40 protein-coding genes and 1 tRNA gene (2 of these 41 cut by a window edge) are annotated in these 57,671 nt (G+C 47.0%); 15 read left to right on the top strand and 26 right to left on the bottom strand.

What is annotated here, in order from left to right; genetic code table 11:
* Positions 1–481: the 3' end of an ATP-binding cassette domain-containing protein gene (locus RIG68_RS17870; RefSeq protein WP_350125275.1), read on the top strand. Its footprint begins 2,615 nt before the window's first position; 481 of the gene's 3,096 nt are visible here — the last part of the coding sequence; its start codon lies off the left edge, out of view; its stop codon occupies positions 479–481.
* Position 482: 1 nt separating this feature from the next.
* Here RIG68_RS17870 and RIG68_RS17865 read toward each other — a convergent pair whose 3' ends face one another.
* The gene (locus RIG68_RS17865) at positions 483–932 is read right to left on the bottom strand and encodes a 3-oxoacyl-ACP synthase (protein ID WP_350125272.1); all 450 of its coding nucleotides are present in this window, start codon (positions 930–932) and stop codon (positions 483–485) included.
* Between the two features lie 122 nt (positions 933–1,054).
* Here RIG68_RS17865 and RIG68_RS17860 point away from each other — a divergent pair, with 122 nt between their 5' ends.
* The 3 genes from RIG68_RS17860 to RIG68_RS17850 all read left to right on the top strand — a co-directional run bounded on the left by RIG68_RS17860 (position 1,055) and on the right by RIG68_RS17850 (position 8,520).
* Entirely contained in the window at positions 1,055–2,482 is a 1,428-nt protein-coding gene (locus RIG68_RS17860) for a redoxin domain-containing protein (protein ID WP_350125269.1), read from the top strand.
* Positions 2,483–2,542: 60 nt separating this feature from the next.
* Positions 2,543–4,729: an outer membrane protein assembly factor BamB family protein gene (locus RIG68_RS17855; protein ID WP_350125267.1), complete on the top strand. Its 2,187-nt coding sequence runs from the start codon at positions 2,543–2,545 to the stop codon at positions 4,727–4,729.
* A 131-nt stretch (positions 4,730–4,860) separates the two neighbouring features.
* Positions 4,861–8,520, top strand: coding sequence for a cadherin domain-containing protein (locus RIG68_RS17850; RefSeq protein ID WP_350125264.1), 3,660 nt, complete (start codon positions 4,861–4,863; stop codon positions 8,518–8,520).
* A 50-nt stretch (positions 8,521–8,570) separates the two neighbouring features.
* Here RIG68_RS17850 and RIG68_RS17845 read toward each other — a convergent pair whose 3' ends face one another.
* Both RIG68_RS17845 and RIG68_RS17840 read right to left on the bottom strand, forming a co-directional pair.
* Entirely contained in the window at positions 8,571–9,287 is a 717-nt protein-coding gene (locus RIG68_RS17845) for a LytR/AlgR family response regulator transcription factor (RefSeq protein ID WP_350125261.1), read from the bottom strand.
* On the bottom strand, positions 9,284–10,417 hold the full coding sequence (locus RIG68_RS17840; protein WP_350125258.1) for a sensor histidine kinase: 1,134 nt from the start codon (positions 10,415–10,417) through the stop codon (positions 9,284–9,286). Before RIG68_RS17840 ends, RIG68_RS17845 begins: the two co-directional genes overlap by 4 nt.
* A gap of 251 nt (positions 10,418–10,668) precedes the next feature.
* Here RIG68_RS17840 and RIG68_RS17835 point away from each other — a divergent pair, with 251 nt between their 5' ends.
* The 4 genes from RIG68_RS17835 (at position 10,669) to bamG (ending at position 15,089) form a co-directional block, all read left to right on the top strand.
* Positions 10,669–11,361 (top strand): carboxypeptidase regulatory-like domain-containing protein, encoded by a 693-nt coding sequence (locus tag RIG68_RS17835; protein ID WP_350125255.1) that lies wholly within the window; start codon positions 10,669–10,671, stop codon positions 11,359–11,361.
* 153 nt (positions 11,362–11,514) lie between these two features.
* Positions 11,515–12,843: a DUF4270 family protein gene (locus RIG68_RS17830; RefSeq protein WP_350125252.1), complete on the top strand. Its 1,329-nt coding sequence runs from the start codon at positions 11,515–11,517 to the stop codon at positions 12,841–12,843.
* 30 nt (positions 12,844–12,873) lie between these two features.
* A complete protein-coding gene (locus tag RIG68_RS17825; RefSeq protein ID WP_350125249.1) occupies positions 12,874–13,857 on the top strand; it encodes a Kelch repeat-containing protein in 984 nt (327 codons plus the stop codon).
* A gap of 2 nt (positions 13,858–13,859) precedes the next feature.
* Positions 13,860–15,089, top strand: a complete 1,230-nt coding sequence (gene bamG, locus RIG68_RS17820; RefSeq protein ID WP_350125246.1) for a BamG family beta-barrel-assembly machinery protein — start codon at positions 13,860–13,862, stop codon at positions 15,087–15,089.
* 129 nt (positions 15,090–15,218) lie between these two features.
* On the opposite strand, the gene RIG68_RS17815 is transcribed toward bamG, so the two are convergent.
* The 3 genes from RIG68_RS17815 to RIG68_RS17805 are packed head-to-tail and all read right to left on the bottom strand — an operon-like array spanning position 15,219 to position 17,053.
* On the bottom strand, positions 15,219–15,824 hold the full coding sequence (locus RIG68_RS17815) for a DapH/DapD/GlmU-related protein (RefSeq protein WP_350125243.1): 606 nt from the start codon (positions 15,822–15,824) through the stop codon (positions 15,219–15,221).
* A 35-nt stretch (positions 15,825–15,859) separates the two neighbouring features.
* Complete coding sequence (locus RIG68_RS17810; RefSeq protein WP_350095405.1) at positions 15,860–16,099, bottom strand: CBU_0592 family membrane protein; 240 nt, start codon at positions 16,097–16,099, stop codon at positions 15,860–15,862.
* Between the two features lie 9 nt (positions 16,100–16,108).
* Positions 16,109–17,053 carry a LysR substrate-binding domain-containing protein gene (locus RIG68_RS17805; RefSeq protein ID WP_350125240.1) on the bottom strand — a complete coding sequence of 315 codons (945 nt, stop codon included), beginning with the start codon at positions 17,051–17,053 and terminating at the stop codon, positions 16,109–16,111.
* 188 nt (positions 17,054–17,241) lie between these two features.
* Between RIG68_RS17805 and RIG68_RS17800 the strand changes: the two genes are divergently transcribed.
* A complete protein-coding gene (locus RIG68_RS17800; RefSeq protein WP_350125237.1) occupies positions 17,242–17,700 on the top strand; it encodes an ankyrin repeat domain-containing protein in 459 nt (152 codons plus the stop codon).
* Positions 17,701–17,759: 59 nt separating this feature from the next.
* Here the strand turns inward: RIG68_RS17800 and RIG68_RS17795 are convergent, their stop codons facing one another.
* From RIG68_RS17795 to RIG68_RS17775, 5 genes are all read right to left on the bottom strand, one after another.
* Positions 17,760–19,682, bottom strand: a complete 1,923-nt coding sequence (locus tag RIG68_RS17795) for a DUF7133 domain-containing protein (protein ID WP_350125234.1) — start codon at positions 19,680–19,682, stop codon at positions 17,760–17,762.
* A gap of 18 nt (positions 19,683–19,700) precedes the next feature.
* Positions 19,701–21,575 (bottom strand): 3-keto-alpha-glucoside-1,2-lyase-like domain-containing protein, encoded by a 1,875-nt coding sequence (locus RIG68_RS17790; RefSeq protein WP_350125231.1) that lies wholly within the window; start codon positions 21,573–21,575, stop codon positions 19,701–19,703.
* A gap of 252 nt (positions 21,576–21,827) precedes the next feature.
* Complete coding sequence (locus RIG68_RS17785; protein ID WP_350125228.1) at positions 21,828–31,184, bottom strand: hypothetical protein; 9,357 nt, start codon at positions 31,182–31,184, stop codon at positions 21,828–21,830.
* An 823-nt stretch (positions 31,185–32,007) separates the two neighbouring features.
* Complete coding sequence (locus RIG68_RS17780; RefSeq protein ID WP_350125225.1) at positions 32,008–32,307, bottom strand: GIY-YIG nuclease family protein; 300 nt, start codon at positions 32,305–32,307, stop codon at positions 32,008–32,010.
* Positions 32,308–32,401: 94 nt separating this feature from the next.
* Positions 32,402–32,475: transfer RNA gene (locus tag RIG68_RS17775), tRNA-Ile, on the bottom strand.
* Between the two features lie 147 nt (positions 32,476–32,622).
* Between RIG68_RS17775 and RIG68_RS17770 the strand changes: the two genes are divergently transcribed.
* Together RIG68_RS17770 and RIG68_RS17765 are read left to right on the top strand one after the other, a co-directional pair.
* The gene (locus RIG68_RS17770) at positions 32,623–33,240 is read left to right on the top strand and encodes an HAD family hydrolase (RefSeq protein ID WP_350125222.1); all 618 of its coding nucleotides are present in this window, start codon (positions 32,623–32,625) and stop codon (positions 33,238–33,240) included.
* A 3-nt stretch (positions 33,241–33,243) separates the two neighbouring features.
* Positions 33,244–34,467, top strand: a complete 1,224-nt coding sequence (locus RIG68_RS17765; protein WP_350125219.1) for a site-2 protease family protein — start codon at positions 33,244–33,246, stop codon at positions 34,465–34,467.
* Here RIG68_RS17765 and RIG68_RS17760 read toward each other — a convergent pair.
* From RIG68_RS17760 to RIG68_RS17725, 8 genes are all read right to left on the bottom strand, one after another.
* On the bottom strand, positions 34,464–34,778 hold the full coding sequence (locus RIG68_RS17760; protein ID WP_350125216.1) for a rhodanese-like domain-containing protein: 315 nt from the start codon (positions 34,776–34,778) through the stop codon (positions 34,464–34,466). The genes RIG68_RS17765 and RIG68_RS17760 overlap by 4 nt on opposite strands.
* Before the next feature lie 8 nt (positions 34,779–34,786).
* The gene (locus tag RIG68_RS17755) at positions 34,787–36,691 is read right to left on the bottom strand and encodes a T9SS type A sorting domain-containing protein (RefSeq protein ID WP_350125213.1); all 1,905 of its coding nucleotides are present in this window, start codon (positions 36,689–36,691) and stop codon (positions 34,787–34,789) included.
* On the bottom strand, positions 36,691–37,521 hold the full coding sequence (locus RIG68_RS17750) for a PASTA domain-containing protein (protein ID WP_350086269.1): 831 nt from the start codon (positions 37,519–37,521) through the stop codon (positions 36,691–36,693). Before RIG68_RS17750 ends, RIG68_RS17755 begins: the two co-directional genes overlap by 1 nt.
* A gap of 15 nt (positions 37,522–37,536) precedes the next feature.
* Positions 37,537–40,224 carry a D-alanine--D-alanine ligase family protein gene (locus RIG68_RS17745; RefSeq protein WP_350125210.1) on the bottom strand — a complete coding sequence of 896 codons (2,688 nt, stop codon included), beginning with the start codon at positions 40,222–40,224 and terminating at the stop codon, positions 37,537–37,539.
* Positions 40,225–40,291: 67 nt separating this feature from the next.
* Complete coding sequence (locus tag RIG68_RS17740) at positions 40,292–43,321, bottom strand: M43 family zinc metalloprotease (RefSeq protein ID WP_350125207.1); 3,030 nt, start codon at positions 43,319–43,321, stop codon at positions 40,292–40,294.
* Between the two features lie 57 nt (positions 43,322–43,378).
* Positions 43,379–43,645: a NifU family protein gene (locus RIG68_RS17735; protein ID WP_350071962.1), complete on the bottom strand. Its 267-nt coding sequence runs from the start codon at positions 43,643–43,645 to the stop codon at positions 43,379–43,381.
* A gap of 3 nt (positions 43,646–43,648) precedes the next feature.
* Positions 43,649–44,746, bottom strand: a complete 1,098-nt coding sequence (locus tag RIG68_RS17730) for an Mrp/NBP35 family ATP-binding protein (protein ID WP_350125204.1) — start codon at positions 44,744–44,746, stop codon at positions 43,649–43,651.
* 128 nt (positions 44,747–44,874) lie between these two features.
* The gene (locus RIG68_RS17725; protein WP_350125201.1) at positions 44,875–45,696 is read right to left on the bottom strand and encodes a DUF6962 family protein; all 822 of its coding nucleotides are present in this window, start codon (positions 45,694–45,696) and stop codon (positions 44,875–44,877) included.
* Here RIG68_RS17725 and dnaG point away from each other — a divergent pair.
* The 4 genes from dnaG (at position 45,695) to surE (ending at position 50,445) form a co-directional block, all read left to right on the top strand.
* Positions 45,695–47,659 (top strand): DNA primase, encoded by a 1,965-nt coding sequence (dnaG, locus tag RIG68_RS17720; RefSeq protein ID WP_350125198.1) that lies wholly within the window; start codon positions 45,695–45,697, stop codon positions 47,657–47,659. The two genes, RIG68_RS17725 and dnaG, sit on opposite strands and share 2 nt — an antisense overlap.
* Positions 47,660–47,776: 117 nt before the next feature.
* Positions 47,777–48,997, top strand: coding sequence for a bifunctional 3,4-dihydroxy-2-butanone-4-phosphate synthase/GTP cyclohydrolase II (locus RIG68_RS17715; RefSeq protein WP_350125195.1), 1,221 nt, complete (start codon positions 47,777–47,779; stop codon positions 48,995–48,997).
* Positions 48,998–49,083: 86 nt separating this feature from the next.
* Entirely contained in the window at positions 49,084–49,662 is a 579-nt protein-coding gene (locus tag RIG68_RS17710) for a hypothetical protein (protein ID WP_151997151.1), read from the top strand.
* Positions 49,663–49,668: 6 nt separating this feature from the next.
* A complete protein-coding gene (gene surE / locus RIG68_RS17705; protein ID WP_317489990.1) occupies positions 49,669–50,445 on the top strand; it encodes a 5'/3'-nucleotidase SurE in 777 nt (258 codons plus the stop codon).
* Here the strand turns inward: surE and RIG68_RS17700 are convergent.
* The 7 genes from RIG68_RS17700 to RIG68_RS17670 form a co-directional block, all read right to left on the bottom strand.
* Positions 50,442–51,272 carry a DUF6048 family protein gene (locus RIG68_RS17700; RefSeq protein WP_350125192.1) on the bottom strand — a complete coding sequence of 277 codons (831 nt, stop codon included), beginning with the start codon at positions 51,270–51,272 and terminating at the stop codon, positions 50,442–50,444. The genes surE and RIG68_RS17700 overlap by 4 nt on opposite strands.
* Positions 51,259–51,972: a hypothetical protein gene (locus RIG68_RS17695; RefSeq protein ID WP_350125190.1), complete on the bottom strand. Its 714-nt coding sequence runs from the start codon at positions 51,970–51,972 to the stop codon at positions 51,259–51,261. Before RIG68_RS17695 ends, RIG68_RS17700 begins: the two co-directional genes overlap by 14 nt.
* A gap of 29 nt (positions 51,973–52,001) precedes the next feature.
* Positions 52,002–54,479, bottom strand: a complete 2,478-nt coding sequence (gene priA, locus RIG68_RS17690) for a replication restart helicase PriA (RefSeq protein WP_350125789.1) — start codon at positions 54,477–54,479, stop codon at positions 52,002–52,004.
* Positions 54,479–54,892 carry a PIN domain-containing protein gene (locus RIG68_RS17685; protein ID WP_350125188.1) on the bottom strand — a complete coding sequence of 138 codons (414 nt, stop codon included), beginning with the start codon at positions 54,890–54,892 and terminating at the stop codon, positions 54,479–54,481. Before RIG68_RS17685 ends, priA begins: the two co-directional genes overlap by 1 nt.
* On the bottom strand, positions 54,882–55,091 hold the full coding sequence (locus RIG68_RS17680) for a hypothetical protein (protein WP_350125185.1): 210 nt from the start codon (positions 55,089–55,091) through the stop codon (positions 54,882–54,884). Before RIG68_RS17680 ends, RIG68_RS17685 begins: the two co-directional genes overlap by 11 nt.
* Before the next feature lie 77 nt (positions 55,092–55,168).
* Complete coding sequence (locus RIG68_RS17675) at positions 55,169–57,199, bottom strand: thioredoxin domain-containing protein (RefSeq protein WP_350125182.1); 2,031 nt, start codon at positions 57,197–57,199, stop codon at positions 55,169–55,171.
* A protein-coding gene (locus tag RIG68_RS17670) for a GSCFA domain-containing protein (RefSeq protein ID WP_350125179.1) crosses the window boundary here: on the bottom strand, positions 57,196–57,671 show its 3' portion. It continues 487 nt past the right edge of the window; only the last 476 of its 963 coding nucleotides appear in the window; its start codon lies off the right edge, out of view — the gene reads right to left on this strand; it ends in the stop codon at positions 57,196–57,198. Before RIG68_RS17670 ends, RIG68_RS17675 begins: the two co-directional genes overlap by 4 nt.

The following is a 57,671-nucleotide window of genomic DNA, read 5'->3' as shown; positions in this document are numbered from 1 at the left end:
TAATAACCTGACACCGAAGAGCTTTACGCAAAATATCGGGAAAAATGTATTGAGTTACCTCGAATCGCTGACGAGGGCATTCACCGTTAAAATGGAAGATGCCGCCAATGAACAAGAGGGTATTTACAATGGATTGTCCCGAAAGATCGGAAAGGATGAGATTTTGGTTCTTAAAAAATCATCCTTCAACGAGGCACTGTCCGACATCTTATTGAACAGGAATGAAATTAAGGTGCTCTATTATGGAGCTGACCAGCTGATTCAAAAGAAGGATCCTGTATTAATGGAGCCTGAGTCCAACCTGGGAAGAGCACATTTTTACGCTCCCGTGAAAATCTTTTTGGGCTACCGAATTGATACCTTCTGGTTCAACCTGATGGTGCTCTGGTGCATGACCGGGCTGCTTTACGTACTTCTGGTTAAAGATTTCTTTGGCAGGGCAATGAAGGGGGTATGGCGCACAAGGCTGAGGAAGGAGTAGCCTAGCTTAGCTCTTCAATGAGGTGGGTTTGCCCTAAAAAAGTGACCTTGTCACCTTGCCTCTTTCCAAAAAATGCCTGGCCCAGCGGTGAGCCGGGTGAAATCACAAAGTAGTCTTTCCCATCGAGTGATACTTTGCCCAGGCTGGCAGCAAAGTAGTAGTGCCCAAGCGATGTTTTAACCATGCTTCCCAGCTGGACAGTGACAGGGATTTTGGATGGGTCAATAGATTTTAGAACCTGCAATAGCTTTTGGGCTTCACCTGCTTGTGTGGCATTTTTTTCTATTTCCTGCTGCATCATGGCTCGGCCGGTTTCGTATTTGTCACCGGCGCTGCTTTTCGTTTCCGAATTGGCGGCCTCCCTGGCCTCGGCAATAGCACTATTGGCTGTATCAATTCTTGACTTCACATGGTCAATGCACGTTTGCAAAAGCTGTTGTTTGACTTCCATAGGGTGAAGGAAAAGTATTGATTTCAGATATTTCTTAAGGGTGCACCCAAATGTAAATAGAATTAAACGTTTTTAAACTTTGGATTGCTCATTACCTTTGGTTTGGCGTTTAGCAACTTACTATGAGTAAAATCCTTATAAGATTCACATTCACCGCTCTTATTTTTTTAGGCCTAAGCATAAAAACGATTGGTCAGGGGTATGATATTAAAATAACTGTGGAGGGCATGCAGGACAGCGTGGCTTATCTGGGCTATGTTTTCGGCGATCAACGGTTTCTGACCGACACCACCCGGGCAACTGCTCCTGGGGTCTACCGTTTTACCGGAGCGAAGGAGCTTCCCACAGGCATCTACTTTCTTTACTCTCCCAATTATTTTCTTGAGCTGATAGTAAAGGAGCAGAAGTTCAGCCTGAAGACTACCAAAGAAGGTGCCTTCCGAACCATGGAGGTAACATCGTCGCCGGAGAACCTGGTGTTCAAAGAATTTCAATTAGGAATGGTGGAACTCCAAACCCAGAAGCAGGCCATAAGAAAGAAGCTGGAGCAGGCTTCAACAGCAGCTGACTCTACGGCTATTTTTGAAGAGGACAAGGAGGTGAGTGAAAAGCTCAATGATTTCAGACAGGGGCTGATTGCCAAATACCCCGATTCGTTTGTTGCCAAATTTGTGCGGCTAATGGCGCTCCCCGATGTGCCTGGCATACCTGAGTATACCGACGTGACCGACGATGTGGAAAGGGGCAGGTTGAAATACGAGTACTACAAAAGGAAGTATTTTGAAAGCATCGATTTTGATGATTCGGGACTGCTCAGAACGCCAGTGTTGAAGTCGCCGGTTATCCATTTCCTCGACAAGGTGGTGATCCAGCATCCGGACACCATCAACGTGTATGTAGATAAGATAATGACCAAAGTGCTTGATCAGCCAGACGCCTTTAGATTTTGGCTGGTGACGCTGTTCAAAAAATACCAGGAGTCCAAAATCATGGGCATGGACGGTGTGATGGTGAACCTGGCAGAAAAGTACTACCTCACGGATAAGGCAGACTGGTTGAGCAAAGAAGACAAAGAAAAGCTAGCTGAGGAAGTAGAGTTTGTGAGCCCCAACCTTGTTGGAAAGCAAGCCCCAACCCTTCAATTGTTGGATACCTTGCTATCACCCATCAACCTGAGTCAGGTAAAGGCCGAGTTTACTATTCTCTTTTTTTATGACCCCAACTGTGGGCACTGCAAGAAGTCGACGCCAGTGCTTTTGGAAGAATACCATCGCCTGAAAGACAGTGGAGTGGAAGTGATGGGGATTTGCATATCTACTGATATTGAGGAGTGGCGCCGGTTTGTGTATGAGTATGAGCTCGATTGGATCAATGCCGCTGACCCTTACTACAGAAGCAATATGCGCCGGGACTACAATGTAAGAACCACGCCGCAGGTTTACATCCTCGATAAAAATAAAAAGATCATTGCCAAGAAGCTGGAGGTAGAACAGCTGGCAGGGTTTATTGAGCAATACCGGGCTGTACAGCGGCCTGCCGGGGAGGATTAAATAGTATTAGTTGTGCTTAGGTTTTTTTTGAGCTAAATTTTTGGCTGAAACCTACTGACAATGACAACTCCCCGTTCCTTAATAAGCTATTTTGCTTCATTAATTCTCATTTCCTTTCTTTTTTCATCGTGTGAAAAAGCTTCCGGCGACTACAGTGGCTGGCCCGCCTACGCCGGATCCAAAATGGGTGAAAGGTATTCTTCGAATGATCAAATCAACAAGCAAAATGTAAGTAAGCTACAGGAGGCCTGGCGCTACAGCACGGGAGACAAGGACCCCAAAAACCGGTCGCAAATCCAATGCAATCCAATCGTTGTGGGCGGGGTGCTGTATGGCACTTCGGCAGAGTCAAAGTTATTTGCCCTGGACGCCGCTACAGGTGCAGAAAAGTGGGTTTTTGATCCTTTCAAGGAGACCAGGGAGCAGCTAACCGAGGACAGGTTTTGGTTTGCGGTGAACCGGGGAGTGATGTACTGGGCGGATGAAGCTGGTAAGGGAAGGATATACTACAGCATTGCCGAGAACTTGTATGCGGTCGATGCAGAGACGGGCCAGTTGGTGGAAAGCTTTGGACAAGGCGGCCATATCGACCTTAGAGAGCAGCTTGACACCGACCTGGATATTAGCAAGACATATGCCTCAGGCACCACACCTGGAGTTATTTTCAACGACCTGATCATCATGGGCATGCGGTTGTCGGAAGGGCCTGATGCCCTACCCGGGCATATCAGGGCTTTTGATGTGCGGACCGGGGAGCGGAAGTGGATCTTTCATACGATTCCTCACCCTGGCGAAAAAGGCTACGAGACCTGGGAAGACCCCGACGCCTGGAAAAAAATAGGCGGAGCGAACGACTGGTCAGGCATGTCGCTCGACGGAGAGCGGGGCATCGTTTTCGTATCGACAGGCACGGCCAATCCCGACTTTTACGGAGGTTTTCGCAAGGGCCAGAACCTGTTTGCCAACTGTGTCATAGCGCTCGAAGCTGGCACGGGCAAGTATATCTGGCACTATCAGGTTGTGCATCACGACCTGTGGGACAGAGACCTGGCTACCAATCCGATCCTTACCACTGTCAATCATGAAGGCAAAATGGTCGACGCCGTGGCGCAGATTACCAAGCATGGTTATGTATTTCTTCTGGAAAGGGAAACTGGGGAACCGATCTTTCCGATTGAGGAGGTGCCAGTACCTACCTTTGCGCTTGATGGTGAGGAACCGTGGCCAACGCAGCCTGTCCCCACCTTGCCGGAGCCATTTGCCAGACAATCGTTCACTGAAGCAGAGGTGTATGGCACCACTCCCGAGGCCTATGCATATCTGCTGGAGAAATTTAAGACAGTCAAATACAGTGAGGCGTTTACGCCTCCGAGCAAAGAGGGATCGTGGATTTTCCCTGGCTATGATGGCGGGGGAGAATGGGGGGGCGCTTCGGTTGACCCGGAGTCGGGTATCCTGTACGTTAATTCCAGCGAAATGCCCTGGGCGTTGCACATGGTGGAGGCTCCCGCCAGTGGCACCGGCGGCTCTTCTTTGAAGGGCATTGGCCAGGGTGTGTACAACAAGTATTGCATGTCGTGTCACGGGCCCGAGAGAAAGGGCAACGGGGCTGCTTATCCGTCGCTGGTTGATTTGAACCAACGATACAACAAAGCACAGCTGTCAACTTTGATTTCAACAGGCAAAAATATGATGCCAGCCTTCAAGCAAATTCCTGATGGAGAGAACGAGGCCCTGATGGCATTTGTGCTCGATTTGGAAGACAAAGAGGCCGTGCCTGAAGTGGCTGGTGAAACTGTAGTGATGAAAACGCCGGACATACCGTTTACCATGACCGGGTACAATCGCTTCATAGACGAAAATGGCTACCCTGGTATTACACCACCCTGGGGAACGCTGAACGCCGTTGACCTCAATACGGGCAAGCTACTTTGGAAGAAGACCCTTGGGGAGATGAAGGAATTGACTGAAAAGGGCATTCCGCCGACAGGTACAGAAAATTATGGTGGCCCGGTTTCCACCAAAGGAGGCCTGGTTTTTATTGCCGCTACCAAGGATGAAAAGATCAGGGCATTCGACAAAGTAAGTGGCGAGGTGCTCTGGGAAGCCGACCTACCGGCCTCAGGCTTTGCTACTCCGGCAGTTTATATGGTGGAAGGCAAGCAATACGTTGTGATCGCCTGTGGTGGTGGCAAAATAGGAGCGAAGTCCGGCGGTGAGTACGTGGCGTTTGCGCTGCGGGAGTAAGACAGCAGAGTTTTTACTTTTCCATATTTTAATTATTAGTCCGTTGTAGGATAATCCTTGGCAATTTTTGTTGCTATTAGTTATTTGGGTACTATTTTTATCACAAGTATCCAATCTACGATGGAAATACTATGAAAAATGGATTAGCTATTGCAGCAATTTTGATGAGCTTTGCCTTCACGGCGTTTTCCCAGCCTGTTATTAAACCTGATCAAATATTGACCATCGACGAAAACTCCGTCAATGGAATTGAGATTGGTCCGGTGAGAATAGCCCATAACTATATCAGACAAATAGAGACATCAGTAGGTACCACACACCTATTGAAAACAGATGGCACCCTATGGTCCTGGGGTTGGAATGTATCTGGTAAATGCGGGATAGGAACTAACGTGGAAACACTGATTCCTACTCAAGTAGGTTCTGATAATAATTGGAAATCCTTTGATCAGGGAGAAGCATTTGCAGTTGGTACAAAAACCAACGGCGAAATGTTCGCTTGGGGGGTTGACTACTTTGGAAATGAAAACATGGAATTCGATTATGACCTGAATACATTCTTTACTGCAGTTAAAGTTAGCGACGTGAGTGACTGGGAAAGGGTCGTTGCTGGCTATGTTTACCAGTTAGGCATTAAGCAAGATGGTACATTGTGGTTTTGGGGAGCCACTTCGAGGGGTGAGTCTGGTACAGGAAACACAAGTTTTACTACACGGACACTTGTTCAGTTGGGTACAGATACAGATTGGAAGTTTGTGGATGCCGATTTTTGGGTGAACCACGCAGTGAAAACCGATGGAACTTTGTGGTCTTGGGGGGCAGTTTATGGGTCCAACCTAGGGCTTGGCCTCACAAATTTTAATAATGATATTAATGTACCGACGCAGATAGGGTCGGATGTAGATTGGAAAATTGTTGCAGGAGATGACTATGTTGCCTACGGAATCAAAGATGCGGGAACACTTTATAAGTGGGGCAACACTGTCAATCAGTTTGGTTCCGATGCCGATTGGGCAGATGTTGAGTACTACGGAGTGGGAAATGGCAATAGAGCCATTGGATTAAAAACAGATGGAACGCTATGGGCGTGGGGGAAAAACGACAAGGGGCAGGTAGGGGATGGCACCACCATTGATAGAGACTTACCTGTGCAAATTGGGACAGACACTGACTGGGTGTCGATAGGAGAGAGTTTTGCCATCAAGGAAGATGGGTCACTCTGGGCCTGGGGCATCAATGAGCATGGGCAGTTGGGAACAGAAACAACTACTAATCTGACTAGTCCGACTTACATCCCGCCGGTAGGCATGCAGTTTGAAATCACATCGGGGAATGAAAGTGGCGCATTTTCGATTACCGACCGTGGGGTGATAAAAGTGGCAGATGGGTCCAAGCTGGACTTCGAAACCAGTGCTTCCTACGAGCTGACAATTACTGCCACCGACGACAACCAAACCAGTGCTGAAGAATCTGTCACCATTAATGTGAACAATATAAATGATGGGCCGGTGATTGATGCAGACCAGAGTGTCTCGTTAGACGAAAATACGGAGAATGGAGCTGAAGTAATTGCGGTTGCGGCATCGGATCAGGATGGTGACACTGTATTTGAAAATTGGACGATCACCAGTGGTAACGACTCGGAAGCATTTGCTATTGATGGCGAAACGGGCATTATTACCGTTGCTGATCAGGCAAAGCTTAATTTTGAAGAAGTTTCTTCCTTCCTTATTGGGATAACGGTAAGCGATGGGACGACGGTTGGTTTTGAAGGTTTTCTAAACATAACAATTGTAGATAAAAATGAGGCTCCCGTCATTGCCGCCGAACAGGTCGGCACTGTGGATGAGAACAGCCAAGGCGGGACTGAAGTAACCTTGATAACTGCGACAGATGAAGACGCTGGAGCTGCCCTGAGCAACTGGCAGATCTCCAGTGGCAACGAAAATGGAGCTTTCGCCATAAATGCCGCCACCGGACAAATTTCTGTCGCTGATGGTAATCAGCTTGACTTTGAAACTACTCCGACAATGGAAATTGGAGTGACTGTTACCGATGGCACGCTAACAAGCGGCGAGGCAACAGTAGTTATCACTATTCAGGATGTGAACGATCCGCCTGTTATCACTGCGGATCAGGAAGGTATTATTTCGGAAAACAGCACCAATGGCACCGAAGTGATGCAAGTACAGGCTGCCGGGGGAAACACAAATACAATTTTAAAAAGCTGGGCAATCACCCAGGGTAATATTGACGGTGCGTTTGCTGTTAACCCTGAAAGCGGCTTGTTGACTGTGGCCGATGGCACAAAGCTCAACTACGAAGCACGGCCAACTTATGCGCTGGAGCTAACGGTTTCCGATGGAGTCAATGTAAGCGAACCAAGGCTGGTGAGTATTTCGGTGAGCAATGTCAATGAAGCTCCGACAGGTGTATCGTTGTCGACGTCGGCCATTGATGAAAACCTGCCTGTTGGTAGCCTTGTGGCAACGCTTGCTACTGCGGACGTTGATGCCGCCGACACTTTTGTGTACGCCTTTGTTGAAGATAGTGAAGCCAACGACAACGCATCTTTTCTAATTGCGTCAAATCAGTTATTGGCGAAAGAGAAATTTGATTTTGAAACCAAGAGCAATTACACCGTCCGTATCAAGTCGACCGATGCCGGTGGCTTGAGTACAGAAGCTCAGCTTGCCATTGCAGTCAATAATATAAATGATGTGACACTGACAACAGCTCTTTCGGAACCATTTTGCGATGAGGATAGTGACGGCGAGATTGATTTGGTAATTTCGAATGCTGCTCCCCCTTTGTCAATTGTATGGTCCAACGGAAGTACTGAAGAGGACCTGGTTGGGCTTTCTGCAGGAAGTTATGATGTAACCGTTACCGACTCAAATGGGCACTTGGCTTCTGCAACGATTGAGCTGGGTACCAAAGCGGTTTATCAACCAACCATTGGACTGGTAACTTCGGATGAGACTGGAATCAGGAACAAAGTTGTTTGGGATGCATCCGAATCCTATAATGTGAGTAAGTTCCTGGTTTATAGAGAAACAAGCATTGCAGGAGAGTATGAACAAATTGGGTTTGTTGAAAGTGCGGGTGCAACCGAGTTTGTTGACAGTGAGTCTGATGCAAGAACGCAATCCTATAAGTACAAAGTAGGAGTGCTGGATAACTGCGGAACAGAGGGCGGGCTTGGTGACTTTCACAAAACGCTGCACCTCACAAGTAGTGCGGGGCTTGACAATAGCGTCAACCTTTTATGGAACCAGTACATCGGAGTTGACTATTCTACTATCAACCTTTATAAAGGAGAGGGAAGTGCTGAAAAAACGCTTTTGACTTCACTGTCTTCTTCAAATAATTCCTTTACTGATTTGGAGGTTGAGCCTGACAAAGTCTATCAGTACGTCCTGGAAATCGTGCTAAACATGCCTATTTCCAATAGAGCAATAGAGCAGGCTAATAGCTCAAGGAACAATACCACCTACACTTCTATAAGATCCAATAACCTGGTAATAAGAGGAGTAGCACTTGGTGTGCGTGATGAAACCCGCAGTCATTTATATCCAAACCCATCAACAGGCGTGATAAACGTTAATACTAACAGAGGTGGTAAAAAGAATCTGGTGATAAGAGACTTAAGCGGCAATACACTACGTACGATCTCTTCAATGGATCAAATGACAGAGCTCGACGTCTCGTTTCTTAAAGAGGGTCTTTATCTTATGCAAATTGATGGCGAGCAGTCTGAGTTTATCAGATTTTTCAAGAAGGATGAATAGGGCTTAATAGTACGTCATTAGTGAGTGGCGTTTTCGCTGCGGGATTAAGGCTAGCCGGGCATAAGGGCTTTGAGCGTAGCTTCCTTGTAGCTGGCACCGATGGGAATACCCTTTTTCTCGATCATCACCATATTGCCCTCGATGACCCGCACCCGGTTAATAGGCACAATGTATGACTTGTGCACCCGCATAAACATGTGGGACGGAAGTATTTCTTCCAGCTTTTTTAGCGACTCCAGCGCTATGATTCTTTTGCCATCCGAAGTAAAGTACGATACATACTCTCTCAACCCTTCAATGTAAAGGATGTCGGCCAGTAGCAGCCTGTATATCTTGTGGTCAGCGTGTACTACAATAAAATCCGGTTGATTGGTTGTGCCTGAATTATCCGTTTTATTGTGGAAGATCTTTGTGGCTTTGTTCACGCCGTGCAGGAATCGTTCAATGCTTACAGGCTTCACCAGGTAGTCGACCACGTCGAGCTCATAGCCCTCAAGCGCATATTCCGGATAGGCGGTAGTAAATATCACTACCGGCTTTTTCTCAAGCGACTTGAGGAACTGAATGCCGGTAAGTTCTGGCATTTGAATATCCAGAAACATGAGATCAATCTGCTCAGCTCGTAGTACTTCCAAGGCTTCAAGCGGGTTTTTGTAAGTGCCTACCAGTTCCAGTGACGGGATTTTGGACACATATTCTTTGATGAGAGCCCTTGCCAGCTCTTCGTCGTCCACTATGATACATCGGATTTTTGGCACAGTGCTCATGAAATCAGAATTTTCATTTCTACAACAAACTCACCATCTGTCTCCTGAGTTTTCAACTCGTGCCGACCTGGATAAATTAGCGCCAATCGCCGCTTTACATTGGTGATTCCTATTCCGCCTTCTTTGTCTTTAGATTTTTTATTCTGCGACAGGCTGTTTCTGCATTTAAAGGTGAGCAGCCCCGCTTGAACCTCGAGGTCTATTGAAATTCTCCCGTTGGCCGTATCTTCTATATTGCTGTGTTTAAATGCATTTTCTACGAAGGGAATAAGTAGCATGGGAGCTATGCTTACATCTTCCGCCGTGTCATAGTCAAAGCTGATATTTTCCTTGATAGTGTTGTCTTTGAGTACATAAATGGCAATGTAGTTATTGATATACGCAATCTCCTTTGAAATGGGAACCCTGTCTTTGTTCTCACTTTCGTAGATATTGTACTTAAGCATATCAGAAAGTTTCATTACGACCTCGGGCGTCTTTTCCGATTTCAGTAGTGACAGTGTGTAGATATTGTTCATAGCGTTGAAAAGGAAGTGCGGATTGATCTGCGATTTGAGGAACTTTAGCTCAGAGTCAAGCTTCTCACTTCTCAGCATCAGGGTTTCTCTTTGCCTTTCGCTGGCAATTTGGGTCACTTTGTAAATGGTAGTCAGCAGGATGATGGTGCCTGTTTGAATGAACATAGGGAACCACATGATGCGACGACTGAATCCAGGCTCTTCCCGTCTTCGCAACGACCAATCATTGCCTTGAGAAGGAGCGGGCATCCGCAGATTTTCATCAGGAACCTTGTTGTTGAATGGCTGCATCCTGTCAGGGAAACCGTCGGGCTTATAGGCGTCCAGCAGGTTGACCTCATGGAAAAGCGTGAGAATGGAAGCTCCGATCAGAATCAGGAGAATAATCAAAGAAGCGAAAGTGGCTTTTGACTGGCTGCTTACGTACCGGGGTGTCAGCACGATCATGTTGAAATAAGCCAATGGAACAATGACACTTAGATTGATAGTGGTTTGAAGCAGGGCTTTTTCAAAAGTGAAAAGGCCATTAAGTACAAATAGGTAAAACGCCAGGAAGCCCAGCCAGAAAGCGGCATGTGACAGGTATGTCTTAAGAGTAACGGGCTTCGGCATAACAGTAATTTAAATAGAGCCGAAAGATACCCAGCATGCCTATTATACTCAAACCTATTCAATCTATGCATTGATTTTATCACCCAACGCATCGTAAATGCGTATCATCGGGCAGTTTATCTGCGGCTTAGTCCCAGCGGTTTTTTTTGGTCAAGGCTTGTTTGTTGAGAAATGACGCAGCTTGGTTGAATAAATTTTCTTCACTGAAAGAACGATTGCTACTTCACCAATCAATTCTTAAAAGAGGGTGAATGAAGCAGGCGATACTTTTGGCTTTTCTGGTTTTCGGCTTCAATACCAGTCGAGCAGAACAGGTCTTTTTTACGGGTACGGTGAAGGATGGTGACATAGACGTGCCATTGATCGGCGCCGTTGTCAGTTTGAGTGCCTTTGACGATAAATCATTTAAAACCAGCACAATCACGGATTTTAACGGGGCATTTTCTATTGCACTTCCCACTGAGGGGGACTACTTCCTTTGTGTCTCTTTTCCTGGCTATATCAGTTTTGACAATCGGATCACCAGGGGAGATTGTGGGGAGATGATGAACATCGAACTTTCAGAAGATCTGACATTGGATGGAGGGAAGGCAAAGAAAGTCAAGAGAAGAAAGCGTAGCAGCATAGGCGAGATGCAGATGGCTGTCGTGGATACGTCAAGGGCGCAGTTCTATCGCAGTAAAGAAAACGACCCGATGGCACTTGCCAATTCCATGACTAAGAAGATGAGAAATAGGCTGCAGCTTACCCCCACGCAGGAAGCAGTGATTGGACTAACCAACCAAAAGTATTTTTCCCGGGTCATTGAGCTACAATCAAACCCAGGCGACAGCACCTTTAGCGCCAACTTATACCAAATTAGAAAGTCCAGAAACCAACGACTGGAGGAAATACTCACAGAATCGCAATATGAAAAGTGGTTCAGGTATTGGGAGAGCCAATAGTCATCAAGTGGTGCCGATTCTAAAATGAGCTAGTTGATACTGGTTGTTGAGGATTTCGCATAGTTGGTTGAATAAATTTGGGCACCCGGGCTTTCAGCGTCAATTTTAGTTAAGATTTCGATTGTCCATTGGCAGTAAGAGTAAGGAGCGGGTATGGGGTTCAAGAATGTAACAAATAATTTAAAGGGGGCAGCCCTGTTGCTTGGGATTGCCGTAGCGGTCGCAAGCTGCGTTGAAAACGACCTGTTGCCAGTCTCGGTTGACTTAATTGATGATGTCACACCGGACTTTATCATCTTGGATACACTCACCCTTGATGTGTCCACTGTTCGGCTCGATTCATTTGTTACATCAGATACGGAGCGCCTGCTGGTAGGACGTCATGAGGACGAATACACTGGGGAAATCACGTCGACCTCCTTCTTTGAAGTAGCGTATCAGGATTACTCATTTTACCCTCCGTATGCTTCCCGATTCGATAGCCTGACGCTGGTGCTGTATTACGACTATAATTACTTTGATACGCTTCAGACCCAGACTATCGATATTTACAGGTTAGCTGAAAATATCGAGTACAACACCTATGGCACAGTTTATAACACTGCCGATTTTACGTTAGAAAAAACTCCGCTGAGAAGTTATTCATTTAAGCCAAGGCCAAACACCACCGACTCACTTGAAATAAGGTTGCCGGACGAGCTGGGCAAGGAGCTGCTTGAGATGGGGTTGACAAGCAACAGCGCCTTATTTAATCTTGCACTATTCACCGACTTTCTGAAAGGATTTGCGTTGGTTCCGGGTGCTGACAGTGAAGGCTTTTTGGGGTTTACGAAAGCTAATTCGAGCCTCAAACTCTATTATTCTGATTACACAGATATACCACCCACGCAATTGACCAATAAGTTCCCTGTAAGCCAGGGTACGGTTTGCTTCAATAAGACTACGTTCAATCCAAAGTCAGCGACCTTGAGTGGCCTTGAAAGCCAATTGGATGAGGTAAGCTCCGAGCTAACCAGCAATTACTCCTTTATTCAGGCGGGTGCCTACATAATGACAAAGGTGGAAATTCCATACATCCAGGAGCTTCTTATCCTGCCCGGTAGTGTGTACATACCCCATGCTGATCTGGTGATAAGACCGGTTGCAGGAACCTACCGAAGCGGGACTAATACCAATCTGCCGACTTCTATTACCGGATATTATGGAAGCATCGACAATTATCCGCTGGGCGCATTTGACACCAGTAGTGAGTTTGTGCTTGACGACGAATTTGGGAAAGATACTTACTACCGCCTTGAAGTGACCGATCTGGTGAATAACCTGCTCGACACTGATCAGTCGAACGACTATTCGATTCTATTGGGTCTTAGTGAGGATATTATGCTTTACGGCGCTGGCAGGGTGTACTTGAAAGACGGCAACCGGCAGGACGGAATGAAGCTTCAGGTATACTATATACCATTAGATACTGATGATAATTAAACACGTAGAAATTGATAAACGATGAAAGGGATGAATTTAAAAATGCAATGGCTTCTTTTCCTGGGCCTGGGTATTATATCCACGGGATGTCTCGATGATAGTGAAGACGACGACTCACAGGGAAACTGGACCAAGGTGTCTGACTTTGAAGGAGTAACAAGAAGTGGTGCTGTTTCTTTCAGCATAGGAGAGAAGGCATATGTGGCTACCGGGTACACCGGCACAGAATACCTCAGCGATTTGTGGGAGTATGATCCGTCTTTGAACTTTTGGTTGAGAAAGGCAGATTTTCCTGGAGTGAAAAGAAGTGCCGCCGTCGCCTTTAGTGTAAACGGAAAAGGTTATGTGGGTACCGGTTACGATGGATTAAACAATTTGGGTGATTTCTGGGAGTACGACCCTGCTACGGACGCTTGGAGGCAAGTCGCCGACTTTGGCGGATCGGCCAGGTATGGCGCTGTTGCCTTTAATTCAAGCACCAATGGATACGTTGGCACTGGCTACGATGGCAATGACCTGAAGGACTTTTGGACCTACGACCCGACTGCCAATGAGTGGACGCAGGTGATCAGCATAGGTGGATCCAAGCGGGTGGATGCAGTGGCATTCACTATCGACAACAAGGCTTACGTAGGCACCGGCAGAAACAACGGTGTTTATCAGTACGATTTCTGGGCGTATGATATGGTGGCCGGGACGTGGCAGCAAATGCTGGATCTTGACGACGATGACGATTATTTGGTTGTAAGGCACAATGCTGTTGCTTTTAGCAGAGATGGCAAGGGGTATATCACCACGGGCAACTTTAGCGGCTTGCTGGTAAGCACCTGGGAATATGACCCTTTCACCGATCTTTGGTCGGAATATACGGGTATAGAAGGCCCCGCCAGGGAGGATGCAGTCGCATTTGTGGCAGACAGCAGAATTTTTGTAACTACCGGACGAAGCTCCACTGTGAGGTTGGATGACATTTGGGAGTTCAAACCTGAAGAAGTCTACGACGAAGACCTTTGATGATGAAAGGCATCATCCTAACATTTGTCTTACTTCTTAGCACCCTGGCTGCCGCTACGGCACAGGATATTTATGGCTCGCCCTATAGTTACTATGGAATTGGTCAGCTGGTGACACAGGGCTCAGGCATGAATACAGCCAAAGGAGGAACGGGTATTGGCAGTCGACCATGGTACGACTTAAATACGGCTAACCCGGCTGCCTATACAAGCCCGATTGTTCCGTCAAACTATATTTTCCTGGCCGATTATGCTTTCTCGTTTCATGATTTCACATACGGTAGCAGTCAGTATACTTCGGTGGAAAGCTCCATTACCAACCTAACGATGTGGTTCAAACCCATGAACAACCTCGGGCTGGTAGCAGGGATGTCGCCCTATTCAAAGATGGGCTACAACATCAATGAGGTAGAGAATCTGGTTGGGTATGGCAACTATAATGTGTTGAACAAAGGCACAGGAGGGGTGAATCGCTATTATGTAGGGGCGGGTTACACGGTTTGGAAGCGACTTTCTTTTGGCTTCAATGCCAACTACCTTTTTGGGTCGTTGCAGCGGGAAACGAAGGTGCAACTGGAGCAGCTTGACGAAACTTATGCCAGGGATCGGTTGTCTCTTGCCAACTTCGCTTTTGACTTCGGGCTACAGTATCAGCAGAAATTCGGGAAGAACAATTATGTCAACATAGGAGGCGTGTGGAAGAAAGGCACTCAGCTGAAGACCGTTCAAACCAATCAGCTGATCAATGCTGAAACGTCGAGCCTGCTCATAGGCTGGGATTCTTATCCCGACGACTACATCACCCCGGAGGAATACGGTTTGGGAATGGAGGTGTCGCTGTTTGACAAGGTGGCTGTGAGCGGCGATTTCCTCTACAAGGATTACTCCAAGGCTTTTCTGGGTAACGAGGTGACAATGCTTGATACCTGGAGGTTTTCCGGAGGCGTCGACTGGATGCCCAATCCGGCAAGTCAATCCTATTTTGGCAGAGCAGTTGTGCGGGCTGGCTTCTTCTATGAAACAAAACCCTGGAAGTTAACCGAGCAGCAGCTGGCTGGCTACGGTGTAACCGGCGGACTAAGCCTCCCCCTGAGCAATTATATGTCGAGGATCAACCTGGGTTTTGGTTGGGAGAAAATGGGTACGACTGTCACAGGAAAAGAGTCCGTTTACACAGTAAGTGTTGGTATGAGCCTACACGACAGATGGTTTCAAAAGAAGGCTTACGACTAGGAAAATTTAAGTTTTTAGAGAGTAAGTGAAGATTTATTCAAACCCTTACTCAATTGCAAAGACCACTGTGACATGACGGTGGTTTTTCTTTTTAAAGCCTTTGCAAGGTGGACGGCTTTCTTCGTCAAATCATTCCATAACCTGCTCAACCAACTCCAGTCGCTTCACGACTTTTTTTCTCTCAAGCACAGTGCCGGGCGACAACACTGCATTGGCACCTATCTTACAGTTATCAGCTACCAGGGCACCGAATTTTGTGCTACCGGTTTCAACAACCCGGCCTTGATGAAGGACTCTTATTTGTTTGTCCTGTCTTTCATTATAATGATTGGCGATGACAGCGCCTGCTTCAAAGTTTACATAGCTTCCAACGATGCTATCGCCAACGAAATTGAAATGAGCCAGGCTGCTGTGATCGAAAACGATGCTCGATTTTACTTCACAGCCTGGTCCGATAGTCACTCCTTGCCCGAGGAAGACGCCTCCACGCAGGTAGGCATGTGCCCCAATAAAGCATTTCGGCCCAATAATGGCCGGTGCTTTGATGATGGCCCCTTTTTCAATTGTTACTGTTTTATGCAGTGCGATGCCCTCGTGTATAGAAAAATCACTATCGCAGGACTCAAGCAGCTCTGTTAGTACCTCCGTTAGCCTTGAGGTAATTTGCCAGGGCGAGAGATGGCTATACTTTTCAAAATGATTCTCAAAGGCTGTTATATAGTTGGATACTTTCATTTTTATCAAAAAAGGCAAGAAAACGTTCTATTGACTTAGATGAAGATATTAAATATCGCTATGACGCTGATGACTATCCAAATGATATTGAGAACTGTATTCGGATAGGCCTTCTTGATATAGGTGTAAATGGCCAACAAGCCACTTCCAAGCAGGTTCAACAACTGAAACTCGAAGGATACCCCCTCCAAAACACCGTAGCTAGTTAGCGCAAACCCGGCCAACAGCAGAACAGCACCTACCCAGCCCAGTCCTTCAATTAGAATTTTTTTCATAGTCATAAGCTAGAATGTAACCTTCTTTTCTTTTCGCCTGTAGGCGATTTCCTGCCCTTGTGGTGCCTGAAATTTTTCCGGAATATGCTTTTTGATCTCCTCCATAAACGCCGTTATCATTCTCTTTTTAACAAAATCACGTCTTGTCATCAGACTAATGACCCTGAAGGGCTCCGGCGAGGCAAACCGTTTGAGCTTTTTTGAGTCACCGTCTCTAAGCTGTAAGGTGCTCAGTTCGGGCAAAATAGTTATCCCAAGGTTTTTATCCGCCAGGTTCCTCAGGGTCTCCAAACTACCTGAGGTGAATTCAAGCATGTTTTCTTTCTTGTCTCTAAGCTCACAGAATTGAATGATTTGTGAACGGAAGCAGTGGCTCTCTTCAAGCAACAGCAACTCGTTGGGGTCAATATCCTCTGCCAGCAAAAGCTCCTTGTCAAAGGTTCTTGCCGAGTACACCACAAACGGCTCGTAGTAGAGTGGAAAGACGTTGAACAGCTTAGTGTCGTCGGGACTTACCAGTATGCCAGCGTCGAGCTTGCCTTCGTCCAGCTTTTCCAGTATTTCGTCCGTGACATGCTCTGAGATCTTCAGTTTTATGTTTGGGTACCTGACATTAAACTCATAGATAAAGAGCGGCAGCAGGTAGGGGGCGATTGTTGGAATGATGCCAATTTGTAAATCGCCGGCAATCGTGTTCTTTTTTTCCTGCACCAGTTCTTGAATTTTGTGCACTTCCTGCAAAATGAGCCTGGCCTGGCTAATCAAAATTTTACCTGTTTCAGTAGGAACCACAGGATACTTACTCCGGTCAAAAATCTTTATGTCGTACTCCGATTCCAGCTTTTGGATCATCATGCTGAGTGTGGGCTGAGTGACGTGACACTGGTCTGAGGCTTTCGAAAAGCTCCGTTCGTTGTCGAGGGCCACTATGTACTCAAGTTGCTGTAGATTCATTGCGTAATGCTTTCTGCAATATAGATTACGTCTATTTAATTATAAAAAAAATCAGTTTGAATTATAGCTGTACCAGCCATACATTTGAGCTGTAAAAACATAAATAATATTAGTTACCCAGCTAATAATGTAGGTGTTTATAAGGAGTAGCCGGTCGGTTGCTCCTTTTCATTAAAAGGGAAAGAGGAATGGATTTTTTTCAGTCGATACGACAAGGTGATCTTGAGGATGTTAAGGCGATGGGAGCAGCCGACAGGTCGCTGCTGACAAAGTCTGATGCCCGTGGGTTTACACCACTTGTTTTGGCGACCTACAGCGATCAGATTGAGATTGCAAAGTTTTTGCTTGAAACAGGTGTAGAGGTAAATGCTGTGGATGCTGCCGGCAATACGGCGTTGATGGGAGTTTGCTTTAAAGGGAATGTAGAAATAGTCGAAATGCTACTGGAGCATGGTGCAAACGTAAATATTCAGAACAAACAGGGAGCCTCAGCCCTTATTTATGCCACTACTTTCGGACAAATTGAAATTGCCAGGATGCTGCTGGCTGCTGGAGCAGACAAACATTTGAAGGACAACAAAGGAAACACAGCCTTGGTCCATGCTCAGGCTCACGGAGCGGAAGCGCTTGTGAAACTGCTCGCATAAAAAAAGCTCCCAGATTAACTCTGGAAGCCTTTATTTCCTTCATTCTGTTCTCCAGCCGCCTAGGGTCTTTCTTCTTGTAATGAAATGATCCAATTGGCTATTTTCATCGCATCTTCGTCCGATACTTGTGGCATTGGAGGCATTTCAGTTGAATAGCCGGGCCAGTTTTCTGCTTTAGGATTGCGTATCAAATCCACAATTTGCTTGGCAGTGTACCTCCTGGCTGCAATGTCTTTATAAGCCGGCCCAACCTGCCTTTTGTCGACTTGATGGCAGGCAAGGCAAGTGTTTTTGGCCAGAATTGGCTTGATCTCCTCTGTCGTAAGCACAGCATTGGCTGAAGCCTTGGGGGCCGCTGGTTTTGCAGCGACTTTTTTAGGTGCTACCTTTTTAGAAGCCGATGACCGTTTGGTGCTTACTTCCGTCATGTTCAACTTGGCACCTGCAGGAATACTATTTAAAGTGTAGTAACCAGTGCCATGGAGCACTGATGCTCCACTTGCAGACTTTATCCCTGGCAGATTGATCTCATGTACATAATATTGGCGGAGGTTGTCAACCACAAGTCTTACACTCATGCCATCCTCGGCTACTTTTACACCTTTGATGCCTAGCTTTTCGGTGTTGATTGGAGGGCTTCCATAGACAGAGTGGTACTTGTAAATGAAAGACTGGCCGGCGTATGAGTCGAGGTCTTCTGCAGTGGTTTTGTCGACTGGCTGAGTGAAACGGATTTCGAAACCGTCGGGCATGGCCTTCACGGTCTGCATTTCGAAAGGAGTTTCGCCCGTCCACACCACACGTTCAAGGCCAGATGTAGTGCTTCCTGCCGAACCCCAGCCTCTGTTGGTTTCCCCAACGAAGAGCGAGCCATCATGGCCCCAACTCATGCGAAGAACACCCGACTGGAAATCTTTGATGAAGTCGAAGGCCACTCCCTGGTAGTCTCCGTTTACTTTTTCAAGGCTTACCCTCATGATTTTGCTTTGACCCTGGTCGCCAATCAAAAGCTGGTTTTTGAACGGGCCAAAGCTGGCGTCTTCACCTATCTCGAGAATTTCAGAATTCGAAATGCCCAGGATGCCATGTGGCAACCATACCGCTGGCAGCGTAATCTCAGGCACCGATTCTTTCGCATGATACAGCATCTCAGGGTTTTTCTCATCAGCGTTGTTCTCAGGCTTCAGGTATCTGCCATCCACTTGCTCCCTTTCCTCATGTACTTTAGCATAAAACTCTTTGGCTGAAATCGTGATTGGAGACTCTTCTCTGTCGGCCCATTTCAAACCCGCCGGATGCCCGGTAAAACTACCTTTTTTGATATGCCACACACCACCGGATCCTATCCAGTCGCCCTGATTGTCGGCGTAGAATAATTCCCCGTTGATCATTCCTAGCCCAGCAGGTGATCGCATACCAGTAGCCCATGGCTCCATTTCTCCTTCTGGTGAAATACGCATAATCCAGCCTCTCCACGGCACCCTGCTTTCGCCTCTCCACCACTCCTGATCGCCAAAGGCCACATTGCCTGAAACAAACATGCTTCCGTCGGGGGCTATTTTGGGGCCATAAGAGTATTCATGATAGTGACCTGATACAGGCCAGGCGTAGATGGTCTCATACACATCGGCCCTTCCGTCGCCGTTGGTGTCCTGCAGCTTTGTAAGCTCACCCCGCTGTGCTGTCAATAGGGCATTCTCTTTGAAAGTCAGTCCCAGTGGCTCGTGAAGGCCGCTGGCGAAAAGGGTAAAGGAAGGCAAGTTGCTGTTCCTCATGTACGGATCTTCAACTATCCAAACATCACCTCGCCTGGTAGCAAGAGCCACCCTTCCGTCAGGAAGTGTTGTGATTCCACCTACTTCGAGGAGCATGCTCTCCGGTGTGGGGATGGTAATGATCTTGTAGAAGTCGCTTTCTTCAGCTTCCTGCGGGAAAGCGTTGAACCCAACAAGCAGGGCTATTAATAAGATATATTTTTTCATGATTTCTTTCAGATTTTGTTACCAAACAATTTGATAAACAACCGAACCAGTTGTCGGCACCAGGAGCTCTTTGGTAGCTCCCTTATCAGCAATAGTGGCCTCTTGGGCTGACTTCAGCTCTATGTAGTAGTCAAAGCCGTCAATGGCATAGGCTCCATTGTCCAGTTTTCTAATCTGGCTGCCTTCAGCTAGTCTGACCTGGCTGCCTGCTGGTGCATTTTCAACAGATATTTCTCGCTGAAGCACTTTTCCTTCTTCCACCAGCTTGCTCTTATCTTTCACGCTCGCTCCGCTGTAAGTATAGAGAAAGATCGGAAGGCCATCGGCATCAAACGTATACCCGCTGCTTCTGAAATCAGGGAGGTTGTTGAGCTCAAAGTTGGCAGTGCTTTGTCCTGCCAGTACTAGTGTTGGCTTGCTTGTCAGGTACTCCACCACGCCGATTGGCCTGAAGGAGCCATCGCCTCTTTCATGCCACATGGGTGTGGCATCGATGAAACCACCTCTCCAAAGGCACACTACACTGCCACTTTTCATGTCGTAGATGTAGTTAAGACCAGCAGGATCACCCACGGCGATGGTATGTGTAAGCCTTTGGCTTCTGTCCCTATTGTAATCGAGGAACGCTCTCAGTAGCCTCGGACTATTGCCCGTTTCAACAATGATAGGGGAGGCCACATTGCTCGCCGGCGGAAATGAACTGAATGCGTGCAGCGCTTGTGGGTAGCTGTTGGAGCTTTCTACCCACAATCCCATGTTTGGACTCACCCAGCTCACATATTTAAAGTAGGTAATTTCAATGGCATGGGTCCCTTTTGAGAGCTTCACAGGTTTTCCGCCCCCCTCATAATAGTTGGAAATCGTTTGCCCATCAATGACCAGCTTCATTGCATTGCCAGTATTGGCGCTGAACTTGTAAGTGTCGTCGGCTGGTATTTCCAGTGCGCCGTAATATCTTACAGCAAACTCATTGTCTTTCTTCGCTACTTCCCAGGTAAGTTGTTCTGTTGACCCTATCGAAGTCGGCTTAAGGTCTTTAAATTCCTTTTCACTTTCAAAATGCCCGTCAAAAACTTCGTAGTTGATACCAGATAGCGAAACATTGGCTGGCTTCAGCAACCTGTAACGGATGTTCCTGAACGCCACCGGACCATGGTCACCCTGGATCATGAGAGGGCCCTCGGCCACTTCCTTGTCATTAATCGGGCCGCCCGTAAGGCGTGGTACTTCAAGGTTGTCGTGAATGCGCACACCATTTAGCTCCACAAATACAAACCGGGCATTTTCTACCTTTTCGCCTGCGGCATTGAACCGGGGGGCCTGGAAAGAAATTTTAATTGTTTGCCAGAGACCGGGTGCTTTTGCAGCATTTGTCCTCGGAGCCTTTCCGGCATAAGCCTTTGCTGGTTCATTTTCCCAGTTGCGATAAATGCCGCCAATGTCACCGAAGCCTGGGTTTTTCACCCCCCAGCTATCGAGCAATTGCACCTCGTAGTTACCTTGAAGGTAAATGCCGGAGTTCGATCCTTTGGGAATCATCACCTCCAGCTCCAGCTCAATGTCGCCATGAGTCCAGTTTGTGACCAGGTTGTCTTTTTTCTGGTCGTCGTTGAAATTGAGGAGGATGCCCTGCCCGGAAGTATACTTTACTGGATGCTCCGGTTCTGGTGCGGCCTTACTCTTTTTCTTCTTTTTTCCTGTTTCAACAGGCGGTGCCTCATGGTGAATGGATAGGTTTCTGTCCATCGTTACATCGCCAACTATCATCCAGTTGCCGGCCTGAGCCTTGAACGATGACAGGTCATTTAGCGGGAGAGTTTTGTATCCTTCCTGAGCCCAGCCAGCATATGCAGCCAGCCAGAGAGTCAGTGAGAATGTGAGTCGTTTCATCATATGTATCAGTAGTTATAATTTCTGAGCAGTGCACGTGGGCTTCGCTAAGCCCAGAAAAAAAACAACCTCATTGACTATTCAATAGGCGGGGCTCAAATTAGGCTGAAATAAGAATTTTGGCAAAGAATGGAGGGAAATGTGGCGCTCGCAATTGTAAAATAAAGTAAAAGCCATCAAAGAAAAGGGCTGCCTTCCGATTCTTTCAAATTCGGAAAGCAGCCCCAAAAAGAACTGATTATTACTATATAAAGTCTACTTTTTGAGCAACTTGAACCTTTGTGTTTGATTTTTCGATTCGAGTACTAAAACGTAAATTCCTGCGCTAAGATTTCCCGGCAGAATTATAGCGCTGAAAAAGTCACCACGTCTGTCGGCTAACCCCTCACCTCGCAAGATCAAAGCTCCATTGAGGTCGGTCATATAATAGAGTACCGGCGAGTTTTTCTCAAGACCCCTGGCAGCGATATTAATATCAGACTGGATTGGGTTGGGGTATGCATTGATGGAAGGAGCTTCTTTCTGAATCCTGATAGCAGCAACCTTGCTGTAATCATACTGGCCATCAAAGTCAATTTGCCTGATTCTATAGTAGGACGTTCCCCAGAATGGCTGAAAGTCAGTGAACGCATAGTCCTGCCTGTCGGTCGTGGTACCAGCGCCGTTTACTTCGCCAATTTTTTGATAGACCATGCCATCCTCAGAGCGCTCGATTTCGAACAAATCGTTGTTGGTTTCTGAGCCCGTGGCCCAGTCAAGTATCGCAACGCCATTTAGCTCAGTAGCGCTAAAACTTAAGAACTCGACAGGGAGCGGGGTTGTGTCTTCGTCGGTCGTTCCAAATGTCACAAATTTTGTGCTATAGCTGAGGGGGCCGGCCGTCATTGACCCAGCCGTCGGCGAACCACTAGGGGCACTTGTGGTGGTGATCATGTCCCAAAGGGTTCCCGACCAAAACGCCATTCGAAGATTGCTAATGGTGCTTTGCACGTCGGAGCCGCTGTTCCAGCTCAGCTTTACACTTGAACTGGCCGGCGACGGCACGCTAATCATCCAGTATTCATTATCACTCACTTTCACAATACCGTCGGCAGGGTCTACTGCTGTGACAGGCCCTATGGCGGAAGCACCTCCGCTGTAGTATTCGACTATCCAGTCCTTTGTGCCCACGTAGCCTGTCGGCGCTTTGATTTCCATTTGGCCACTTCTCGATCCCTTGCCAACCGGAAAGGTGTAAGACGAAACATTTGGTGGTAACACTCTCACAAACGGCCCGTTCACATACCTGGCTGAGCTAAACCCAAACAAGGTTCCATTGAGTGTTAATCTCAACGTATTGTCAGTATTGGTAGTGATGAGTCCATTTGTGAAGGTAAGCTGCCCATCAACGTCAACATCGGTATTGGCACTAATTCCCCTGGCGGCGTCTGTGTTGTTTACAATAGTGACTCCATTTGCGTTATTTATTTCGAGGTTGTTGAATGCGTTGGTTCCAGTGAAATTGCCTGACACACTTTGGGCAGCAGGGCCTCTCATAACTACTTTGCTTGCACCACCACCATTGTCGAAGCTTGAAACGTCGGACTTGTATATGTTTCCATACACTGATGTCGAATTATTGCCATCGGGGACTACTACATTCACTGTTCCTAAAATCTCCAGGTCTTCGCAGACTTTCAGTGTATTATTGTTAGGTACAGTTCTGTCACCGGCGCCAGAGAAAATCAGTCTTCTGACGTTTGGTATATCATTGAGTACGGCATAAGAACCGTTGCCAGCAAACTCAAGGCCACCACCACCGCTGCAGTTGGCATCTGGGAAGAATACTTCGTAGTCGCCGGTTGGGAACGCCACGGAGGTTCCGTCGGAGGTAAGCTTCAGGTTGCCAGCACCAGTTACAAAGCCGAGGTTGTGGTTGGAAAACCCGGAGGCAATTTCCAGTGTTGCACCCGCTTCTATTGTCGTTTTCCTGATCCTGATATTATTAGAATTTAAAACCAGGGTGTAGCCAGACTTGACGACAATATCTGAAGAAGAACCAGGGGCGGGGGAAGTCCCTTCCTGGTAGGAGGCGTCGCTATAATAGTTGCCGGACGACGCCAGTTCGTAAGTTGTAAACGTGGGAACCATGTCAGGTATGGCTGCTCCGCAGAGCAATGAGGAACCATTGTTCTGCAAGGTCACACCAGCCGTATATATCCCTTCAAGGGTGCCATCAGTGTTTGAATTGAGCGGATAGGCTATCCTCAAATTGTTTTCGTCAAATTCAGACTCGGTAAATACCTTGTCCCAGAATGATCCCAGATTGTAAAGCCTTGCAGGCCCATAGTTGGCAACCGTGTAGGGAGCTGTTACTGCAAAGTCGGCTGCATCGTAGTACATTTCCAGAGTGCCATTGAGGCCAGTGACTCCGCTTGATTTGATGATCCAATAGTACTGTAACACATTATTGGAGTCGACTATTTCAGGATCTGTACAGGCTCCAGCCGTTTCTGCATCTTCGGCAATTGGCGGCAAATCTGCTACTGGCCTTAACGTGATGTAGCTGGCAGAAATATCGTTCACATTTATCACAGCCGGTGTATACGATGTGAGGCCAACTGGGAAGGTGAAGGTGGAGCTGCCTGCCGTAATCGCTGGGAAAATCTTCCTCAGACCAAAGTCTTTAATAGAGCTATTGGTTTGAATCATCCTGTTCACATTGAAGTCTGTATAGGCTTTTCCACCCGTTCCACTTTCGATGGTTGACGTTTCAGGAATGACAAGAAGGTTACCTCCAATATCAAGTACCCCTGTAGTAAGAACAAGCTTTTGGTCTACCTGAAAGTTTTCGTCAGTGTCAGTTATGATAAGCCCTGCCGTATTATTGAGGTTCACAACTCCAAAATAGCTTAGTCCGGAGGAAGACCTGCCAAGGTTTTGTTTCTCAGTACCATTAAAAATGATGCCCGGGCCGGCCGCTGCGCTTATGTGTGTTGCGTCGTGCAGCAGGTCCTTTTTGATATTGAAGGCATAGGTAGCTGTGTTCAGTGTGCCCGCCAAAATTGAGGCATTGTTGGCAACTGTGACTGACTTGGCAAGCACAAGCGAGCCAGACCCCGACTTTTCAAGGTTCCAAAAGGTAGTAGTCCCCGAGCCTGAAATAGTTCCTGTGGCAGATGTTGGGAAAAAGGTGGTTTGGTTGTTGGCAATGGTGCCTCCAGAAACAAACGTGCCATCGTTAACAACACTCTCGTTTACAGTTAAATCAAGACCATTGGCATTGAAACTGCTCCCGGTGGTAATCGACAGGTTGTCTACCGTTAGAGGCGCTGTGTATATTTTAGCAGTCACATTGGCGGATCCAATTCGCAATGTTTCCAGGGTGATGCTAGAATAGATGCCAAAGTTCGTTTGAGAGGCTGGCGTATCTGCATTTCCGAGGGTAATTGTTGATCCATCGGTTATACTGCTTGTAGCCGGAGAAAGTCGAACAGTTGGTACTGATGTTGAGTTGAGGTGACGAACGACGGTAAATGACTCGCCGGCACCTCCATCGATATCAAGATGGAATTCACTTCCGGGGTTGATCACTTCAAATACCCCTCTGATAGTTGTGGGTACAGCGTTTTTGCCAAATACGGCAACGCCTCCTGTTTGCGTGTATTTGAGAATGCCTGAAGTTGAAGCGGTACTTCTTCGTACCTGAGAACCCACAGTCAGAGTGCCTGCAGAAAGCTCAATGGAAGCATTTCCAGAAGCCGAATACTCTATAAAGTTGTTGACCCCAACACCGCCATCCATGTTTAGCGAGCCACCACTGATCACGAGTGGTCCGTCAAGGATTATTCCGGTGTTGGCACCACTGACCCTGGCAACACCTTGCTGGATTGCTAAGCCACCAGACCCGGAGGTTGCCTCAGTATTGAGCGAATTTGGCAGAAGAAAGTTGCCACCACCGCTTGAAAGTGTTATGTCGATTGACGGATCGTTAAGTACCAGAGTGCCATTGACGATTTCGATGGCCTTGTCTGCCGTGTTGGTGAGACCGCTAAGTGTGAAGTTATTATTGAATGAGAAGGTTGCGGTTGGGTCTTGCAGTTTGTTGATGGCTACTCGGTAGAGCTGAGGAGTGTTGCCACTGATATTCTTAAATTGTTTCGTTTCACCTCCATTAAGCGTCAAACGGATATTTGACTCTGCATTACCGCCGAAAATAAGGCCATTTCCGTTGGGCGTCACCGTGCTGTTAGTTCCTGTGGTATTGACAACAATGTCTCCTCCAACATATAGTTCATGATTGACGGCACCGCCGCTTTGGGCCCTGATGACACTACCTCCAGAGGCTGCTGCGCCCGAGGTGTTTCCAATGTGTATATTTCCTGCAACTGTTATGGTGCGGGCGGTGCCACTATTCTGTAGTCTTAATTCACCGCCACCAACATTGGAGGTCAAAGGGGTAAAGAAAAGATCGCCGTTCACCGTTGCATTTCCTCCAGCTCCATTTCCCAGGATTAAATTAGAATTTCCTTGAATTTCAAGGTTCTGGTTGGTTGTAAAATCCTTAGCAATAGTAAGCTCTCTATCATTTACGCCCCAGCCGTCTGTGCTGATCATTAAATTAGGTAGCTCGTCAGGAATATTGCTGATGGTGTACGTTTCATATCCTTCGTACAGAAGGTAAGATGAGTCTTGTGCGGCAAAATCCCCCATATCAGCATTGGCAAAGCTTGGGTCTTTTCTATTGTTAACCCCAAATCCTCTGACACGGATGGTACCCTCTCCTTCAATTGTTTTTGCATCAATGATGCCATCTGAGCTCCATGTCAAAGTTGGTCTGAATTGAAAGATGTTAACACCCCCAAGTTCCGCCAGGTATTTTCGAGCCACCGGAGCATTGCCAGAGGCGTCTGTCATTTGACGGAATATCAGCCTGGCAGCCTCCAGGTTGCCCGTCTCAATACGTGAAGAGTGAGGATATCCCCTATAGGTAGTTTTTGGATCGTCATAAGGAAAGAATCCAATAACGGCAATGTCTCCCGGCCCCGGGGTGTCAGGAGAGTCCGGGTTTGTGCTTAAATGAGGGTTGGCACTATTGAAACCAGGCTGGTCCGAACGTGTCCAGGTATTAGCAGTTTCCCATCTAGGCTGCGTGCCCGTAAGGTCACGACCTTTCGTGTAATAGATCAATGGAGCATTGACAAACCTTGCTGCCTGGCCTGTTGTAAAATTGGCGTTCGCCAGAGGGAATCCTACGAAACCAGCTTGAGAAAACTCTCCTCCAGTGCTTGTTCCATTAAAAGTGATGTACCGGGTAGCATTGTTTTGGTTTGTGTTTTGGTAGACGGATGTAACGATGTCTGTCAGGTCACTTACAGGGTTAGACTCGTAGGCCCGTGTAAACGGAGTTTCATCAAGAACATAGCCAGGCACATAGTTTTCCTCCAGACCTGCCGGTTCTAAGCTAGGCCTGTCGACACCAGCAATTACGCTGTTTGATGCCCTGTAATAAAAACGAAATGCTACGTTTGGCACCGTTGTAAAATCAGAGTGCCTCACTCGCCAGTAGTGCTGAAGCATTTGTCCGCCAGCAAGGTCTGTTAATTGCAGTTCGCCTGAGACTACGTTAATCTGGACATAGCCATCGTCGGAAAAGTCTTTCACCTTCATTTGAGCTGGTCTCGAGTAGAAAGTAGTGCCACCATCAAGCGTAAATCCAACCGGAAAAGTGATGGGGGCCGTGTTGTTGAGTCTCGACGTCACATCCTCCGTTACTGTGTTGCCTTTTACCTTGAGTTTGAGCCCTCCGTCGCTGGGGTTTCCGTCGGTAAATACGAGGATATTTCCTGTGATGCCTTCGTTGTTAACTCTAATGACGCTTGTGTTGGCCACGTCACTATTGAAAAAGTTTCCGCCGCCATTGTTGATGTTCCATATCTCATCAATGGTCAGGGTGTGGTTTTTTACATAGATCCTGCCGTTGAGGTATTCTACTCTTTCCAGGAGAACATCACTATTCAATTCAATAGTAGTAGCCGCCCCTACATTGAATCTAATGTTTCCAAAGATTGCATCATCCGTGGTAGTGATGGTAACCGGGGGGTCTTCTCTGAAGCGGATTTGTGCCACATCGGGCGTACCTGTAGCAGTGGGGTAGGGTCCCGTGCTGAAGTAAGTTCCCAGGCGATCATTGTTTGTGATGCTGCCCCAAATTCTTAGCGAATATGCGTTTTGATCCATGGTGCCAGACAGTACGGAAATGTTACCGTTGACATCCAGTCGGATACTCCCGGAATTTCCGCTTCTGGCTACCAGCCTGAGTTCATTGCTGCTGGTCCTGTTGAGCACGACGCTACCTGCTTCAAGCTGCCCTACTCCGGCATTTACTCCATAGTAAACCGTGTCAATAGCTGAGGTGCCAATGGTTTGATTGAAATAGGTAGTATTAAAATCTGTTGGTAGATCAGCAATGTCATCATAAGGAGCAACGCCCCCAAACACGGCTTGGTAAGTGGAGTTTCTTCCAGCATAGAAGGAGCCACCAACATAGACATCATTATTATTGATGGCAGATGTGATAGGCGCAAATACAACCGGATAGTTTCCCAGCGGGTTGTTGTGATAGGTGTCGTTGTATCCATGGATAACAAGGTCGTTAAGCGCCACCAGAGGCTGCGCAGCGACGGATGGTTCATCTAAGCCTCCTCCGGTACCTGATGTAGTGCCGGTGAGTACAATATTGCCTACTGAAGCTGCTGTAGCTCTCATTTTTACATTGAAGAAAGGAGCTCTTGACGTGACCCTGTATTCGGTTGCTGTGCTTGATTGGAAAGTGACCGTGCCGCCAGTCACCACTTGATTACCGGGATCACAATTGATGAATATATTCCCTCTAAGGCTGGATGTGCCTAAATTGTTTCTGCCATTAACAATCAAATCGCCACCGGTCATTACAAATACGTTCCCCGTGTAGGTAAGGGAGAACAAGGCGTAGTCGGCATTGACTGAACCGCCTCCATTGATGGTGACGGTGCCGCCATTTTGCTCGTAGGTTCCCTGGGCAGAAAGACCATTTACCGATGTTCTGAACGCTGCCATATAAACCGTACCACCATCGACTTTTAACTTTCCGGCGTCTCTCAGAGTTAAGCCGCTTCCAACAGAAGCTGTTAGCTTTCCTGATGTGACTTCAACCGTACCATACGGCACTATGGCAGTTCCACCCGTTTTGGCGACAAAACCTCCATCAATCTGAAGCTTCGTAGTACTCGGGATCGAATAATTTCCGGTAGTGTTAATTACAGGCACTGCCACGTTAACTCCCAATTTTACGGTTCCTTTGATAAGAGCGAAGGCGTTCAGGTTGGACGTTGCCGCAGTTATATCCGAGTTGACATCGTAGTTGGCTCTTCCCAGCAATCGGAAATAGGCACTGTCTGGTGCCTGAATGGAAAGTGTGAAGGTTTCGTCTGTTCCTTTGTCGATAACAATTCTTGAGAAATAGGTCAGGTTGTTGCAGTCGACGGTCTGATCTTTGGTGGCGCTATTAAAAAAGGTGTTGACCCTGCCTGTTACATCGTCCGTAGTGTAGTAAGCTGTCGATGGGCTGTATCTGGCTGCCACGGAAGCAAAGTCTGTCCGGTTGGTGAAATATGCCTGACCTCCGTTGGTGAAGTTGCCTGAAATGGTGAAGGAGTGCACAGCGTTGGCATTGGCAGTAACTATACTTCCGACCCTGGTGCTGCCGTTGTCTTCCACAATTACATCGCCGCCAACGGTGAGGCTTCTGCCTGTGGTAGTTCCGTCGCCAAACTGAAACTTTCCGTTTCTAATGGTGAGGGTTCCGTAAAGGCTGTAGTTGGAAGCGAGAATGACTTTGTCAGCGGCCGCTGTTTTGTCGATCCGAAGGTTCTTGAAGGTACTGGAAACAGCAAGCGTCATATCTCCGGCACCTGCCACTATTAAAGTTCCGCCGTTGTCGGGGTCAGAAAAGCCGATATTTCCTGATGTGATACCTGCTGGAAAGTTGGCGGTGCCGCCGTTTCCCTGAAGCCTGATCTGACCGTTGCCGTTTATCGTTTTGAAGTTGTGGCCGGTAGAAGTTGTAAGATACAGGTTGCCACGCACCTCCATCGAATTCACGGTTATGTTATTTGTGGCAGGCTGAACGATCACAGTTCTACCCGATCTGATAATTACGTCGTCTTCGGCACCGGGTATGTCGTTGCCAGGGTTTTTAACGATAGGTGCAGTTGAAGCGTCTAATGTCCAGGTAGCTGAATTCGACCAGTCGCCGTCCTGAAACACATACCATGTTTTAGATGTGAGCTGAGTTCCTTTCCCTAGTGTATAATACCCCGATTTAAACCTTGAGGCCGGAATAGAAACGGCCACTTTATCCCCACTTTCAAGGGAGTACTTGTCTACATATATGCTCGTGAAATTGGCGGAAACGTCGCTTCTGTAAAGCAGAACATATTCGTTGAGATTGCCTGAATAGGTGAGCCCGGCATCGCTAAAGTCGAAAAGTAACTCCGCATTAACACCGCCTCCATTGACTACGCCAGACTGGCTTACCTCTGTGTACCAACTTCTGGCCCAGCGTGAAGTAACCCCAGCCCCAATTTGGGTAGCAAGCCCGTCGGCATGTGCGGTGCCGTCGTGCGCAAAAGCAACAAACTCTCCGGCGTCCAGCGAACTGTTTACTTCTCTAATCTGCAATGCGTCGGAGGTGGCGGAAGTCACCTTAACTGTGCCGTCTACTGTTCCCAGTCCTCTGTATTGGGTGAAGTAAGACGTATTGTAGGTGCCCAGATTGCCAAAAATATCGTTTGTGGTCAGGTTGATCCCATATTTGTGACCAAGCATGTTTTCGACGATGACCCTTTGTGGGGCACTTACTGCCCCATTGTAGATGATGACTTCAGCAATATCACCTGGAAAGCTTCGGTTGTCGCTAAGGTTGAAATTTCCGATATATAATGGGGATGCATTGTCGGGCAAAGGAGTAGTTACATTGGCACCACTGCTTGTTACAGAGTTTCTGTTGAGGAAGAATTTATTTCCTGAAAGCGTATGGTCGTAAGTGGTTGAGATAACATAATTGGTGTTATCAGTGACACTTACATTGGCAGTACCTCCGTCGCTGATATCGGCACTGATGCTGCCGGAGTTTCTAAATAGCCGGTAAGACTGATTGGCTCCAACGCCAGTTCTTTTGTTTAAAATTCCCTGGACGCCGCTGCTTTCAGTTCTTATTACTAAAAAGAAGCTCATAGCCGACGACCAATCCAGCAGTGAATTGTCATTTACCGCCAAATTATAGTTGGTGGTGCCCGTTGGCCCGAAGTTAATGGATGGCCTATTGTTCAGGTTGGCATTGCTTGCAGTATAGGTTGGTTGCCATGTGCCATTCGCCTGGGCAGCATTGAGGCCGTTGCCAGACTGGTCAGCCCATGCGCTTACTTTACCGCTCGACTGGGTAACGCCTGCGTCTGCTTTTAACCATAATACATTTCGTGGAGCAACTGAGCCATCGCCACTACCGATGCCCGCCGGGCCGGTTTGGGCGTAGGTATTGGAAAATGCGCCAAACAATGAAAGGAAGGTGGCAGCAACAAAAACATTTCTCATAGAGGCTAGAATGACTTACTTAAATAGGAAAAGGTATCAAAAATGGATTAAGAGAGTAAGTTGATAATAGTACATTCAAAATTAGACAATTCTAATATGATGAAAGAGTCGTTGGTAGAAGAATAGTCGGTATTCGTCGAATTTTCTTCAAAAAAGTACATGGCATTGGGCTTTGATCATAGAAAAAGTAAGTCTTGATTTTTGGCGACGCTAAGATGTGGAAGTTCAGTGAGCTGGGGCGGGATTGTTATAAATTAAACATAAGTAGTGAATTTCGAAGCACTGAACTAGTTCTAAGCCCGACAGCTCAGCCGATGAGTGAAATATTATCCTGATTTTTTACAAAAAAAACCATGGGAATATTACATCGGTTGCTTAATGCTATATTGGTTGCGTAGAAATGGGATTATTTCTACCTGTTTTAAGGGAGGCTCGTGCCTGCGTCATCGAGTTATTTGCACCTGTTTATTTGTGCCTAACAAAGGTTGTGGCCGGGGAGGCTATTCATAAACTCGGCGGGATAGGGACAGCCTGAATTTGTTGGCTGGGCTATGAAAGGCGTAGTTTATTAGCGACACTGAGGCGAGTGTTACAGGCACAGCCTGTTATCACAATGCGAGGGTTTGATGAATACTTTAATTTTTTTTTAACTGACACCAGACCCTAAAACAGCCCAAAAACAAGTCAATTTGTTGGCGCCAACAAAAAAGCACCTCTCAAAAAAACTGAGAGATGCCTAGGTGTTTCAGTGGGCCCACCTGTCCCGATAGCTATCGGGACGAACCAGGGACCACCCGCATCGAAAAATCCAAAGACTTTCTGGTCAGATGCTCCTATATCGTATTAGTAGCTTTTCGCTTATTTCGGGGTATATTTTTAGGTTTCTGATATAGGTAGCCGACTTCATTTTCTTTATATGAAGTTCAATTTTTCGGGCCTGAGACGTATCAGAACAGTCAAGTTGGAAGTACAATACCCAATCATCGGCTTTCTTAGTGTACTTGTTTCCTGTATACTTTTTCTCTATGTGGTTCTGTAACCTTTCATGTGTTGCAAGGCTTGTAATTCCTGTGTAAAATCGATCAAGTGATTCGCTGTAGAGAATATACACTGTGGTTTTCATTGTTATCAATTTCGAAAACACGATTCAAATGACATACCTTATTCCCCAAAAAAAAAGCACCTCCCAAAAAATGAGAGATGCTTAGGTGTTTCAGTGGGCCCACCTGGGCTCGAACCAGGGACCACCTGATTATGAGTCAGGTGCTCTAACCAACTGAGCTATAGGCCCTTTAAAGGTGATATGTCTGGAGTTAAAAGGCTATCGGTTGTGCTTTCGACAAACAATCAACGAATAACCACTAACTTTGCAACCTCTTCCTCTAAAAAAGGACTGCAATATTAGATATTTGCTTTTAATTACACAAACAGGAATCCAGTGAATCTTTCAGGAATTAAGCATCTCGTATTTGATCTCGGTGGTGTCATCATCGACCTCGACATCCCAGCCACATTCAAAGCTTTTGAAGAACTTTCCGGCACGCCAATGAGTGAATGGGCGAAGGGGATACATGAAAGCCGACTCTTTCTTGATTACGAGCAGGGCCTTCTTAATGACGTAGAGTTCCGAGACGGATTGCGGGAGCTCTGTGGAGTGGATGTAGCCGACAAGGTGCTTGACAATGCCTGGAATGCTATGCTGGGTGACATTCCGATGCACAGAATCAATAAGGTTGTGGAGCTTGCTGGCACGTACCAGACCTTTGTGCTAAGCAACACCAATGGTATTCACGAACGGGCTTTTAACCAAATTCTAAAAGATTCGTCCGGCAAGTCAACACTCGACCATTTTTTTAACAAAGTTTACTTTTCGCACGTGATGAAAATGCGAAAGCCGGAAACGGAAATCTACCAGACAGTGTTAGAAGAAAATAATTTGAACCCCAGGGAGGTGCTCTTTCTGGATGATAAGCCAGAGAACCTTAAAGGGGCTGAGAAGCTTAAAATACAAACGTTTCTAGTACCTTCGCCCGATAGCTGGTTAGAACTGTTTTAGTGCATGGAAGAAATAGAGGGAAGCAGCCCGGAGCGGTCACTTCAGGAGCAAATTAAAGAGCTGGAAATAGCAGAGAAAAAGAAGGAGCAGAAACGGCTTTTTATTCATATCGGTCTTTTTATTGCCACGTTTATTTGCACCACCCTTGCTGGTGCTGAGTGGAGTAGAAACAAGTTCCTGCTATTCAGCGAAGGATACACCTGGGCTGATTTCGTGGCTGGCATGGAGTTTTCCATTCCTTTTCTCACCATTCTTACCTTTCATGAGTTTGGGCATTATCTCACCGCCAAATACTATAAAATCAAAGTTACCCTGCCTTACTACCTGCCGCTTTGGCTTGGGTTTCTAGAATCGCCCAGTATTGGCACCATGGGCGCTTTCATCAATATCAAAGGTAAAATTAAAACCAGGCAGCAATACTTTGATATTGGCATTGCCGGGCCGCTGGCAGGTTTCGTTGTGGCGCTATTTGTGCTTTGGTATGGCTTCACGCATTTGCCGCCACAGGAAGATATTTTTCAAATTCACCCTGAGTACGCTCAGTATGGCCTGGACTACCCTAGTCATGTATACAACGATTCTACAGCATCTATTGGCCTGGGTAACACCATCTTGTTTGATTTCTTTAAGGAGCATGTGACCACCCAGCCCGAGCTGTTGCCTCACCCTAACGAGATCATTCACTATCCATGGATACTGGCTGGCTACCTGGCGCTGTTTTTCACAGCACTCAACTTGCTGCCCATTGGCCAGCTCGACGGAGGGCATATCGTTTACGGCCTGCTCGGGCTCAAAAATTCAAGGCTGGTGTCAGCCGGCCTCTACATCGCCTTCATCTTCTATGCGGGACTGGGGATAGTTACGCCTTTTATGGACTGGACTGCAACAACCACTTTTTTCATGATGCCGGTTCCTAACCTCTTCGCCATTCCTGTGTATATCTATTTTCTGAAGTGGATCATGCAAAGCCTGACAGAAAATGATCTGAACCGGTGGATGGTAGCTGTAGGCATCTTCACAGCTCAGTTTGTGGTTTCATTCATCTTCCCAACTGTAGAGGGTTACAGTGGCTGGCTGCTTTATGGGATCATTCTCGGCAGGTTCATCGGTATTTATCATCCACCCGTGCCTCACGACCAGCCTCTCGACTTCAACCGCAAGGTGCTCGGCTGGATTGCCCTTATTATTTTTGTGATTTGCTGGAGCCCCAACCCTTTTACGACCTAGTTGAGAACAGCCTTTGGGAAGGTTTCAATAAATGCCTGAACTCCTCCCTCAAGGTTTTTCACAACCAAAAACCCATGCTTCAACAGGTACTTTGTACCTGTTCGACCTCTGGTGCCTGCTTTGCAATGGATCACAATCATTTTGCTCTTCCAGGAAGCAATCTCTTTTAGCCTGAAAGGAAGGCTGTTCAATGGGATGTTGAGGCCGCCTATGTGGTATTCTTCGTATTCCCATTCTTCTCGTACGTCCAACAGTAAAAAGTCGGCTTTGGAATCAATTAAGGTCTTCAGCTCCTGGGGGAGGATTGTCATTGGCTGGGTCAGTTGGTCAGTATCAGTTTAAATGTGCTTTTCCTGTTTTGGAAAATGTACTGCACAAAATAAAGACCTTTTGGTAAGTGAGTCAAATCGATTGACCACGGGTGTTGGTCTTCCATCAATTGAACAGGGAAAGCTTTTCCTGAAACATCCGCTATGAAAACAGCTTCCGGCTTTTCTGAGAAGTATACTATGCCCTCACTCGGGTTGGGGTAAATGGTTAATTCTTCGATGGGCTTTTCATTAAGGCCTGTCACCGACCTGAACGGTACATTCTCGAATACTGGCCTGATCATCAGGCTCCCATCCGTTCTGTCGTTTTGCACCCAGCCGTTGCCTACGTTGAAGTAAATCCTGTCGCCAGTATTGTTGTTCTTATCCAGCCCTATGCCCACAAAGTTGTCGGTGTACTGCCGGTAACCAATGTAGAAGGTGTCGCTTACCACAACCGGTATTTCAAACTTATAGCGCACAAACTGGTCAAGCTCCTCTGTGAACTCCACACTCACCCGCTGCAGTGCCAGCAAGGTCGGATTGATATTGGTGAGCGTTTTCCATGCAATGATGTCCAGTGGCTGGCCATCGGCAAACGGTGCTATCCTGGGGAAGTGAATATCAATCGCTGTGAGCGTGTCTTGCGCCAATGCCGCTACTTTATAGGCAAGCTGCCCCCGGCTTTGGTTGATGCCAGCGGCATATTCTGCAGTGCCATCGTCCCAGGCGGTGTAGTCTGAAAATGAAAGACTAATACTTGTCGTATCGTTGTTTCTATAGTTGATATTTTCAAAATAGGTGGTGTCGGCTGTCAGGGGGTCAACCCTGCTTATGAGGTATTTGTCTCCCGTTTTAAGAAACAAATCCATATTTAGAACGACCGAGTCCTTCTCTTGTAAAAATGCTTTGATTGCATCAGTGTCGACGGGCGAACTTGTGATTGTTCGCCTTTCAAGCCCCTGGGGTATTGGATCTACTACCTGATTTTCATCAACAGAAGAAACAATTTGTCCGGTGCTGGCTTCCACAATCTGAATATTGTACTCCACAGGCTGCAGTAAAGCATCCAGGTTGAAAAATTCAAATGAGCTCGTGCCTGATAGCCTGTCGGCGGCCGACTGGAACTGGCCTGGGGGTAATGCGTAAATACCTTTCAATGGCGATAGTGGGGCAGCAGAGAGGGCTCTGTCGAAGTAGGTGTTATTGGACGGGCTTCGGTTCTGGTTGAGGTAGATGTAGTCAATATGCCAATGATCAAACGGCCCTGTTTGTTTGTTGAAACTCTGAAACCTGAAACGAAAGCCCTCGTGGTAAAACTCAGGCTGCAAAATAGGTATAAACTGCTGCGTAAAGTCTTCCTTCAGGTTTTCCTCGCCACCTTTCAGTATCCACTTTGTTACCCAAACACTATCTCTGCTCAGAAACTGGAGGCGCAGTGAGTCTTCTGTGTTGGGAATTTCTCCCAGGCCCTTTATTTGCCAGAAGAAGCTCAGGTAAACTGTGCTGCGGAGGTTCGCAGGAATAACCGACAAATCGATGGCCCTGGAGGTGAGGCTGTCTGCTGGCCCCACGAAGTTGGAAGTGGGGTTGTGCGGAATGCCACTGCTGTTAAGTCCGTCAAATGATGCCACTCCAAGAGTAGGAGGGTGCAACCCCAGCGTGGCATTTACCCAAACGTCCTTACTATTCACCCACCATTCGCTGCTTGGCTGGCCGCTGTAGCTCGAAAAGTCGTCCCAAAACGGGAGCTGAATGGTGTCATCGGCATCAAGCGTTCTTCCGGAAGCCGAATACTTGCTATTGGTTGGGAAGGCGATTGGTTTTTGGATAAGCTGGGCAATAGCGCTATGGCTTCCGGCCACAAATGCTGCCAGGAAGAGAATGCTTTGTAGCCATCGCCCTTTTTCTATCATTAATTGAATCTTTCTGGCTCCGTGCCTACTATCCAGAGGTCTATGTAGTCGCCTATTTTGATCTTTTTGTCAGCCGAAGGTGATTGTTTAAAAACGGTGCCCAGTGGCATTGCCTGTTCCTGGTAGGAAACTGTGCCGTCAGCACTTTTTACTTCTATCGTCGCTTTGCCATCTTCTTCATAGTGAACATCACCTACCTTAAGGCCCTGTCCAATAACGGAAAATTCAGCGTCTTCATATGTAAGACCAATTAAAGTTGGGACATTAAACACCTGGTTGCCAAGGCCGTCTCCCACAATTAAATCAATTTTGGCTCCTTTTGGCACCGAGGCTCCTTCGCTGACAGGCTTGCCCTGGTAGAGCTGTTTGAGTACTGCGTTTAAGGCCATGTCCGATGCGTACGTAATTTCTCCCAGCAGAAGGTCGTAGCTTTTGAGCACCACCTGCGCATTTTTTACGGAGCCATCTACCAGCTGAGGCATCCTTACCTTGGGTGGCTCTTTAGCATTCAATGAGATATATATCTTTCTATTTTCCTTTACCTTCGAGTTAGGCAGTGGAAACTGCTTGAGTACGGCCAACGGCGGGTATTGCGACGAAAAGCCAGAGTCTTTATTGATCTCAAAACGCAAATTCCGGTCAGTCAGGAATTCATCCAGCTCATCCAAAGGAATCCCTTCCAGGTCAGGCACTGTGATGGTTTCGCCATGGTTGGTGGTGTTGGGCAGATAGACGTAAAAGAACCCGAGCAGGAACACGACGGCTATGGCCACCATCAGGGCTAACTGGATCAGCACATCTTTCCATGAGTTGAATTGAAAAAGTGTCATTTGCTACTGTTTAGGTCAGGCTATAAGTTTTTGTCGCTGCATACCGTATGTCAAGATCGCATCAATGAACTCATAGGGTTTGTAGCCATTGATGGCCGATTGGTGGAAAATACAGGTTGCAGGGGTCATTCCAGGTAATGAATTAATTTCAATAATAACGGTTTCTATCTTGCCATCCTCATAAATACGTACAAAGGCATCGATTCTTGCATAGCCCTCAATGTTTAAAATCTCAGCTACTTTTTCCAGGTCTTTTCTTACCTTTTCACTTACCCGCTTATTTTCTTCAAGTGTTTTACCAAACCTCGCCGGGGTGATGTTCTGCCCCTCTCCGGCCAGAAACTTTTCTTCGAGTGAAAGCACGTCGCCAGTGGCCAGGGTTTCCGAAGGCTCGAACACCTCATATACTCTGTCGCCATTGTCGTTGATGCTGGTGAGCATGCCACCGGTGACTTCTAAAAAGTGTGCGGCACCATTCCTGTCTATCAAATCTTCAAGCAAAAAGTAACTCTTCTGAGGAAACTCCTCGTTGTCCTTCAGCTTGAGCACTTTCTGCTGAGCAGACAGAAACTCCGGTGTATCTCTAAACATCATTTCGGCAAAAGCGCAAAGCTCCTCCTGGTTTCTGATTTTCTTCACAGCTGAACTGCAGCCATCATCAGCCGGCTTGGCAATCAGCGGATAGGTAAAGTTCTTCTCAAGCTCGGCAATGGTTTTGGCAGGATGCGCCAGGTATTCCTCCTTGTAAACCAGCGTGTGATTGGCTACGGAAATACCATGTTTCATCAGTAACTCGTTGGTTTCATATTTGTTGATGGTAATGCGGCTGCTGTCTACGCCCGATCCGTTGTAGGGAATGCCCAGCTTCTCCAACTCCACCTGCACGGCACCGTCTTCGCCGGGCCTGCCATGCAAGGCGATAAACACTGCATCCACCAAGCCTGATAAGTCTTCGTAATTGATTCGCCGGTATTTCAAAATAGTGCCGGGAGCATAGGTGTTGGTGATTCCGCTAGCTTCAGTTTTTATATGTCCAATGACCGGATGCTCACTTTTGGATGCGGCCGCATGAAGCTTTTCTCTTATATCATCGGCGTTGTCTTTGAGCATGATATTCACCGGAAGTAGGTAGAGCTCATGATTTTCTTCGTTGCCAGTGAGGAAAATCGGCACCGGGTGGTATTTTGTGGAGGAGGCCAGCTTTTCAAAAATATTCCTTCCACTTTCCACGCTAATATGCCTCTCAGAAGAGAAGCCACCCATGATCACACCCACACTGATTTTTTTGACCTCTGAAACTGCCAAAAGCTGGATCTCAGTATCCAGTTTTTTGAGCAGCCCTTTCATCTGGTGGATCATTTTGCCGGTTTTTATTCTGGCAGCCAGGGAGGTGCGAATGATGTAAGTAAGAAACTGCGACGGGTTGAGCCCTATTTCAGCAGCCTGGTGAAAGAAGAACGACGATGGTAGCATGCCCGACGTCGTATTCGGGTCGTTGAGGAAAATGCCTCCATCCTCGGTGTAAAACCCATCTATGCGGGCGTATACCTGACAATGCAGAGCGGTGAAGAGTTTTTCACACTGTTCACGAATTCTCTGAATGTCACCATCGGGTAGTTCAATCGGCGTTATTTTCCGGCTAATGCCTGGCAAGTACTTCGATCGGTAATCGAAAAGGTCTTTGATTTTTCTGATCTCAGTAGGGGGCAATGCCATCGGCGCACCGTTTTCATTCTCGATAACTATGCACGAAAACTCCCGGCCTTTGATGAAAGCTTCCACCAGCACAGTTTCCTCAGCGTGCTGACTGGTAAGCTGAATAGTATCTTTTCTTGTGGAAGCAAGCTTGTCGAGTTTCACCCAAAGTTTTTCAGGGTGGGTTATCCATTCACCCTCCATCATCACCGGAAGCCCTATGCCCTCTCTGATGTCTGTAAGCTTTATCAGCTCCGTTCTTTTCTCATCGTTGGCAAGTGTAGCCCACCAGCTCAAATCAATCTCCTCAATGAAAAAAGCCCTGTTCATGCCGTCCGCAAAGTCCTCGATAGAGTCCTTGTCGATAATAGCCACGCCAATGGTCGACCCCTGATTAGGTGCTTTGATCACCAGCGGAAGCTTCAGCTTCGATTTTAGAGAATCGAAGACTGCTTTTTTATTGGCTTCTTTTAGCCAGGCATCTCTGTTGAGTAGTTCGTAAGCAGGCGTAGAGAAGTCGTTCTTTTCTAAAAGGTCTTTTTGGACAACCTTATTCACTCCAATGGCCGAAGGCAAAATGCCTGAGCCGGAGTAAGGAATATTGTACCACTCTAAAAGCCCCTGGATGTTACCATCTTCTCCAAAAGGGCCATGAAGTGCCAGAAAGGCAAAGTCGATAAGTGTTGGCAATTCTTCGGGGCTAACTTTGCGGCCAACATGCGAGGCAGCGCTCAATGCAAGGTTGTGATCTTCTGCCGCCAGCGACTCAATATAGACCTGAAAATGATGAGGGCTTGGTGGAAGCAGAGACACGGGAGGGTAGAAGTCCCGAATAGTACCTTTGTACACATATTGCCAATCGAGCTCTATGATTTGCCCCAGGCTGTCAATGAAAAAGAGCACTGGCTCAAACAATGACTTATTGAGGTTGTCGTAAACGGTACGTCCTCCCGCAAAGGATATTTCTCTTTCCCTGGATTGTCCTCCAAAGAATATTCCTACTCTCATCTTTTAAATTTAATAATTACAGCGGTCACTGGTGACTTGAAACAAAATTACGCAACCGAAACGATTTTCAATGCCTGATAATGACTCTTTGGGCGGTTACCTTGTCCTTCGCTATCACCTGTATCAGGTACATACCAGTAGCTTCGTTTACCGTGGTTAGCTGATAAATTTGGTTCAAGGTGTTGGGGTACTCTTTTTCAAAATATACCCGGCCTCTTACATCCTGCATTCTTAGTGTCACTGTTTGCCTTTCAGCCAGGCTAAAAGCTACGTTAATGACCTCTTTTGCAGGGTTGGGAAAAAGCCTGATCAAATCTTCGACAGGAAAAACCGGCGTTGGCTCACCTGACAGATAAAACTCTATGTCGTCCAAATACATATTGTTGCCATTGCCATTGGTGCCTACAATCGCCACCACAACACTGCTGTGTCCTGCATAGGCTGACAAGTCGATGGTTTCCCTTTTCCAGTCGTCGGAAGTTGAGGGGGCCCAAAATTCTTCAGATTCGGTAATGGCGAGGTCACTGCCACGCTTGTCGTACACCACATCTCTGAAGTTGATGCCGCAGTCCACGGATACCATCACTCTTAATCGCTCTGAACGGTTTTCTCTTTTGGCGTAAGAAAGCTTGAAAGACATTGATGCTTCGTCAACCTCGTCAAGATCAAGCACTTTCGTGGCCAACCAGAACTCATCACCGAGCACAGTCAGGTCGTACGAAGTCATTCGGGCTACTTTGTTTCCCTGGCTGAGACTTTCATCACTTTGGATTTGCCAGGTACGTCCATCGGTGTTTGTAATTCTGTGCAAAAGATTTTCTTCCACTCCCCTGTTCGAAGCAAATGTTTCTCTGAATGGTATAACGTCGGTGGCTGTTTTTACATGAAATAGCTGGGAGAAGCTATTGTCGGAGATTCGCTGGTCAGTGTTGCCATTTGGCTGGTCGAGGGCCAATTCAAGCTTATATGTACCATCTTCCAGGGCGTCAATCTCCAATGGCACGTTGATCGTTTGGCCTGTATTAATGAAGATATTGTTAACCTGTAATTCCCTTGAGTTGTTGTTAATTGTGTAAGAAAGTGAAAAGCTGGTGATGGGTTCCTTGCCAAAATTCTTGACCTCGACCGTTGGCACCGGCTGGTTGATACACGAAATGAAAGCAAGATCAGTTACTTCACTAATGCCAATATCGTAGGCGGCCAGGTTATTACTCGATATTTTTATGTCGTCAAGAAACAGGTTGTTTCCCAGCCCGTTTTGCCCGATGAAGGCGAGTTGTATCCTGTCGGCTCCTTTGAAGTTGTTAAGTGCGATAAACGCTTTTTTCCATTCGGCTGGGCCGGAAGGAATAAATGCTTGTCCGGGTTCTATATAGGTGGTGGCAAGGTCTTCGCCAAATCTTTGAAACACAATGTCGTCGTACTCGAAAGTGGCACCGCAGTCGGTCGACACCGCCACCAGCAGACCGTCGGAATTATTGACACCGTTGTGCCCATAGGCGTAATCGAAATCGATGGTAAGCGAAGGATATTTTGTTAAGTCAATGATGGGTGACAACAGCATTTCCCAGTCGCCAAATTGTGTAGAGTCAGCGCTGAAGTAGGCAAACTCTATGGCCAGGTTGGTGGCCAAGGCCTTCGGCGCCAGCGTGATGGCTGCAAAGGGCTGATCGGGGTTGTCGGCCTTCATGACCAATTGAGAACTGCTCTCCTCAAAGGTTTCCAGCATCGGCAGCGAAATCAGCCTTTGATAGCTGGCGTCTACCGACACCTTGTTGTTGCTGACATTGTTGTCCAGGGTCTGGTTGACGCTGACGACTTCAAAGGAAGTGGTATATAAACCACCCTCTTCGAGTAGCACTTCATCGAACGTGACGGTGTAGGCAGCCAGGGGGGCTAGGTTGGTGGAGATTGTTCTTGAATCCCACTCCAGTCCGTTGATAACAGCGCTGACTTCAAATTGCGTGATGATGGTGGTGCCATAGTTTCTCACTACTATCTCGGGCATAAACCTGGCGGAGCAGATGCCGCCTACCGGATTAATGATCGTTTTTATGCCCAAATCATTGGCCACAAGCGTTGGCGCCACCAGTGCTTCAGAACCTATGAGACTCCTCCTTCTGGGGCTAAACTCCAGCACAGTTCTCATCCTCTCCTTTTGATCCTTGGTGAAAATGTTCATGCACTTATCGGGGCTGTAGTCCATATAATTTTCAATCATGTCGGTAGACCCGCAGCTCGCCTTTGATAGCTCGCAGCTGCCTGATGAACTAGCCCTGTCTGCCGCTGGAGTATCGGAACAGTAATCGTCTGATCCACAGCCGCCGTCGCCCCAAATATGCCGAAGCCCAAGGTAATGTCCTATTTCGTGGGTTGCTGTTCGTCCAGTAGAAAACTCCTTTGCATTGAAGCCCTGGCCAAAGTACTCATAGTCAATGGTGACGCCGTCCGGCAGGAATTTATTAGCAATGTTGGGCTTAAGGCCGATCAGGTCTGATACTGGGAATTGCGCAAACCCTAACAGGCCCGATTTGAGGTTGGTTACCCATATATTGAGGTATTTGTCGGGCGGCCAATAGCTAACCTTCTGAAGCAAGTCTTCTTCGCCTATGGCGTAAGAGTCTTTGCCTGCACGAGCCCTTACTATACCACTGGAGGGCATGCCCTCAGGGTCTCGTTTGGCTAACGCAAATTCAATAGATGCGTCAGCTGCTACAGCCTTAAAAATCTCTCTTGTATCGGTCGTGTCTGAGTTTAATCTACGGAAGTCCTGATTGAGCAACTCAATTTGAGACAATACCTGCTCCAGCGGAATGTTCGATCCTTCGCCATAGGTCTCGCCCTGATGCAGTATGTGTATCACTACGGGTATGGTGTAAACGGCTTCAGCAGTTCTTCCATTACTCAGCCGAAGCTTACGCTCTGCTTTTTTTGTTTGAACCCACGATTCAAACTCTTTGACAGATTCTCCAATGATTGGTCTGTATTTTTCTTCCAGCTGGACGGTGCCGCACTTTTCCTGTGAAAAGGCTTGGTGGCTAACGCATAAAAAAATGCAAACAGCAAAGTCTAAAAAAAGGTATAACCTCCTGCTCATTGAGTATGTTAAAAAACGTGGATGAGAGGTAACGAGGTAATGCTAAAAATTATTTCGTCAAACCACAGCCACATTCACGGCTTCCACTTTGCTTATTTCCGGAACAGCTCTTTTAATAGCCTCTTCTACGCCGGCTTTCAGCGTCATGGCCGACATGGGGCACGATCCGCAGTTGCCGAGTAACTCAAGCTTTGCTACATTTCCTTCGTCAACGCTTAGCAGTTTGACATTTCCACCATCAGCCTCCAGATAAGGTCTGATTGAATCAAGCGCACTTTCTATGCGCCCCATCAAAGCTATATATTCAGGTGTGTCAGCAATCATTTCTTAAACATTAACTTCAACTACTTTCGTTTTTTCTTTGGCGGCATTTCTCATTGCCACCTGCTGAGCCACAGCTTGCGCAATACTATTAAAAGCATCAGCCGTTACTCCGTCTTTCATTACTGCAGGGTATCCACTGTCACCAGACTCTCTGATCGATTGCACCAGCGGCACTTCGCCAAGGAAAGGTACATTATTTTTCTCAGCAAAGAGCTTACCCCCATTTTGGCCAAACAAATAGTATTTATTGTTCGGAAGTTCCTCAGGAGTAAAGTACGACATATTTTCAATGATTCCCAGCACGGGCACATTGATCTGAGGCTGCTTAAACATGGAGTATGCCTTTTGAGCATCAGCCAGGGCTACTTTCTGAGGGGTAGTCACTACCACCGCACCAGTAACGGGCACAGTTTGCACAAGGGTCAGGTGTATATCGCTTGTTCCGGGGGGGAGATCAATTAAAAGGTAATCCAGCTCCCCCCATTCGGTGTCGCCAATAAACTGCTTTAGCGCCGAGCTGGCCATTGGGCCCCGCCACACCACCGCATTATCGGGAGGGGTAAGAAAACCTATCGATATCAGCTTGATGCCATATTGTTCTATTGGTAAAATTACATTCTTTCCATTTTTCTCTATGATACCTGGCTGCTCATGTTCGCAGTTGAACATAGTAGGGATGCTGGGCCCGAAAATGTCCGCATCAATAATACCTACGCTGGCACCGCTTCTAGAAAGCGCTACGGCTAGATTGGAAGTTACGGTGGATTTACCTACCCCGCCCTTCCCTGAAGAAATAGCGATGATGTTTTTTACGCCGGGTAACAGGGGCGCATTGTCTCTGATAGAAGTAACGTTGGAGGTCATCAAAATAGAAAGCTCCACAGCTTCTCCGAAATCAGCATAAATCACCTCCTCACACTGGCTCCTGATGAGCTCCTTCAACGGACAGGCCGGTGTGGTAAGCTCTACAGCGAAGCTGATTTTGGCGTCACCTACTTCCAGGTTTTTGATCATTCCAAGGGTCACCAGATCTTTCTTCAAATCTGGGTCGTCCACCTTGCTCAACGACTTTAATACTTGTTCTTTACTGATTTGGGACATGTAGAAAATGGCTGTTCTGATGCAAAACTGTTGCAAATTAATGCTTATACCAGCATGTAACAATGAGAAGAAGGATAAAGTTGGGAAAGCTCAAAGTTTATTAAGCGCATGGGGCTTTCAGAGGCCTTTCAACTAGCCTGAGGCGATTTCAAATCAAATTTCTGAAGGGCCACCAGAAAAAAACTCATGCCGGCAAGCATAATAAGATGAGCGAAATCGTCCCTGTTGAACCATGGGTGGATATTGATGTCGAACCCATGAACAAAGGCAGCAGAACTGAGCACCAGTACACCAATTGGGAAATAGACTAATTCTTTGTGTTTTCTGCTTAGCAGGTACCCACCTAGGCCAACTACCAAAGTAAGACCTATAACAGAATTATTTTTTGTCCACAAAAAGTCAAAGGAGACGAAGACCATACCCGCCAGCATGATGATCATTTTCAAAAGGGAAAACAGCCGTAGTCTCTTTTTCCAAACCTCTTTTTCGGCGGGGATAAAGGCGTAAATGCCTCTTTCGGCAAAGTAGACTGACAAGATGCCGGTTGTCCAGGGAAGTATTTTTCCGGTGAGCCCCCAGTAGTGGAAAAGCCCGTGGCCAAGTCCGCCGAAAAAGCCTGAAATGCCAAGGATGAGGAAGAACAAACTCCAGTTTTTGTATGGGGGAGAGGTGTTTTTACGCAGCTTAAAATACGCCATCACACCAAAAATGGTAATCAGCCAGTTCCACACAATCGCCATAGGCTCCATAATGATCAGGCCGCCCCATTCTACAGTAATCTTCTCCATTCGGGCAAAAGTAGTATCTTTTTCAAAATAGGTTTTCACCCTCTTTGATAAACGGAGCAATGCCCTTTTACCTGAAAGTATCGCCAGATAAGGATTGATGATCAACTTTGGGCGTAGTGGTTTTACCGGAGTCGGATTTACTTCGTAACTTCGTTGCCCCATGCGCATCAGCGATCATATCATTTCAGAAATACAATCCCGGATGGACATCCAGGAGGTGGTGTCCGACTATGTTTCGCTAAAGAAAAAGGGCCAGAACTTTTGGGCCTGCTGCCCCTTTCATGATGAGAAGTCGCCGAGCTTTTCTGTGGCTCCCAACAAGGGCATTTATAAGTGCTTTGGATGCGGAAAAGGTGGCGATGCTATTTCTTTCATCATGGATATTGAAGGTCTGGGGTATGTGGAAGCGCTCAAGCACTTGGCCAATAAATATGGCATTGAGGTAGAAGAAGAGGAGGCTACACCCGATCAGATCAAAGAATTCAATGAAAAAGAAAGCCTGCTGATTTTACTCGACCACGCCAAGGGCTATTACAAGCAGCTTTTGTGGGAAGACGATGAAGGGCAGGCCATTGGCTTAAGCTATTTCAAAGAAAGAGGTTTTTCGGACGAAACCATCAAGGCATTCGACCTCGGCTACAGCCACGACAAGTGGGACAGCTTCATGAAGTACGCCTCCAAAAATGGCTTCACTGAGGAAATGATGGAAAAGGCGGGCTTGGTTCTCGCCAAAGAGGATGGTAAAAAATATGACCGCTTCAGGGGTAGGGTTATGTTCCCCATCCATAATCCGTCGGGCAAGGTTATAGGTTTCGGTGCCAGAATACTCAAAAAGGCGGATAACCAGCCCAAATACATTAACTCCCCCGAGTCGCCGGTTTACCACAAAAGCAATGTCCTTTTTGGGATGTTCCAGGCCAAGCAGGCCATCCGGAACGAGGACAATTGCTATCTGGTGGAAGGCTACACCGACGTTATTTCGATGCACCAGGCGGGTGTTAAGAATGTAGTGGCATCTTCGGGTACCTCCCTGACACGTGAGCATATCAAACTCATGAGTCGCTTTACTCAGAATGTCACTACCCTTTTTGATGGTGACGTTGCGGGTATCAAAGCGAGCATGAGAGGCATTGATATGCTGCTGGAAGAAGGGCTCAATGTAAGGGCTGTCGTTTTCCCCCAGGGAGAAGACCCGGATAGTTATTCTCAGCAGCTGGGCGCTTCTGCGTTCAAGGCTTTTCTTGAAAAGAACAGTGAAGATTTTATTGCCTTTAAAACCCATCTCTACCTCAAGGATGCCGGCAGCGACCCCATAAAAAAGGCAGGCACCATTCGTGAGATTGTGGGTAGTATAGCCAAAATACCTGATGCTATTAAAAGGTTGGTTTTTGCGAGAGAATGCAGCCAGCTAATGGACATGGACGAGGCTGTCATCGTTGCCGAGATGAACAAAATGCTCATCGAACAAGGGCAGCAGCAGCAAAAGGAAAGGGAGCGGCAGCAAACCCGGCAGCGGCTGGAGCTGGACAACTCCGGTTCTGCATCTGAGAACTCATCCGATGCGACCATTTCAACGCTGGAAAGGCGGGAGGTTAATCCAAAAATGATTCAGGAGAGAGAAAGCTTGAGGCTTTTGCTCAACTACGGCCAATTTGTGATAAAAGGAACTGAGGAAGTAGATCAACTGCTTGCCGACTACTTTCTGCATGAGACAGATGAGGTGCATTTCAGTCACCCTGTGTATGCGCAAATCCTCGATATGTTTAAGAACAAGCTGGTCGATGGCGAAGTGATAGATGCGGACTATGTTTTGAAGCACGGTACCGAATTAATGAAAAAAGAAGTGATCGATTTGATCACCGAGCGACATGAAGTGAGCCACCATTGGACTGAGAAATATGACATCAAAGTAAACAGTGAAAGAAACGACCTAAAAGGCGCTACCTATGCCAATATTGTCAGGCTTAAGCTTCGGACAGTCAGGGGGGTGATCAAAGAGAATCTTGACAAATTGAAAACTGCGGAAACTGAGGCCGAGCAAGTAGAGATTATGGAGCACCATGAGGCGCTTAAAAAGGTGGAAATGGGTCTTGCCGGAATCCTTGGTGTTGTCACTGTTGGCTAAGGCCCGGCAGAGGTTCTGATTTGCCAGTATGCATATTTAAATGAACCTTTGCGGAATATTTTTGATTTTAAGAGTGTTAAAAAATTAGCAGACACCCCGAAGGGTGCAATTAGCCCGATGCAAGAAAATATAGAGCTCGATAAAATAGAGGACGCCATTGAGGCGATAAAAAGAGGAGAGATCATCATCGTAGTTGACGACGAGGACAGAGAAAACGAAGGCGATTTTATATGTGCTGCTGAAACTGTCACTCCTGAAATCATCAATTTCATGGCTACCCACGGCAGAGGCCTTATTTGCGTGCCATTGGTGGAGGAGCGATGCGAAGAGCTGGGGCTGGAACTGATGGTTGGCAAAAACACAGCGCTTCACGAAACGCCATTTACTGTGTCGGTAGACCTGAGAGGCAGGGGAGTAACCACAGGCATTTCCGCCAAAGACAGGTCGGTGACTATTCAGGCGCTGGTTGACCCAAAGGCTCAGCCGGAAGAATTTGGTAAACCCGGTCACATTTTTCCCCTAAAAGCTAAGAAAGGTGGCGTTCTGCGCCGTTCAGGTCACACAGAAGCAGCGATTGATTTTGCCAGGATGGCGGGGCTTTACCCTGCCGGCGTGCTGGTTGAGATTATGAATGAGGATGGCTCTATGGCCCGCCTGCCAGACCTTAAAAAAGTAGCCGAAAGGTTCAACCTCAAACTTGTCTCTATCAAAGACCTGATCACTTATCGTCTTGAAAAGGAGTCGCTGATAGAAAAACTGGTGGATGTGAAGATGCCCACAGAATATGGCACCTTTCAGCTTCATGCGTATAAGCAGAAAAACACAGGCGAGCAGCATCTGGCACTCGTAAAGGGAACCTGGGAGCCAGGTGAGCCAGTCCTGGTAAGGGTACACTCTTCCTGTGTTACGGGCGATATATTTGGCTCTCACAGGTGTGATTGCGGCGAACAGCTTCATAATGCCATGACAATGGTGGAAAAGGAAGGTAAAGGTGTCGTGTTGTATATGAACCAGGAGGGCCGTGGTATAGGACTGGAGGCGAAACTGAGAGCCTACAAGCTACAGGAGGAGGGAATGGATACCGTGGAAGCTAACCTTCATTTGGGGTATAAAATGGATGAAAGAGATTATGGCGTTGGTGCACAGATACTACGAGATCTTGGCATCAGTAAATTACGTTTGATCACGAACAACCCCAAGAAAAGAGCAGGTTTGCTGGGATATGGCTTGGAAATTGTAGACAACCTGGCAATTGAGGTGGCTCCTAATGAGTTTAATGAAAAGTACCTCACAACCAAACGTGATAAAATGGGTCATTTGATTTTGAAAGAGAAATAGTGGTTCGTTTTGCTTTGGAAATGTAATATTGTAGTATGAGGAGGATGGGAAAGTACTCGTTTTTTTTATTTTTTTTATTTTCTCTTTTGATCAGTAGTTCAGCCTATGCTCAGTATTTTCCTTCAGAGTATTGGCACGACGGCTGGATAGTGAATGATGATGCTGACACCCTGAGAGGGGAGATCAAATACGACCTGCCGAACGACTTGGTGCAAGTAAGAAACCGGGATCGGATCAACACTTTCTCAAGCCGCAAAATTGTCTTCATAGAATTTTACGACAAGACAACCGAAAACTACAGACAGTTTTATTCGCTGCCTTATGCAGTTAACTACGACTACAAGGTGCCAATGCTTTTCGAACTGTTGTACGAGGGCGAGCTGTCCTTGCTGACCAGAGAGGCGATAATTCAGGAAACTGTGCCGTCTGTTCAAAGCTATTCTTTTAGCGGCTATAACCAAACTAGGCAAAGGCTTGACTATAGTTTCTACTTTCTTGACAAAAAAGGCAATATAAGACTGTATAACGGGAAGAAGCCCGAGCTTCAGGATGCTATGCGTGACCGATGGTCGGAAGTAAAGCCCTTCATGAAAAAGAATCGTTTATCGCCAGATAAAATCAGAGACCTTGTGCGTATCGTGGCGTTCTACAACTCAGTGAAATAATCGACAATGGCAAAGAAGAAACCACTTATACTCGTCTCCAACGACGATGGAATAACCAGTCGTGGCATCAGGAAATTGGTGGAGCTGATGAAAACACTCGGTGAGGTAATTGTGGTAGCACCCGACAGCCCACAATCAGGGATGGGGCATGCTATCACCATCGGCGACACATTGAGGCTGGATACGGACGATATTTTTGGCGATGTAAAGGCTTATAAATGCAGCGGCACACCAGCCGACTGCGTGAAAATAGGTAAGCACTATATATTGAAAGACATCCGGCCCGATCTGGTTGTAAGTGGCATCAATCATGGAAGCAACACTTCCATCAGCGTACTTTATTCAGGTACTATGTCGGCGGCTATAGAGGCTGCCATGGAGGGTTTGCCAGCTATCGGGTTCTCGCTATGTGATTATTCACAGGAAGCAGATTTTTCTCATGTGGACGAATTCATTCTAAAAATAGCAAAACAGGCCCTTGAAAAAGGTATTCCGAAGGGTGTGGCACTAAATGTGAATATTCCGCCCAAGAGAAACGAGGCGATAAAAGGCATCAAGATGTGCCGCCAGGCAAATGCCAAATGGCAAGAAGAGTTCGATTTGCGCCACGATCCCTATGGTCGTCAGTATTTCTGGATGGCAGGCAACTTTGTGAACTTCGACAAGGGCGAGGATAACGACGAATGGGCCATTGCCAACAACTACATCTCCATAGTGCCTTGCCAATACGACCTGACCGCCCACCATGCGTTACCTATCCTTAACGACGAATGGGACTTCTAGTCTTCTGATTCAGGCACCACTACCACAGGAGGGTGGAAGAGATTGAGCTTATACTTTAAAAACAGGTTCACAGCGGGTACTCCGCTACCAACCGTTTTCCCGTAGCCTGGCACAATGAGTACGTCCGGATCGCCAGGGTTATCAGTACTGATCAAATGCCGGTAAGATGCCCTGAATCCCAGCCAGAAATTGCCTTTGAAGTTTCCTTCCGATTGAATGGAAAGTTCCAGCCAGTTTGCCTTAAGACCACCACGGGCGAAAGCTCTTTCGTAAGGTTCAAATAAACCTGAGGCACTTTCTATAGTGGTCACGCCTGAATCTTCAAAAGACGCCATGCCGTATTGAGCACCAAGCAGTAATTTATTTTTAGGGTTGATGGCCAATTGGTAGAACAGGCCAGGTTTTATGTATGTGCCGGTGGCGTTGTAGTCAGAGTTTTTGTAGGCTCCCGTTGGGTTGATGCTGCCATAGCCATAGCTGATGCTGCCGACATACTTGTTTTCAAACACAGCCTGTATGCCACCCTCGGCTTTGCTTTCGAAAGGGGTGGGCAAAGTAAGCAGCTTCCCATAGTCAAGAAGAAGGTGCAACTCCGTCAGAAATGGGTAGTCGGTGGTGTCCTTTATTTTGGCGGGCTTCATTTCCTCTTCCTCTTCGTCAGTTGCATCCACGGCCGGAAGTTCAGGTTTGGCAGTCTTGGTTGTGTCCGCCAGAGCATCCGGATTCACCCGTGTTCTTGGTGGTTTTGGTCTGCCAATATCCTGGCCGTAAGCCGACAGGCTGACCAGCACAAATAGCAACAATATGGCAGCCTTAGAAATAGACATTGATGGTAGTTTTTGTGCTCAGACAAGGGTCAGGTAATGCTTTGCAGTATACTTTCACACTGTCAAATGAAAACTTGTCGTCGGTTTTTTCAATGTTGGTGCCAATAAGCCTGGTGTAGCTCTTGGCCGTAAGGTCTTCAACAAACGAATAAGTAAGCTCCATACTATCCACTTTGCCTGCAATTTCAAAGTAATACACTTGACTGGATGCATTCATGTTTAGTGGCAGACTGAAGGTGTTGGCACTATCTGAATACGAAACTTTGTTGCCATTGGCTGTGATGCTGCTGATCAAAATTGTGCCTTTGTTAATAGCTGCCGCTGTTTTGGTGAGCGGTGTCTTTGCTGCTGCAAATGCGGCTTGTTCTGTCGAAATCTCCGTTTGCCTGGCCATGACTTCTGTGATCGCTGCCTGCACTGAATCTCTTTCGGGGATCAGATCATTGTTGCCTTCAGTAATTTGCTTGTTGAGGGAAGTTAGTGAGGTGTTGAGTGCCGAAAGCTGAGTAGTAAGAGCTGTTTTTTCCGTAGTTAAATGTTTGACAGCAGTGTCGATCGCTGCAATGGCCGAATTAATTTTTTGCAGACTGTCAATGTTGAAAAACCTGACTTTTACCGCTGGCTCTTTTTCGTAAGGTTCTACCTCGCCAAGACAAGACCACAGCAAGGTGCCTGCCAATAGGAAAAGAAGAATTTGCAAATAGTTTATGTTTTTGCCCAGCTTCATAGTTACTGCGGATCGACATCAAAAATAACGGATGTCTGGCGGAATATTTTATCCTGTTGCAATTCTTCCACCTTTTGAGTCAGGAATTCTTTGGCCTTGGGGATAGAAATGCCTCCTTTTTCCAACTTGATGGTAATTTCCTGATGGTACTGATTCCGTATCCTTGCTATTAACGGTTCCTGGGGGCCAAGTATTCTATGGCCTCCCAGCGAACTTTGAATACTTTTCAAATAGTGGTTGGCGGTTTCCCAAACCAGTTGTTTGTCCTGGTTTCGGAAAAGCACCCGTATCATTCGCACAAATGGTGGGTAGTGAAAGCTTTCCCGCTCCATGATTTCCATTTGATAGAAACGTTTGTAGTCGTTCGTTTTCACCAGGTAGAAAACAGGTTGCTCAGGGTTGTTGGTCTGAATGATCACTTTGCCATTATTTGATCGCCGGCCAGCCCGGCCACTTACCTGTGTCATCATTTGAAAGGCCCGCTCATGAGAGCGGAAATCTGGAAAGTGGATGATGCGGTCGATGTCCAAAATGCCCACCAGCTCTACATGGTCAAAGTCGAGGCCTTTGGTGATCATTTGTGTGCCTACCAGCACATCGATTTCGCCATTTTCAAAGTTTTCGATGAGTTGTTCGTAAGTACTTCTCGTACGGGTCGTGTCGTAGTCCATTCGGCTGATGCGGCCGGTGGGGAGTAACACTTTTAGATCATCTTCCAGCTTTTCCGTACCGAAACCAATCGTTTTTATTTTGGCCGAACCGCACGCCTCACAATGCGACGGAAGGGGTTCACGAAAGCCGCAATAATGACAGAGTAGCTCCTGGCGGTACATGTGATACGTCAAGCTCACTGAACAGTTGGCGCATTTTGGGATGTGCGCACAGTCTTCACAGTGAAGGTAAGGTGCATATCCCCGGCGGTTTTGGAATAGGATCACCTGCTTGTTTTCTTCCAGGGTTTGCTCAATGGCTTGCAGCAATCCCGGCGACAGGTCGCCGTGCATTCGTTTTTTCTTTCGCTCATCTTTCAGGTCAATGAGGGCAGTTTCCGGCATTTGTACTTCACCAAATCGGGTTTCCAGTGTTACCAGTCCGTACTTTTCATACACGGAATTGTGGTAGCTTTCTACAGATGGCGTGGCGGAGCCAAGTAGGATTTTGGCGTGATGAATCTGACCCAGCATGATGGCTGTGTCACGGGCGTGGTAGCGGGGCGCTGGATCATATTGCTTGTACGACGATTCATGCTCCTCATCGATGATGATGAGAGAAAGGTTGTTGAAGGGCAGGAAAACTGATGACCGCACACCTACGACTATTGGGAATCGGCCGGAAAGCACGCCGTTCCATACCTCAACCCGTTCGTTGTCGGAGTACTTGGAATGATAAATACCGATTTTGTCGCCAAAGACCTTTTTCAGGCGGCGAAGAATCTGCGCTGTGAGCGCTATTTCAGGTAAAAGGTAAAGCGCCTGAGCTCCTTCGTCCAGCACTTGCTGAAGCAGTCGAATATAAATCTCCGTTTTGCCGCTGCCGGTAACGCCGTGCAAGAGTACCGTTGATTTCTTTTCAAACAGGCCGTGAATTTCTGAGAGCTTCTCTTCCTGCAATGAGGTTAGCTCAGGAATAACCGCTTCCTTCTTTTTTGGCTCGCCAAATCTTGAAATCACTTTATCAAATTCTTCGAAAACCCCATTTTTTACCAAAGTACCTAGCGATGAAGTAGAAAGGCCTGATGAAAGGAATTGTCCTTTTGGGACTCCCAACTGGTTTCTTTCTTTCAGTTCATTCACAGGCACTTCTCTCAGGTATTTCATTACCAGCTCAAGCTGCTTTTCCTTCTTCTCCAGTTTTTGAAACAGCGCTTCCAGCGCCAGCAGATCGTTTTCCAGCGATGCTTGCAGCCTTACTCGCCTTTCCTTTTTTGGCTTGTATTTTTCTATCAGCTGTTCAAATATCAGAATAGCTCCCTTGCCTGTCAGCGATTTGATGAGGTGATAAATGTTTTTGACGCCGGTGATCTGCGAAATCTCGTCATAGCTCAGGTGTTCTTTTTCTTCCAGGGCTTCTACCACCTTCCATTCTGAGTCAGAATAGGTGTGATTGCCATCATCCGCATCGAAGTCCGGGTGCTTCTGCACCATCGATTTGCTGCTGAGTTTTAGCCCAGACGGAAGGGCGGCGTTAAGCACCTCGCCAGGTGTGCACATGTAGTAGCTGGCCATCCACTGAATGAGTTGGAGCTGCTGATCAACAATTACGGGTTGGTCGTCCAATACATCCAGGATTTCACGGGCATCGTAGTTTTGTGGTTTGTTGCCATGAGTTTGAACGATAACACCGGTCAGGACTTTCTTTTGCCCAAAAGGGACAATTACCCTCCTGCCAGGCTCGGCTTTATCAGCATGCTCCGCCGTTACCTCGTAGGTAAACAACCTGGGGATGGGTACAGGGAGGAGGATGTCGGCGAAGGATGCCATCAAATATTTACGAATGGATTTACAATCGTGAGTGAGTCGTCAATGACCTGACCGTTTTGTAAATCTTCGGAGTAAAGCAACGTGCAATCAGACTCAATTGCCGAGGCAACAATAAGGCTATCGAAAAAAGAAAATTTATATCTGGCCGCTAGCTGACATCCCTTTAGAATCGTAGTATCAGTATTTGTGAAAACCTGGTTGTTTTGGCAACATTCGATAATGGCTTTTTGCGCATCATCAAAGCTGAACTGAAATTTCCGACTGATGATATTAGTGAATTCCTGAAGTACCTGCGTACTAATGATTGAATTGAAGTTGGTAATCAAATTTCTTGAGGCCGTTTGTTTCTCTATTTCATTTTTAGAGTAAGCGTATTTTAAAATATTGCTGTCCAGAAATATCTTATCGTTCATTGGCTTCATTACGGTCAAATCTGAAACCGGCAGTGTCAATAGAAATGGCAGAGAACGAAACTTTCTTGGGTATTGTCTTGTCTCTCTCCACTCCTTCATTTTTCTGGAAGGCAATTACTTCTACTTCCGTACCAACATAATCGGCAGGTACTTCGATTGAAATCTGCTGCTTTTTGGGGATCAAACTGGTTCTTACCATAGTTTTTAGTTCATTAGCCTGCTTACCAAAGATAGCCAAAATACTCCAAATAGTGAGTTACTGCCCGTATCTTCCGATTAAACAATCAACAACAAAGCTTCTTTAACAGTCCCCACCGGTCGCTGGCAGGCCCGGTCATAGCAAACGTAAATTGTGGCTTTTTTATTCACTGCCTTTTTCCCAGCCAGCATAGGCAGTGTGTCCGTTTCTGTTTCCGAAGCAGCCACCACCTTGTTAGGCAGGTAGGGTTGTTTCAATGCTGTAGCCAATTCGAATGCGCCTGGCCCCACAATGGCAATTTCCGCTGTGGGTTTGGCCAGCTGTCCTGCCATCATCGCCCAGTTGGTGAGGTAATCGGGCTCCGTGAGTATCAACGACTTCAACCTTGCAGTCATTTCCTCCGCAAGCGTCAGGTAGTCGTTGTTTTCAAAGTAAAGCCCCAACTTGTGCAGGTTGTGTGCCATCATAGAATTGGTGGAAGGAATCACGTTGTCAAATACTTCCTTCTTTCGGGCGATGAGCTTTTCTCCCTTGCTTGACGTGTAATAAAAGAGTCGTTCTTCCTTGTCAAAGAACTCGTCCATCGCTTTTCCCGAAAGCAAATAGGCAAACTGTAGCCATTCCGGCGCAAAGCTGGCTTCGTACAGCTTGATGAGGCCGTCAATGGCTGAGGCGTAGTCTTCCAAATAGCCATATAATTTGGCCTGCCCATTTTTGTAAGTTCGATGGAGCACGCTGTTATTCCAGGCTTTGCTTTTGATAAATGAAGCGCAGTTAGTAGCTAGCTTACTAAAGCTGTCGTCTTTGAAAGCAATTGAAGCATCGGATAGGCCTTTGATCAAAAGTCCGTTCCATCCTGTCAATATCTTGTCGTCTAAACCAGGCCTTATTCTGGAAGCTCTTACTTGCATGGCCCGCTCATTGAAGGCTGCCACTGCTTGCTTAGCCTGAGCCATCGGCAATTGATGCCTGTCGCCCACCGTTTCGATGGCATCGATAACAAACAGGATATTCCTGCCGTGTTCCCAGTTGCCGTTGTCAGAGATATTGTAGTAGTCTTTGATGAATTCCTTTTGGTCGCCTGCTATTGCCTCAAACTCCGGTTGCGTCCAGGTGTAAAACTTGCCTTCCACTCCTTCGCTGTCGGCATCAAGTGCAGCGAAAAAGCCACCTTCTTCGTGCAACATTTCCCGCTCCAGCCACTCCACCGTTTGATACACCACGTCTTTGAACAGAGGATTTTCCGTGACTTGGTAAGCTTCCGAATACAAGCTGAGGAGCTGGGCGTTGTCGTAGAGCATCTTTTCAAAGTGGGGAGCAAACCATTCGCCATCCACCGAGTAGCGGGCAAACCCACCCCCAGCCTGGTCGTAGATGCCCCCCTGAGCCATTTTGATGAGTGTGAAATGCACGTGATCAACCATCTGCTGGCTGTTAGTTGCGTGACCGTGACGAAGCAGGAACAGCCAGATGCTGGGCATGGGAAACTTAGGGGCCTTTTGCAGGCCTCCCCATACTGTGTCGAACTTTGGGATCAGTCTACCAGCCGCAGAACTGATTTCTGCCAGTGAAAAGCTGCTTTCTGGGGAAGAGAGGCTGAACTGCTCCAGCACGCTTCCTCCCAGGTGGTCAGCGAATTTTTCCGCTGAGTCTTCCAGTTCCTGCCGTTGCTTTGCAAATGCTTCAGCCACGTTTTCTAACAGTCCGACCCAGTTTTTGGCAGGAAAGTAGGTGCCACCATAAAAGGGCTTTTGCTCTGGAGTAAGAAAAACGTTTAGAGGCCAACCTCCGTTGAGCCCCATGGCCTGCACGGCGTCCATGTATACCTGATCCACATCGGGCCGTTCTTCCCGGTCGACCTTGATGCACACATAATGGTCGTTCATGAGTTGGGCGATGGCTTCGTTTTCAAACGATTCATGTTCCATCACGTGGCACCAATGGCAGGCCGAATAGCCGATGCTTAGGATGATGGGCTTGTCTTCCTTCAATGCCTTGTTCAGCGCATCTTCTCCCCATGGATGCCAGTCGACGGGGTTGTAGGCGTGTTGTAGCAGGTAGGGACTTGTTTCACTGATCAGCTTGTTGGGCTGCGGGCCTTTGGTCATAGAATTTCCTTTTTCAGGGCTTGTATCTCTTGTTCTAAATTCAATTGGCCGCTCAATTGTTCCATTTCTTCCAGCGTCTTTTTCAAAAAAGCCTGATGGTGCGCCGAAGCTGGGTGAAAAGGTTTGTGTTCAAGGTTTCTTTTCAGCTTCTGCCACTTGAGAATTAACTGCCTGGTAGGGTCATCGAAATAAACCTGTGAAAACTTTTCCCAGATATAGTCGTGCGCTGTTTCGTTGGGGTGGATCATGTCCTTCTCGTAGAAGCGATAGTCTCGCAGGTCGTCCATCATGATCTCGTAGGAGGGAAAGTAGCTAACCTCAGGGAATGCGGTCATTTCAGCCACCGCCACCCGCAGGATGGATTTGCTTTGGCTGTTGACGACCAGCGTATCTTTGATGTGACGTACGGGGCTAACGGTGATAATGATTTGGATGCCCGGGTTGGCTTCGAGAAGCTGGTTCCTTACATTTT

It is taken from the genome of Imperialibacter sp., from assembly GCF_040222385.1.
GTDB lineage: Bacteria > Bacteroidota > Bacteroidia > Cytophagales > Cyclobacteriaceae > Imperialibacter.
Note: the sequence above shows the minus strand (reverse complement) of the source record. Positions and strands in the feature narration are given on the sequence as shown.

Excerpts from the sequence above, each read along its gene's own strand:
- RIG68_RS17800 (WP_350125237.1), top strand. The coding sequence starts at position 17,242 with ATGGATTTTTTTCAGTCGATACGACAAGGTGATCTTGAGGATGTTAAG.
- RIG68_RS17860 (WP_350125269.1), top strand. The coding sequence starts at position 1,055 with ATGAGTAAAATCCTTATAAGATTCACATTCACCGCTCTTATTTTTTTA.
- RIG68_RS17850 (WP_350125264.1), top strand. The coding sequence starts at position 4,861 with ATGAAAAATGGATTAGCTATTGCAGCAATTTTGATGAGCTTTGCCTTC.
- RIG68_RS17815 (WP_350125243.1), bottom strand. The coding sequence starts at position 15,824 with ATGAAAGTATCCAACTATATAACAGCCTTTGAGAATCATTTTGAAAAG.
- RIG68_RS17865 (WP_350125272.1), bottom strand. The coding sequence starts at position 932 with ATGGAAGTCAAACAACAGCTTTTGCAAACGTGCATTGACCATGTGAAG.
- RIG68_RS17835 (WP_350125255.1), top strand. The coding sequence starts at position 10,669 with ATGAAGCAGGCGATACTTTTGGCTTTTCTGGTTTTCGGCTTCAATACC.
- RIG68_RS17845 (WP_350125261.1), bottom strand. The coding sequence starts at position 9,287 with ATGAGCACTGTGCCAAAAATCCGATGTATCATAGTGGACGACGAAGAG.
- RIG68_RS17760 (WP_350125216.1), bottom strand. The coding sequence starts at position 34,778 with ATGACAATCCTCCCCCAGGAGCTGAAGACCTTAATTGATTCCAAAGCC.
- RIG68_RS17745 (WP_350125210.1), bottom strand. The coding sequence starts at position 40,224 with ATGAGAGTAGGAATATTCTTTGGAGGACAATCCAGGGAAAGAGAAATA.
- RIG68_RS17830 (WP_350125252.1), top strand. The coding sequence starts at position 11,515 with ATGGGGTTCAAGAATGTAACAAATAATTTAAAGGGGGCAGCCCTGTTG.
- RIG68_RS17700 (WP_350125192.1), bottom strand. The coding sequence starts at position 51,272 with ATGTCTATTTCTAAGGCTGCCATATTGTTGCTATTTGTGCTGGTCAGC.
- RIG68_RS17735 (WP_350071962.1), bottom strand. The coding sequence starts at position 43,645 with ATGATTGCTGACACACCTGAATATATAGCTTTGATGGGGCGCATAGAA.
- bamG (WP_350125246.1), top strand. The coding sequence starts at position 13,860 with ATGAAAGGCATCATCCTAACATTTGTCTTACTTCTTAGCACCCTGGCT.
- RIG68_RS17685 (WP_350125188.1), bottom strand. The coding sequence starts at position 54,892 with ATGAACGATAAGATATTTCTGGACAGCAATATTTTAAAATACGCTTAC.
- RIG68_RS17765 (WP_350125219.1), top strand. The coding sequence starts at position 33,244 with ATGGAAGAAATAGAGGGAAGCAGCCCGGAGCGGTCACTTCAGGAGCAA.
- RIG68_RS17725 (WP_350125201.1), bottom strand. The coding sequence starts at position 45,696 with ATGGGGCAACGAAGTTACGAAGTAAATCCGACTCCGGTAAAACCACTA.
- RIG68_RS17675 (WP_350125182.1), bottom strand. The coding sequence starts at position 57,199 with ATGACCAAAGGCCCGCAGCCCAACAAGCTGATCAGTGAAACAAGTCCC.
- RIG68_RS17810 (WP_350095405.1), bottom strand. The coding sequence starts at position 16,099 with ATGAAAAAAATTCTAATTGAAGGACTGGGCTGGGTAGGTGCTGTTCTG.
- RIG68_RS17680 (WP_350125185.1), bottom strand. The coding sequence starts at position 55,091 with ATGGTAAGAACCAGTTTGATCCCCAAAAAGCAGCAGATTTCAATCGAA.
- RIG68_RS17750 (WP_350086269.1), bottom strand. The coding sequence starts at position 37,521 with ATGACACTTTTTCAATTCAACTCATGGAAAGATGTGCTGATCCAGTTA.
- RIG68_RS17805 (WP_350125240.1), bottom strand. The coding sequence starts at position 17,053 with ATGAATCTACAGCAACTTGAGTACATAGTGGCCCTCGACAACGAACGG.
- RIG68_RS17790 (WP_350125231.1), bottom strand. The coding sequence starts at position 21,575 with ATGATGAAACGACTCACATTCTCACTGACTCTCTGGCTGGCTGCATAT.
- RIG68_RS17825 (WP_350125249.1), top strand. The coding sequence starts at position 12,874 with ATGAATTTAAAAATGCAATGGCTTCTTTTCCTGGGCCTGGGTATTATA.
- RIG68_RS17740 (WP_350125207.1), bottom strand. The coding sequence starts at position 43,321 with ATGAGCAGGAGGTTATACCTTTTTTTAGACTTTGCTGTTTGCATTTTT.
- RIG68_RS17795 (WP_350125234.1), bottom strand. The coding sequence starts at position 19,682 with ATGAAAAAATATATCTTATTAATAGCCCTGCTTGTTGGGTTCAACGCT.
- RIG68_RS17855 (WP_350125267.1), top strand. The coding sequence starts at position 2,543 with ATGACAACTCCCCGTTCCTTAATAAGCTATTTTGCTTCATTAATTCTC.
- surE (WP_317489990.1), top strand. The coding sequence starts at position 49,669 with ATGGCAAAGAAGAAACCACTTATACTCGTCTCCAACGACGATGGAATA.
- priA (WP_350125789.1), bottom strand. The coding sequence starts at position 54,479 with ATGGCATCCTTCGCCGACATCCTCCTCCCTGTACCCATCCCCAGGTTG.
- RIG68_RS17715 (WP_350125195.1), top strand. The coding sequence starts at position 47,777 with ATGCAAGAAAATATAGAGCTCGATAAAATAGAGGACGCCATTGAGGCG.
- RIG68_RS17780 (WP_350125225.1), bottom strand. The coding sequence starts at position 32,307 with ATGAAAACCACAGTGTATATTCTCTACAGCGAATCACTTGATCGATTT.
- RIG68_RS17730 (WP_350125204.1), bottom strand. The coding sequence starts at position 44,746 with ATGTCCCAAATCAGTAAAGAACAAGTATTAAAGTCGTTGAGCAAGGTG.
- RIG68_RS17840 (WP_350125258.1), bottom strand. The coding sequence starts at position 10,417 with ATGCCGAAGCCCGTTACTCTTAAGACATACCTGTCACATGCCGCTTTC.
- RIG68_RS17785 (WP_350125228.1), bottom strand. The coding sequence starts at position 31,184 with ATGAGAAATGTTTTTGTTGCTGCCACCTTCCTTTCATTGTTTGGCGCA.
- dnaG (WP_350125198.1), top strand. The coding sequence starts at position 45,695 with ATGCGCATCAGCGATCATATCATTTCAGAAATACAATCCCGGATGGAC.
- RIG68_RS17755 (WP_350125213.1), bottom strand. The coding sequence starts at position 36,691 with ATGATAGAAAAAGGGCGATGGCTACAAAGCATTCTCTTCCTGGCAGCA.